This is a genomic window from Streptomyces boetiae, from assembly GCF_031845405.1.
Classification (GTDB): Bacteria; Actinomycetota; Actinomycetes; order Streptomycetales; family Streptomycetaceae; genus Streptomyces; species Streptomyces boetiae.
In genome coordinates, this window is sequence record NZ_JAVREN010000015.1 from 55,630 (window position 1) to 111,431 (window position 55,802).

Below are 55,802 nucleotides of genomic sequence, written 5' to 3' on the forward strand. Positions count from 1 at the left end.
GCCGGGACTACACGCGGCAGTTCGTCAACAACGCCACCCGCCGCGACTACCAGGCGGCCTCGACGTTCAAGCCGTTCGTCTACGCCGCGGCGCTGGAGCACGACGCGGAGAACCAGGACGGGGAGCGGATCGGCCCGGCCACGGAGTACGACGGGGACAGCGGCCGGGAGGTGATCGGCCGGGACGGGGAGGGCTCGGGCTGGTCCCCGGAGAACGAGGGGGACGAGGACTTCGGCACGATCACCGTCACGGAGGCGATGGACGACTCGGTGAACTCCGTCTTCGCGCAGATGGGCGCGGACGTGGGACCCGGGCGGGTGCGGGAGACGGCGGTGGCCCTGGGCATTCCCGAGGAGACGCCCGGACTCGAGGGCTCGCAGGGCGCGATCTCCCTGGGCACGGCGACGCCGAGCACGCTGGATCTCGCGGAGGCGTACGCGACGCTGGCCGCGCACGGCACGCACCGCCCCGCCGTGCTGGTGTCCGAGGTCCGGGACGGCGGGCGGAGCCTGCCGCTGCCGGAGGCGGAGGCGGAGCGGGTCATCTCCCGGGAGGCGGCGGACGGGACGACGGCGGTGCTGCGGAGCGTGGTGGAGGCGGGCACCGGCGCGGCGGCCCGGTCGGCGGGGCGCCCGGCGGCGGGCAAGACGGGGACGGCGGAGCAGGACCGGGCGGCCTGGTTCGCGGGGTATACGCCCGAACTGGTCACCGTCGTCGGGGTGTTCGGGCAAGACTCGGAGACCGGGGAGCAGAAGGAGATGTACGGGGCGGCGGGCCTGGAGCGGGTCAGCGGCGGCGGCTTCCCGGCGCAGATCTGGGGCCAGTACACGGCGGAGGCACTGCGGGGCGAGCCGGAGCGGGACTTCGAGCTCGATGGCGTGGGGCGGATTCCCGAGGTCTCGCCGGGCGGGCGTGAGCGGGGCGAGCGTGAGCGGCGGGAGCGGGAGCGCGACCGCGAGGAGGAGCCCTCGCCGTCCGGCGGTCCCACGGGCTCGCCCGAGCCCGGCCGCACCGGGCCGCCGACGCCACCCGCGAACTCCCCGCCCCCGGGCCCCCCGACCGGCGAGGCTCCGCCGGAGGGCGGCTCCCCCTCCCCACCACCGGAGGAGTCGCCGCCCCCGGCGGAGCCGGTGGACGGCGTATGGCGCTTCGTACCGGGCTGGACCTCCCAGCGGGAGTGAGCGAGGCCCGGCCCCGGGGTGAGCGCCGGTCGTGGCGGTTGGGGCGAACGTCCGGCTGAACGGCCGTCGTGAACGCGCGGGGCCGGCGCCCGTGGCGGACGCGGCGCAACGCCCGCGGCGGGGCCGTTCGGCCGGGCCAGGGGGGTGGCGGCGGGCCACGCTGGGGCGTTGGACGCTCCGTCGCTCAGCGGGAGCCGGCCAGGCACAGGCGCCGGGGCGCGCCGCGCTACAGGTACAGGCCCGTCGAGTCGCCGGTGCCCTGGAGGCGCTCCGCGGCCACCGCGTGGAGGTCGCGCTCGCGCATCAGCAGGTAGGAGACGCCGCGGACCTCGACCTCGGCGCGGTCCTCGGGGTCGTAGAGCACACGGTCGCCCGGCTCGACGGTGCGGACGTTCTGCCCGACGGCCACCACCTCGGCCCAGTCAAGCCGGCGGCCTACCTGGGCCGTCGCCGGGATGACGATGCCCCCGGAGGACCTGCGCTCGCCCTCGGCCGTGTCGGCCCTGACGAGGACCCGGTCGTGCAGCATCCGGATGGGCAGCTTGTCGTGGGTGGGGGCGGGTTGCGAACTCACGTGATGACCGTATCTCAGGATCTTGGGGTCGTTGCGACCGCGAGCGGGGCCGTTAGCGGCGGCGGCGCCGGGAGGAGCGGACGAAGAGGCCGGCCAGGGCGACGGTGAGCACGACGGCCGGGACCACGCGGTCCAGGCGGGGCGCGCCGTCGGGCGAGACAAGCTGGGCGCGGACGCCGCTGACCGCCTGGTTCACCGCGACGAACGCGCGGCCCACGGACTGGTCGACGGTCGCGGCCAGGCGGGCCCTGGCGTCGCCCACGATGGTGCTGGGATGGACGCGGACCCCGATCTCCTCCAGGGTCGCCGCGAGTTCCTCCCGCCGCCGGACGATCCGGGCCTCGATTTCCGAAGGTGCTTCCGGCACGCTCACGCCTCCATCGTCCACACGCCGCTGCGAAGATGACCCCGGACCGGCCGGGGTTACCGCACAGTCTCTCAGTTCCCGGATCGGGCTGCTCGCCGGATACCCCGTTTAGGCTGGGCGGCGGAAGACTGCCACCAGGAGGAACGAACATGAGCGCCCGTTTGCAGCCGGGGGACCCGGCGCCCGCCTTCACGCTGCCGGATGCCGACGGCAAGCCGGTGTCGCTGGCCGACCACGCCGGCCGCCGGGTCATCGTGTACTTCTACCCCGCCGCGCTCACCCCGGGCTGCACCAAGCAGGCCTGCGACTTCACCGACAACCTGGAGCTGCTGGCCGGGGCCGGGTACGACGTGATCGGCGTCTCGCCGGACGCCCCGGAGAAGCTGGCGAAGTTCCGCACCAAGGAGGACCTGCGGGTCACGCTGGTCAGCGACCCGGAGAAGGAGACACTGCGGGCGTACGGGGCCTTCGGCGAGAAGACGATGTACGGCAGGACCGTCACCGGCGTCATCCGCTCCACGGTGATCGTGGACGGGGAGGGGAAGGTGGAGCGGGCGCTCTACAACGTCCGGGCCACCGGGCACGTCGCCAAGCTGATCAAGGACCTGGGCCTCCAGTCCCCGTAGGTCCGCACAGGCCCGCACAGGCCCGCACAGGCCCGAGGAGAGAACGCGTAAGGAGCCGATCGACGTGGCGGAGAGAAAGCCCATCGAGTCCTGGCTGACCGACATGGACGGCGTGCTGATCCACGAGGGCGTGCCCGTCCCCGGCGCGGACCGCTTCGTGAAGCGGCTGCGGGAGTCGGGCAAGCCGTTCCTGGTCCTGACGAACAACTCCATCTACACGCGCCGGGATCTGCATGCCCGGCTGGCCCGGATGGGCCTGGACGTGCCCGTCGAGGCGATCTGGACCTCGGCGCTGGCCACCGCCCAGTTCCTGGACATCCAGCGTCCCGGCGGCAGCGCGTACGTGATCGGCGAGGCGGGGCTGACCACGGCCCTGCACGACGTCGGGTACGTCCTCAGCGACCAGGCGCCCGACTACGTGGTGCTGGGCGAGACCCGGACGTACAGCTTCGAGGCGCTGACCAAGGCGATCCGGCTGATCAACGACGGGGCGCGGTTTATCGCGACCAACCCCGACCACACCGGGCCCTCGGCGGAGGGCGCGCTGCCGGCCACCGGCTCGGTGGCGGCGCTGATCACCAAGGCCACCGGCCGCGAGCCGTACTTCGTGGGCAAGCCGAACCCGCTGATGATGCGGACGGGCCTGAACATGATCGGCGCGCACTCGGAGACCAGCGCGATGATCGGGGACCGGATGGACACCGACGTGCTGGCCGGTCTGGAGGCGGGGATGGAGACCTTCCTCGTGCTCACCGGCCTGACCAGGCCGGAGGAGATCGACCGTTATCCGTTCCGGCCCTCGGCCGTGGCGGACTCGATCGCGGATCTGATCGACAGGATCTGACGCGGTCCGGGTCGCCCCGCGCCGGGCGGGGTCCCCCCGAGGGGGGATGTCCTCCTCATTGGGGTGAGTGCGAGGGCGCAGCGGATGCGGGGGACGGCGGGGCGGGGGATGTTCGACGGTAACGACGACCGTTGATCATTCCGGAAGTCTCCGCAGTCTCCGGAGGTTTGCCATGCCTGTCCCCCGAAGTGCCCGTATCCGCGTCCGCACTCGACTCCTGTCCGTCCTGGTGTGCACAGCCGCGGGGGTGGTGGCCACGGCCGCGCCCGCCGCGGGCGTTGAGGAACCCGTCGACCCCGGGGTCCGGGTCGATCCGGTGAGCCCCCGGCCCGGGGACGAGGTGCGGCTGACCGTGCCGGGGTGCGCGGCCGGGGAGGGCACGGCCGGTTCGGCCGGGTTCGCCGCCGACGCGGACCTGGCGCCCGGCGAGGGCGAGGGCCTGAGCGGCACGGCCACGGTGGACGAGGCCGTGGAGCCGGGCGTGCACCCGATCGAGGTGCGATGCGAGGGCGCGGAGGAGGAGATAACCGGGCGCCTGATCATCACGGGTCCGGCGGCCGACGCGGACGCCGGGGCGAACGCCGGCGCTGGGGCCGGCGGCGAAGCCGAGGCCGGGGCTGAGGCCGCTGAGGAAGGTACGGCCGAGGGGCCGGCCGCCGAAGGCGGCGAGGCGCAGGCGGAGGAACAGGCCGGCGCCGCCGGGGGACCCGCCGAGGGCGGCGCGGCGGCCGGGGCCGCGCAACCCGGTGATCAGCCGGCGGAGGGGAACGCCGGGGGCGCGGAGGGTGCCGCGGAGGGCCCGCAGTCCGAGGGGCAGGCGCCGGAGGGCGGCAACGAGGCTCCGCCGCAAGGCAGTCAGGGTGAGAACGCCCAGCCCGCGGAGGGCACCCAGGGCGCTGAGCCGGGGCAGCAGCCGGCGGAAGGGAGCGCCGAGGGCCGCGAGGCCGCGCCCGGCGCGGGTGCCGCCGAGCACGCGCAGCCGGAGGGCGAGTCGGCCGGGCCGCAGGAGCCCGGCGCCGGGCAGGCGCAGGGCGGCGAGCCGGGCGCGGCCCCCGCGCCGGGCGGCGGCCAGGCACAGGCCCCCGCGCCCGAGCATCAGCAGGCGGCCCCCGAGCACGGCCAGGCGCCGGGCGAGTCGGGGCAGCACCAGCCCGCGCACGAGCAGGGCCAGGCGCCCCCGCCCGCACAGGGCTCCGGCGCCGGGCACGGGCACGACGGCCACGCTCCCAGCCAGGGACACGCGCAGGGCGCCGCCCCGCAGCCCGGCCACGGCCAGGGCGGCCACCAGCAGCCGGGCCACCAGCAGGAACACCACCAGCAGGGCCGGGGACACGCCCCCGGCCAGGACCCGGGCCACCGGCAGGGTGGACACGCGCCCGGCCAGGGTCACGAGCAGGGGCACCACTCCGGCCAGGGTCACCAGGGAAGCGGCCATCAGCAGGACTCCGCCGCGCGGGCCGGGCACGAGGCGGGGCGTGGCCACGCCGGGTCCGGGCGGGGCGCGCACGGCGAACTGCCCGTCGGCCACAGCGGCGAGGCGCCGATGCTGCCGACCGCGCCCGTGCGGGCCGGGGGCGGCGCGATGGCGCAGGAGCGGGAAGAGGACGAGGCGTCGGGCGGAACGGCCGGGCTGGCCGTCCTCTCCGTGGCGCTGCTGGGCGGCTCCGTGTTCGGCGTCCGGCGGCTGCGCTCCCGGGCGGACTAGTGGCCGGGGCCGGGGAGCCCGGCGCGGCCCGCCCGGGCCGCGCGCTCCCGGTAATCGCCTGGGGCCTGCTGGCGCTGGCCCTGGTGCTGTGGGCGGGGGAGCTGTCCGGCGGGCCCGTCCCGGGCGGGCTGTTCGGCGGCAGCTCCTCCCCGGCCGGGCCCGGCGTCGACGGGCTGCCGGAGGCCGCCGAGCCGCTGGAGGGGAACGCGCCCCCGAGCGTCGTGGAGATCGACCGGATCGGCGTGCTCGCGGACGTGATCCCCCGGGGCGTGGACGCCACGGGCGGCGTGGACCCGCCGCCGTTCGAGGAGCCCGGGGTGGCCGGCTGGTACGAGGGCGGGCCGACCCCGGGCGCCGAGGGCGCGGCGGTGCTGGTGGGGCACGTGGACACCGAGACCCAGCGGGCCGTTTTCTACGCCCTGAGCACGGTGGAGAAGGGGGACACGGTCCGCGTCACGCGGGAGGACGGCAGCCTGGCCGAGTTCACGGTGAGCGAGGTCGAGGTGGTGGAGCGCGAGGAGTTCGACGCGGAGCACGTCTACGGCCCGCGCCTGGACGGGGAGGCGGAGCTGCGGCTGATCACCTGCGGCGGCTCCTTCGACCGGGAGTCGGGGGCGTACTCCGCGAACGTGGTCGTCTCCGCCTACCTCACCGGCCCCGACCGGGCCTAGCCCGCCCTACGCGAGGGGGCCGTCGGCGGGAACGAGGGAGGCGATCAGCGGGGCGAGGGCGCGGAAGGCCCGGCCGCGGTGGCTGATGGCGTTCTTCTCCTCCGGGGACAGCTCGGCGCAGGTGCGCTCCTCGCCCTCGGGCTGGAGGACCGGGTCGTAGCCGAAGCCGCCCTCGCCGGAGGCGGCGCGGCGCAGGGTGCCGGTCAGGCGGCCCTCGGTGACCCGCTCGGTGCCGTCGGGGAGGGCGAGGGCGGCTGCGCAGGCGAAGTGGGCGCCGCGGTGCTCGTCGGGGACGTCGGAGAGCTGGGCCAGCAGCAGGTTCAGGTTGGCGGCGTCGTCGCCGTGCCGCCCGGCCCAGCGGGCGGAGAAGATGCCGGGGGCGCCGCCGAGGACGTCCACGCACAGGCCGGAGTCGTCCGCGATGGCGGGCAGGCCGGTGGCACGGGCGAGGGCGTGCGCCTTCAGCAGGGCGTTCTCCGCGAAGGTGACGCCGGTCTCCTTGACGTCGGGGACCTCGGGGAACGCGTCGGCGCCGACGAGTTCGAGGCCGGGGCGGGCCGGGTCGGCGGCGGCCAGGATGGCGCGCAGCTCGGTGACCTTGTGGGCGTTGCGGGTGGCCAGCACCAGGCGGGTGGTTCGCATGCGTCCCATTATCCGGAGCGGGCCGGCCCTGCCGGACCGGCCCCTCGGCGCGGGCGCTACGGGGTGCAGGCCTCGCTCAGCTCGTCGGTGGCGTCGAGGAGCGGCGTGAGGTCGGGGACGGTGCCGGCCTCGGCGCTGGCGCCGATGTTCTCGGCGGCCTCCAGGACGGAGTCGGCGGCCTCGCGGACGTCTGCGTCGCCGACCTCGTCGCGCAGCTCCTGAACCTCGCGGTTGACGGAGTCCGCGGCGTCCACCACGGCCTGCGGGTCCTCGGCCTGGGCGGCCTGCTCCAGCACTTGGGCGCTCTCGGTGACCTCGACCGCGAGGCGGGCGCAGTCCACGGCCGCCTGGAGGTCGCAGCCGCTGGCCGCGGCGCCGCTCAGCAGCACGCCGGCGGCGAGGGCCGCCGCGACCGCGGCCGGTCTGCGGCTCCTGGTGCGTTTCGTGGGCGTGGCCATGAGGCTGTCCTCCCCTGTCGGTGCCCGTGCTTCTTCGTACCCGTCCTACCCGCCGCTCCGCCCGCGCTACCGGTCAGGGGCGGCGGGCGGCTGTCGCGCCCGTCACGCTCCGTCCTGGCCCGGGACGCCGGAGGCCAGGGCGGCCTGCTGGGCGGTGGTGAGCTGCGCGCAGCCGGCGACGGCAAGGTCGAGGAGGGCGTCCAGCTCGGCGCGGCGGAACGGCTCGCCCTCGGCGGTGCCCTGCACCTCGACGAAGCGGCCGTCGCCGGTGCAGACGACGTTCATGTCGGTCTCGGCGCGGACGTCCTCCTCGTAGGCCAGGTCGAGGAGGGGAACCCCGGCGACGATGCCGACGCTGACGGCGGAGACCGCGCCGGTGAGCGGCTGGGCCTTGGACCGGATCAGCTTGCCGCGCTGGGCCCAGGCCACGGCGTCGGCCAGGGCCACGTAGGCGCCGGTGATGGCGGCGGTGCGGGTGCCGCCGTCGGCCTGGAGGACGTCGCAGTCCAGGACGACGGTGTTCTCGCCCAGGGCCTTGAAGTCGATGACGGCGCGCAGGGAGCGGCCGATGAGGCGGGAGATCTCGTGGGTGCGCCCGCCGATCCGGCCGCGGACCGACTCGCGGTCGCCGCGGGTGTTGGTGGCGCGGGGCAGCATGGCGTACTCGCCGGTGACCCAGCCCTCGCCCGAGCCCCGGCGCCAGCGGGGGACGCCCTCGGTGACGCTGGCCGTGCACAGCACGCGGGTGTCTCCGAAGGAGACGAGGACCGAGCCTTCGGCGTGCTTGCTCCAGCCGCGTTCGATCCGGACGGGGCGGAGCTGGTCGGGCGCGCGGCCGTCGATGCGAGACATGGGGGCGAGCCTATCCCCCGGCCCGGCGGGGCCGGCTCGCGGCGGCGGGCCTCAGATCTCGTACACCGCGCCGGGGCGGGCGAGTTCGACGGGGCCGCCGAAGGCCGCCTTGGCGTCGCAGAGGTTGACCTGGGCGTCGGTCCAGGGCGGGATGTGGGTGAGGACGAGGCGCTCGGCGCCGGCGCGGGCGGCGCACTCGCCGGCCTCGCGGCCGTTGAGGTGCACCTCGGGGAGGTCCTCCTTGCCGTGGGTGAAGGAGGCCTCGCACAGGAAGAGGTCCACGTCCGCGGCCAGCTCGGAGAGGGTGTCGCACCGGCCGCTGTCGCCGGAGTAGCACAGGGAGCGGCCGTCGTGCTCGACGCGGAAGCCGTAGGTCTCCACGGGGTGGGTGACGCGGTCGGCGCGCACGGTCAGCGGGCCCAGCTTCAGCTCGGTGCGGGGGGTGAGGGTGCGGAAGTCGAAGACCTCGCTCATCGCCTTCTCCGAGGGGGTGTCGGCGTAGGCGGTGATCAGCCGCTGCTCGGTGCCCTCGGGGCCGTAGACCGGGATGGGGTCGCAACGCCCGCCGTCGAAGCGGTAGTAGCGGGCGACGAAGTACACGCACATGTCGATGCAGTGGTCCGGGTGGAGATGGCTGATCGCCACCGCGTCGACGTCGTAGAGACCGCAGTACTTCTGGAGCTCGCCGAGGGCGCCATTGCCCATGTCCAGGAGGAGCCGGTAGCCCTCAGCCTCGATGAGGTAGCTGGAGCAGGCCGAGTCCGCGGACGGGAATGACCCCGAACAGCCGACGACGGTGAGCTTCATGGAAGGGGGAACCTCCGTGGTGGGGTTCGAACGACTGTAAGTCGCAACGGCCCCCGGTGCGCCTTGCAGGGCCCCCGTTGTGGGCGGAATCACCAGCGCGGGGGACCGCGTCCGCAGCGGGTGCGACTCCGGCGCGGCTGACGTGTTGTCCGGTCAGTGTCGAGGGTCACAGGTCAACTCTCCTGGGGCTCGCGAAGGGGCCGTGGGCGCGGTCACATCCGGGTGCGGGAGCGAACGTGGATGGCCAGCAGGAGGCCCACCGCGATCCAGATCGCGAACATCGAGGAGCCGCCATAGGAGAGGAACGGCAGGGGCAGGCCGGTGACGGGCATGATGCCCAGGGCCATGCCCATGTTCTGGAAGCTCTGGAAGGCGATCCACGTCACGATGCCGGCGGCGACGATCGTGCCGTACCGGTCGGGGGCGTGCAGGGCGATGCGGCAGCCGCGCCACAGCAGGGTGCCGATGAGGAGGATGACGGCGCCGGCGCCGACGAAGCCCAGCTCCTCCCCGACGACGGTGAAGATGAAGTCGGTGTGCTGCTCGGGCACGAACTGACCCAGCGTCTGGCTGCCGTGGAAGAGCCCCTGGCCCGTCAGGCCGCCCGAACCGATCGCGATCCGGGCCTGGTTGGTGTTGTACCCCACGCCGGCGGGGTCGAGGGCGGGGTTGGCGAAGGCGGCGAAGCGGTTGATCTGGTACTCGTCGAGGAGGCCGATCTGCCAGACCGCGAGGGCGCCGGCGACGCCGAGGCCAAGCAGGCCCAGGATCCAGCGCCGGCCGGTGCCGGCGGCGGCCAGCGCGCCGATGGCGATGGCGGCGATGACCATGGTCTGGCCGACGTCGGGGGTGAGCATGATCAGGACGGCGGGGACGGCGGCCACGGCCAGGGCGTGCAGCACGGCCCGGGTGTCGGGCCCGTGCCGGGCGTCGCTCTCCAGCGAGGCGGACAGCAGCGTGGCCATGGCCAGCACCACGCCGACCTTGACCAGCTCGGAGGGCTGGAAGGCGAAGCCGCCGCCGAGCTGGATCCAGCTCCGGGAGCCGTTGACCGTCGAGCCGAGGGGGCTGAGGACGAGCACGGACAGCAGCAGGGAGAGGCCGTAGAGCACGGGCACGGCGGTGCGCAGGCGGACGTGGCCCAGCCAGACCATGACCGCGGCCAGGCCGGCGCCGACGCAGACGTTGAAGAAGTGCCGGACGAGGAAGAACTCGGGCTCGCCGTTGTTCAGGTCCATGCGGCCGCGGGTGGCCGAGTACACCAGCAGGGTGCCGAGGATGGAGAGGGTGCCGGCCGCCGTCATCAGCGGCCAGTCCAGGCGCCGGGCCAGGGAGTCGCGGGCGGTGATCCGGCTCCAGACGGGCCGGTCGGCGGCCGGCTGGGGAATCGAGTAGCTACGCACAGTCACACTACGACTCTACGTCGCCCCGCGGACACTCAGGGTGAGGCGGCGGCCTCCCGCCGGGCGGGCGCCCGGCGGGAGCGGGAGCGTTGGGGCCCGGGCGGGCGTTCAGGCCCAGAGCTGGCCGTGGAGCCGGGCGACGGCCTCCTCGGTGGAGGAGGCGGTGTAGATGCCGGTGGAGAGGTACTTCCAGCCCCCGTCGGCGACGACGAAGACGATGTCGGCGTCCTCGCCCGCCGCGGCGGCGCGGCGCCCGACGCCGATCGCGGCATGCAGCGCGGCGCCGGTGGAGACGCCCGCGAAGATGCCCTCCTGGGACAGCAGTTCGCGGGTGCGGGCGACGGCGTCGGCGGAGCCGACGGAGAAGCGGGTGGTGAGGACCGACTCGTCGTACAGCTCGGGGACGAAGCCCTCGTCGAGGTTGCGCAGGCCGTAGACCAGGTCGTCGTAGCGCGGCTCGGCGGCGACGATCCGCATCCCGGGCCGGTGCTCGCGCAGGTAGCGGCCGACGCCCATCAGCGTGCCGGTGGTGCCCAGCCCGGCGACGAAGTGGGTGACGGAGGGCAGGTCGGCCAGGATCTCGGGGCCGGTGGTGGCGTAGTGGGCGCCGGCGTTGTCGGGGTTCCCGTACTGGTACAGCATCACCCAGTCGGGGTGCTCGGCGGCCAGCTCCTTGGCGACCCGCACGGCGGTGTTGGAGCCGCCGGCCGCGGGCGAGGAGATGATCTCCGCGCCCCACATGGCCAGGAGCTGCCGCCGCTCCTCGGAGGTGTTCTCCGGCATGACGCACACGATGCGGTACCCCTTGAGGCGGGCCGCCATGGCGAGCGAGATGCCGGTGTTCCCCGAGGTGGGCTCCAGGATGGTGCAGCCGGGGGTGAGCCGGCCGTCCTTCTCGGCCTGCTCGATCATGAACAGCGCGGGGCGGTCCTTGACCGAGCCGGTCGGGTTGCGATCCTCCAGCTTCGCCCAGATCCGCACGGACTCGGAGGGCGAGAGCCGCGGCAGCCGGACCAGGGGCGTGTTGCCGACCGCCGCGAGCGGAGAGTCGAAGCGCATCAGCCCGCGCCCCCGGCGACCGCGGGCAGGATGGTGACGCTGTCCCCGTCGGTCAGCTTGGTGGCGATGCCGTCCAGGAAGCGGACGTCCTCGTCGTTGAGGTAGACGTTGACGAAGCGGCGCAGCTCCTCGCCCTCGACCAGCCGCTCCCGGATGCCCGGGTGGTGGGCGTCGAGGTCCGTGAACAGCTCGGCGATGGTCCCGCCGGCGCCCTCGACGGCCTTCGCGCCGTCGGTGTAGCTGCGGAGGATGGTCGGGATGCGGACCTCGATGGCCATGGAAGCTCCAGGATGAGGACGGAACGTCGGGGTTTGTCGGTATCGGGCGGCTGCGGCTGAATCAACGCGTCGCGGGACACACGGCGCCGGCGAGGCGGCTCGGCAGGCGGCGCGGACCGGGCACGCGCGGGGCGCCGCGCGTTGATGCGTCACTCACGCCGTGGAGAACCATGGATTCATCGTATCGATTCCCGTTCGGCGCCCCGGCCCGACGTTCATCATCCGGACGTTCCCGTCTCGGAACCGGCGGCCCCGGGGGCCTGCGGCAGCTCCGCGACGATCCGCACCTCCTCCTCGGTCACCTGGCCGTCCACGATGCGGAACGAGCGGAAGGACACCGGGCCCTCGTCGTTGCCGCACTCCGCGGTGGAGACCAGCACGTAGTGCGCGCCGGGCTCGTTGGCGTAGGAGATGTCGGTGCGCGAGGGGTACGCCTCGGTGGCGGTGTGGGAGTGGTAGATGACCACCGGCTCCTCGTCCCGGTCGTCCATCTCCCGGTACAGGCGCAGCAGGTCGCCGGAGTCGAACTCGTAGAACGTCGGGGACCGGGCCGCGTTGAGCATCGGCACGAACCGCTCCGGGCGGTCGCTGCCGGCCGGCCCGGCGACGACCCCGCACGCCTCGTCGGGGTGGTCCGCGCGGGCGTGGGCCACGATCCGGTCGCGCAGCTCCTGGGTGATGGTCAGCATGCGGCCAGCCTAAAGGCCGCCCTTGAGGAGCCCCGGGGGCGGTCACTTGGCGAGGGTGATGTCTCCCGCGGCCTCGGCCGCCGCCTCGTCGGCCTCGATGACCTCGTCGGTCTCCCCCGCGTCCCGCCGGGCGACGTATACCAGCACCTTGCGCAGCTCCCGCCGGACGACGGGGGTCAGCAGGTAGAGGCCGATGATGTTGGCGACGGCGGCCATGAAGAGGAAGGCGTCCGCGAGGTCGACGAGGGTGCCCAGGGAGAGCAGCGTGCCGACCATGATCATCAGGCAGAAGAGGACCTTGTAGACGGTCCCGGCGACGCGGCCCGCGCCGAAGAGATGGCCCCACGCCTGCTGCCCGTAGTAGCCCCAGGTGATGATCGTCGAGAAGGCGAAGAGGAAGACGGCGAGGGTGAGCACGGCGGGGAACCACGGAAGCGCCGTCTCGAAGGCGTCCGAGGTGATGGAGATCCCGGCCGTGGTGCCGCCGATCTCGCCGCCGGCCGCCGCGGTGTCCCGGGCCTCCAGGTAGGCCGGGCCGCCGGCGATCACGATGGTCAGGGCGGTCATGGTGCAGATGACCACGGTGTCGAGGAAGGGCTCGATCAGCGCGACCAGGCCCTCGGTGGCCGGGCGCTTGGTCTTCACGGCGGCGTGGGCGATGGGCGCCGAGCCGACGCCCGCCTCGTTGGAGAAGGCCGCCCGCTGGAAGCCCATGATCAGCGCGCCGACCAGGCCGCCGGCGACGCCTTCGGGGGCGAACGCCCCGCTGAGGATGGCGCCGAACGCGTCGGGCAGGTCAGGGGCGTTGAAGCCGATCACCAGCAGGCAGGCGATGACGTAGAGGATGGCCATCGCGGGAACGAGGCGGCTGGTGACACGGCCGATGGCGCGGATGCCGCCCAGCAGCACCGCGGCGGCCAGGGCGGCGACCAGGGCCCCGAAGAGCAGCGCCCCGCCGGACTCGCCGAAGAACGCGGTGTGGTCCTCGGTGGCGGTGGCCAACTGCTCCAGGCTCTGGTTGACCTGGAAGAGGTTGCCGCCGAAGAAGGCGAAGAACAGGATCATCACGGCCGACAGCCAGGCCAGCGCCCGCCCCAGGTTGGGCAGTCCGCGCTCGGCCAGCCCCTTGCGCAGGTAGTGCATCGGGCCGCCCGAGACCCGGCCCGAGGCGTCGATCTCGCGGTACTTCACGCCCAGCGTGCACTCGGTGAACTTGGTGGCCATGCCCAGCAGCCCGCACACGATCATCCAGAACGTGGCGCCGGGGCCGCCGATGGAGACGGCTATCGCGACGCCGGCGATGTTGCCCAGGCCGACCGTGCCGGAGACGGCGGAGGTGAGCGCCTGGAAGTGGCTGACCTCGCCGGGGGCGTCCGGCTGCTCGTACCGGCCGCGGACCAGCCGCAGCGCGGTGCCCAGGCGGCGGAACTGGAGGAATCCGAAGGAGGCGGTGAAGACGAGCCCGGCCAGCACCAGCCAGCCGACGATCAGCGGGAAGTCGCCGCCCAGGACGGGCACCTCGTAGAAGACCACGTCGGTGAGCACGTCCCGGACCGGCTCGAAAACGCTGTTGACGGCCTCGTCGATCTCATCGGTCCACGACGTTCCGCTCGCCATGCGTCCCCCTCGGGGTGGATGGGCCGGTGGGCAGGAAAAGAATTCCGCTTTTCCTATCATGCGGCCGGATCACCCGACAGGGGATTCCCTAAGTCATATTATGATGATTATTCACTGAAATGGCGGAGGTTATGGCGCCATCGTCCCGATGAGGGACTCCTGCAGCGAACCCAGCCAGAGAAAGGCGATGGCCACGGGCTTCTCCGGGGCGTCGTCCGGCAGGTCGAGCAGGGCCTCGGTGCCCTCGTCGTCCTTGAGGCCCAGGCGGGCGCCGATCGCCAGGCGCAGGTCGTTCAGCCCGCCGAGCCAGCGCCGCGACTCCTCCGGCTTCAGCGTCAGCACCGCCCCCTCCTCGCCCGCGGCCCGCGCCTCGGAGGCGACCGAGTCCAGGTCCCTGACCAGGGCCAGGAGGTCCTCGCGCTTGCGGGCGCGCAGCTCGCTCTCGGTGAAGCGGCGGAACTCCGCCGACAGCCGCCGGCTCTCCTCGTCCGCCGCCGCGCCCGGCTGCCCGTAGGCGTCGGGGAAGAGCCGCGCGAGCGCCGGGTCGGCCGGCGGCTCGGTGGGCCCTTCGGCGAAGAGCGCGTCCAGCGGGTCGGCCGGCTCCGGGCCACCCGGCTCGGGGCCGATGAGTTCGAGGAGCTGCGTCGCCAGGCTGCGCAGAATGGAGATCTCGGTGGCGTCGAGAACGATGGCCGCTCCGCCGTCGGGGCCGCCCGCGGACTCGAAGTGCCCGGCCATCAGCGGTCCTGCTGGAGGGTCGCCCACAGGCCGTAGCCGTGCATGGCCTGCACGTCGCGCTCCATTTCTTCACGGGTTCCCTGCGAGACGATCGCGCGGCCCTTGTGGTGGACGTCCAGCATGAGCTTCTTGGCCTTGTCCTTCGAGTAGCCGAAATAGGTCTGGAAGACATAGGTCACATAACTCATGAGATTCACCGGGTCGTTGTGGACGACCGTGACCCATGGGACGTCCGGGGCCGGCTCGCCGGCCGGCGCCTGGTCCGACTCCGTGCGCTCGATCTCCATGGGGATGGCACTCACGCCCCCCATGCTGCCACCAACCCCGCCCCGGGGACCAAACGGCCGACACGAGATATCGTCAAACTGACGAGATGCGGTGTACGCTAGGGGCATGGATGTGATGGACGAGGCGCGGCACGGGCTCCCGGTCACGGTGCCCTCCACCGCGCTCTTCACCGACCAGTACGAGCTGACCATGGTGCAGGCCGCGCTGCGCGCCGGCACCGCGCAGCGCCGCTCCGTCTTCGAGGTCTTCGCCCGGCGCCTCCCCTCCGGCCGTCGGTACGGCGTGGTGGCGGGCACCGGCCGGGTGCTGGACGCGGTGGAGAACTTCCGCTTCGAGCCCGGGCTCCTGGCGTTCCTGGAGCGCTCCAACGTGGTGGACCGGCCCACGCTCGACTGGCTGGCGGACTTCCGCTTCCGGGGCAACGTCCGGGGCTACCCCGAGGGGGAGGTCTACTTCCCCGGCTCGCCGGTGCTCACCGTGGAGGGCAGCTTCGCCGAGTGCGTGCTGCTGGAGACGGTGATCCTCTCGATCCTCAACCACGACTCGGCGGTGGCCGCCGCCGCCTCGCGGATGTCGGTGGCCGCCGCGGGCCGCCCGCTGATCGAGATGGGCGCCCGGCGCACGCACGAACTGGCCGCCGTCGCCGCCGCCCGGGCCGCGTACGTGGGCGGCTTCTCCTCGACCTCGGACCTGGCCGCGGGCTTCCGCTACGGCATCCCGACCGTGGGCACCAGCGCGCACGCCTTCACGCTGCTGCACGACTCGGAGCGCGACGCGTTCACCGCCCAGGTCGAGTCCCTGGGCACGGGCACGACGCTGCTGGTGGACACCTACGACGTCACCGAGGCCGTGCGCACCGCCGTTGAGGTTGCCGGGCCCAAGCTGGGCGCGGTGCGGATCGACTCCGGCGACCTGCTGGTCGTGGCCCACCGGGTGCGGCGGCAGCTCGACGAGCTGGGCGCGCGGGACACCCGGATCGTGGTCACCAGCGACCTGGACGAGTACGCCATCGCCTCGCTGGCCGCCGCCCCCGTGGACGCCTACGGGGTCGGCACGCGGCTGGTCACCGGCAGCGGCCACCCCACCTGCTCGATGGTCTACAAGCTGGTGGCCCGCGCCGCCGGGGAGGACCCGCGGGCCCCGCTGGTCCCGGTGGCCAAGAAGTCGCTGGGCGGGAAGCTGTCCGTCGGCGGCGAGAAGTGGGCCGCCCGGCCGCTGGACGAGTACGGCGTGGCCGAGGCCGAGGTGGTGGGCACCGGCCGGATCCCCGAGGAGCTGGCCCGCCGCCGCCTGGGCGTGGAGCTGATGCGCGACGGGCGGGCGGTGGCCCGCGAGAGCCTGGACGCGGCGCGCGAGCGGCACGTGCGCGCCCGCGGCCTGCTGCCCCTGTCCGCCACGCAGCTCTCGCCCGGCGAGCCGGTCCTGCCGACGCGGTACGCCGGGGCTGCCGCGGCCTAGGCTCGGGCGCGGGCCCCTGGTCCGCGGCCATCCACCAGCGTTCCGACGAAGGAGAGTTCGCCGTCATGCAGCAGGCATTGATCGTCGTCGACGTGCAGAGGGACTTCTGCGAGGGCGGCTCCCTCGCGGTCCCGGGCGGGGCGGAGGTGGCGGCCCGCATCACCGACCTGATCGGCGCGGCCACCCCGGCGTACCGGCACGTCGTCGCCACCCGCGACCACCACATCTCGCCCGGCAAGCACTTCTCCGAGGAGCCCGACTACGCCACGTCCTGGCCGCCGCACTGCGTCTCGGGCACGGAGGGCGCGGACTTCCACCCGAACTTCGCCGCCGCCGTGGAGACCGGCGCGGTGGAGGCGGTCTTCGAGAAGGGCGCGTACACGGCCGCCTACAGCGGCTTCCAGGGCACGGACCCCGACGGCACGGGCCTCGCCGACTGGCTGCGCTCGCGGAACGTGGACGCGGTGGACGTGGTGGGCATTGCCACGGACCACTGCGTGCGGGCCACGGCCCTGGACGCGGTGGCAGCGGGCCTGCGGACCCGCGTGCTGCTCGGCCTGACCGCGGGCGTGGCCCGCCCGACCGTGGAGGCGGCCCTGCGCGAGCTGTCCGAGGCGGGCGTGGAGCTGACGGGCGAGCCGGTCCTGGTCACGGACTGACGCCCCGCGAGGCGCGCCGCCGCGGACTGCACGGGGGAACGTCCGCGGCGGGCGTGAGCGGGCTCGTGCCGGGCCGTCCGGGCCCGGGGCCCGTACGACCGGCTGGGCGGGCGGCCCGAGGCCGTCCCGGGGATGGCCTGGGGATGGCCCGGGGCGGCCCCCCGCTCAGGCCGCCTCGGCCGGGGGGCGGAGGAGGCGGGCCATGGGGCGCCAGCCGGTGCAGGGCGGGGCGGTGCGGGCGGGCCGCCAGACCACGCCCTCGGGGTGGTGCAGCACGGCCGAGATCTCGTCCGGGGTGGGAGGCGAGGCGTTGCCGCGGAGGTAGACGGCCGGGAGGCCGAAGTTCCGCAGCCGGGTCAGCGCCCGGGGGCGGTTCGCCGCGTGGACCAGGACCCGGACCGCCTGCGCCGGGGCGCCGGGCCTGGGCAGGGTGAGCGCGACGACGACGCTGCCGTCGGGCAGCCTCACGAAGCCTCCGTCGGACATGGGTCGGGTCACCTTCTCGCTGCGGGCGCCGGGGGCGGACAGGACTCCGCCATCTTTACCCGCCCGGCCGCCGCCCGTCGAGGCCGGGCGCCGAGCAGGGTGCTGACCTGCGGATACGCCTGGCCGGGCGCGGGGGCGCGACGGTCCGTGGCCGGGCGTTCACCCACGGAAACGGCCGGCCGGGCCAGGGCGGCCCGGCCGGCCGTCCGCGCCGGCGAGCCCTCAGCGGGCGCTGGGCGAGACGCGGACCACGAGCGGGCGCAGCGGGTCCAGCGGCTGGCTGAGGATCGTGATGCGGGTGTTGGTGTCGGGGACGCGGACGCTGCCGAGCGGGTTGTCCTCGTCCCAGTACGTGCCGCGGTGGTCGTCGAAGTACGGCCGGCCGGGCTGGGAGGGCAGGCGGGTGGGCTCGCCGTCGCGGTGCAGGGTCAGGCGCGGCGTCGGCCACCGGCTGAACGCGGCGTCGCGGGTCTGGATGCGGTTGCGGATCACCGTCCCGTCGCTCCACCGCTCGGCCTCGGGGTGGGCGTCCACGGGCAGGACCTGGCCGGCGCCCGGGTGGGCGCTGACGTCGTTGTCCTGCTGGGAGGTGTCCCAGAGCCAGACCAGCATGCCGTTCTGGTACGGGAAGTGCTCCACCCAGTCCGGGCGCCGCTCGGTGTCCACGAAGTTGTACGGGCCGGTGCGCAGGACGCGGTCCCAGCCGGTGTACTGGCGGTTCTCCACGAGGTAGAACTGCGCGTACTCGCCGGTCACCGAACCGCCGACGACGGAGAAGCCCTCGGCCTCCCAGTCGCCCGCGCCGCCCTCAGCGCCATCCTCGAAGACCGTGCGGCCGTCCGCGGTCACCGTCAGGGCGTCGGCCGTGAACCCGGTCTGGGCCGTCGAGCCGTCCGTGCGGTACAGGAAGCGCAGGCTCACCTCCTGGCCGGCCCAGTCGTCGAGGGGGAACGCCAGCGGCAGGTCGCCGCCGGACTCGCCGGTCAGCGCGGGCCGGTCGGCGCCGTCGCGGGGCAGCGGCGCGCCGTCGGCCGTGCCGTCCAGCGCGGTCCAGGTGGCGCCGCCGTCCGCCGAGATCTCGGTGTAGAGGAAGTCGTACCCCTCCTCGATGGACCACCAGCCCGTCAGCTCCAGGGAGGCGGTGGAGGCGCCGGAGAGGTCGACGGTGCGGGTGAGGGTGTGCTCCAGGTCGTCGCCGGAGCCGCTCCACCACTGGGCCTCGCCCTCGGCGGGCGGGTGGATCTCCTCGGTGACGGTCCGCTCGGGCAGCTCCACGACGAGGGCCTGGCGGCCACGGTCCCGGCCGCCGCGGGAGGCGGCGCCGGGATAAGCCAGCGCGGAGGGGCCGAGCCGGTGGGTGGAGGTGGTCGCGGCGCGCGCCACCTCGTAGTCCAGCCAGCCGAGTTGCAGCTTCTCCCAGGGGCCGAGATCGTTGGGCAGCTCGCCGATGGTCTCCTCGCCGGGGCCCAGCCAGGACCCGGAGGACATCGCGGACCAGAAGCCGGTGCCGTTCTCGCCGCCCTGCGTGTCGTACAGGTCGGGCAGGCCCAGGTCGTGCGCGAACTCGTGGGCGAAGACGCCGACGCCGCCGTTCTCGGGCTGCATCGTGTAATCCCCCACCCACAGGCCGGTGTCCGCGATCTGGGTGCCCCCGGCCGGGTTGAACTCCGGCCCGGTCTGCCCGATCTCGTCCAGGAAGGCGTACCAGCGGTGGGCCCAGATGGCGTCCTCGCCCTGGGCGCCGCCGCCGGCCGACTCGTCCTCGCCGGCGTGGACGATCTGGAAGTGGTCCAGATAGCCGTCCGGCTCATTGAAGTCGCCGTCGCCGTCGTGGTCGTAGCGGTCCTCGACGTCGAAGCTCGCGAGGTCCGCGCGGATCTGCTCGGGGGTGCGGCCGGCCGCGCGCTGCGTCTCGTACCAGGCGTTGACGCCGTCGGTGACGGCGTCCCAGACGGTGGTGCAGACGTTGTCCCCGCAGGAGTTGGTGCCGTAGCGGGCCTCGTTGTGCTCGACACGCACCCAGTCGGTGACCTCGCCCTCGACGGTGTAGCGGCCGGAGGACTGGCTCTCGAAGTACTGGCGGACGGAGGGTACTTGGGGGTCCTCCGAGTAGTAGATGTCCTCGTAGTAGCCGCGGTCGAAGTCCTCCCGCCACAGGGTGGTGTTGTCCCGCGAACGGTCGGGCTCGGCGATCTCGTTGACGCGCGGGCCCGGAGTGCCGCCGTACTCGGGGTGCGTGGTGTCGCCGAACTCGACCAGCACCGTGAAGATCCGGTCGGTGCCTGTGGTGGCCACCTCCACGAACTCGCCCTCGCTCAGCTCGACCACGTCCGAGCCGGCCAGGGCGCGCGGGCTCGCCTCGCCCGACACCAGCCGCTGGAGGGCCTGTTGACGGCGGGCCTGCTGCTTGTCCGCCAGCGGGTTCTCCAGGTGCGGCGTGGCGTCCTGGTGCCGCTCGCCCCGCGGGCCGCCGCCGGGCGGGTCGGCCGGGGGGCTTGCGTTGGCCGGGGCGGCCGGCAGCAGGACCGCGCAGCCGAGGGCGGCCACGGCCGCGGTCGCCAGGGCGGCCGTCGATCTGGTGGTGCGCTGTCCCCTCGTCCCATGTGATGTCACCGGTTGCCTGTCCTCCCTGCGCACGGAGTGATCCGACGGGAGGCATTCGACAGGAGTGGCGCGGGAAAAGACAGACCTTGATTCGACGCGCCGGTGTGGAGGAACATGACCCCGTGCGCCCCTCGTGCTCCCGGCTGCGGGCCTGCCCGGGGTTGCCTCAGGCCCGGCGCGGGCATCGACGCCCGTGAGGCCGCTTCAGCCGTCGCCCGGCGCCGCCGCGCGCGTGCCTCCCGGTGGCCGGCACGCCCCGGTGACGACCGATCAGGACGGATTCGCCATGCCGCACCCGACCCCCGCGCAGCTTCTCTACGGCTCGGTGACGGTCGTCGCGCTCACCCTGGCGCTGCTGCTCCTCGCGCCCTCCGCCCCGGGCCCGGTCCTGGGCGCGGCGGCGGCCGTCGCCCTGCTGACCGGGGCCGCCGTGGGAGCCGCCGTCCCGGGGCGGCGCGCGTCCGGGCGCACGAAGGCCCCGGCGCGCCCGCGCGAGGCGGAGCGGCGCCGGGGGGCCGGGGTCTGACAGGCCGGCTCAGGCGGCGGTGACCACCACGGTCCTGGCCGCCTTGTCGTGCACGCACTGCCGGTAGGGCTTGTCCCAGGTGCAGCTGAGGACGTTGACGAGCCAGAAGACGAAGCCGAGGCAGGGCACGAGCTGCGGCAGGGAGTACACCGCCGCCCGGTACCAGGCCGGATTTCCCTGCGGGACCGCGCCGTTCTCCAGCATCGCCACCCGGATGCGCATCGCCATCTTGCCCACGGTCTGCCCTCGCGCGGAGAGCATCAGGGCCTCGTAGACGAAGTACACCAGCAGCACGACGGCCTGGTGGGTGTAGGAGCCGCCGCCGCCCCGGTCGTCGAAGTCGTAGCCGCCGGCCAGGGGCCACAGCAGCAGCGTGACGGGGATGCCGATCAGCAGGGCGTCGATGATCCGCGCCAGCAGGCGGCGGCCCAGGGGCGCGAGCGGCGGCATGCCGGCCAGGGGGTCGGCGGCGCCGGAGGCGTCCCCGTAGGGATTGTTCCCGTAGGGGGCGCCGTACGGGCCGGAGGGCGGGGGCGCGTGGGGCAGCCCGGCCTCGTCCGGGGGCCGGCCCGGACCGCGGTCCGGGTCGCCGCCGGGGCCGGGCGGAGGCTGCTGGGTGCTCATGGACGCCAGTCAAACCCCGCCCCGCCCCGCCCGCATCCCGGGACGGCCCGCCGCAACGGCCCCCGCCCCCGGGCGGAAGGCCCGCGGCGGGGGCGTTCCCGCAGGTGACAGGGGCTTCCGGCCACGGGCCGGGGGGCCGGGCGGGGCAAGGGCCGGGGCTAGACCCGGCCGGGTGCTCCCGGAGGAGCGGGCTGGGCGGGGGCGGGCTTGCGGGCCCCGGCCACGAAGGTGTCCACGGCCTTGTCGTGCCACGCCTGCCGCCAGGGCCGGTCGCGGGCGCCCATGATCAGGCTGACCAGGCCGAGGACGGCCACCAGCGCGAGCAGGTGGTAGAGCAGCCAGCGCAGCAGCGCCGCGCCGAAGGACGGCTTCTCCTGGTTCCCCACCGTGAGGACCTTCAGGCGGCACAGGGCCTTGCCCGGGGTGGTGCCCCACAGCGCCATCGGCAGGGCCTCAAGCAGCAGGGTCACCCCGAGGAACACCCCGAGGACGGCGGCCAGATAGCCGCCGGTGGTGCCGTCGATCAGCCAGATCGTCTCGTTGACCCCGGCCCGCTCGGCGGCCTCCACCTGCGCGTCGATGTGGTCCTGCGCGTCCGAGAGCATCGGCAGGCCGATGACCACGGCCGCCGCGGCGGGCGGCAGCGCGTCCAGCACCCGCGCGAGCAGCCGCCGCCCCAGGCCCGCCGGGTACGCCTGTTCGGGTGCCTGGAACTGGCCGACCATGGTCAGCGGCGAGCCCTGGTGGGACTGGAGGAAGGGCGACTGCGCGGCCGGCTCCCGCGGGTACCCGTAGCCGCCGGGCGCCTGCCCGCCCTGCGGGGGAACGCCCGGCTGCTGGTGCGGATACCCGTACCCGGGCGCCGCGCCCTGCTGGGGTGGGTAGCCGTACCCGGGAGCGGGCGCGCCACCCTGCGCGGGAACGCCCGGCTGCGGCGCCTGGGCCTGGCCCGGTCCGGCCTGGGGCGGGACGTTCGCCTGCGGGGGGACGTGGGGCTGCGGCGCCGGAACGCCCTGCTGCGGGCCGGCCGCCGGCGGCTGGGCGGCGGGCGGGGCCACGGGCTGGGCCGGGCCCGGCTGGGCGGGAGGCTGTCCGGGTGCCTGCTGCGCGAGGTCGCGCACCTGGCGTTCCCAGGAGGCGGCGGGCGGCAGGTCCGCGCGGCGCAGCGCGGCGGTGTCCTCCCGGGCGTCCGGCTCGGGAACGGCGGCCGGCTCGGGCTGCCGGGGCACGGGCGGCGTCGGCTGCGGCACCGGCGGCGGGGCTGCCGGGGCCGGGCTGGGGGTCGCGGCCGGCGGGAGCGAGGCGGCCGGCGGGGCGGCGGGGGCGGGCGAGCCATCGGCCGGGGTGCGGCCGAACTGGCCGCGCGGGTCCACCCGTCCCGCGGCGGCCACCGGAGAGGTGCTGACGTCCTCGTCGGAGCCCCAGGTCAGCCGCTGCCCCTCGCCGGTGTCCCGGCGCACGGGCGCCACGTCCCCTCGCTGACGCAGCTCGGGCAGCGCGCCGCCGCTCGGGGCCGGCTCGGCGCGGGGCGCGGGCTCGGGGGCCTCCTCGTCGAAGAAGAAGGGCTGGGTCTCGTCCCGCGCGGGCGGAACGGCCGGGGCGGGGGCCGGCTGCGGGGCCGCGGCGCCGGCCGGCGGGGTCGGCAGCGCCTCGCCCTCGCGGGGCTCGGGGCGGCTGCTGCCGGGCACCCAGGAGGTGCCGTTCCAGTAGCGGATGTAGCCGGGGATGGACGGGTCCGGATACCAATTCGGCCCCGGTCCGCCGCCGGCGCTTCCAGACGGCGGGGAGCCTGCGGGTGGGGAGCTCATTGGATCCGAATCTCCTCGTCCGTGCGGTCCTACGGGTCTCACGTCTCTACGGGGTAAGCATGGTACGCGCCGGGCGGGCCCGGGCGACTCCCCTCCCCCGCAGGGACCTTAGCCAACGGCTGCCTTCCCCCGCAGGTCCCGGCCCCGGCGGCGGCGACTCGCCACGCCCGCCCCCTTGCGGCCGGAGGCCCCCGGGAAATTTCCGCCAACCCGCGTAATGGAACGGCGTGCGTCACCTCTACACCCTCGCGGAACCCGATGACACCGGCCCGACCGTAGAGACCGTAGAGAACTGGAAAAGAGGTCGCATCGCATGCACACCACCATCGAGCGGGAACTCGACCTGGCCCTGGTCCTCTCCCCCGCCCGCAGCGTCCCCGTCCCCGCGCTGCTGCGCTACCGCACCGACGACCCCTTCGCCGTCCACGCCACCTTCCACCTCGGCTCCGAGGCGCCCGTGCACTGGGCGTTCGCCCGCGAACTGCTGGTCGAGGGCGTCTTCCGCCCCGCCGGGCAGGGCGACGTGCGGGTGTGGCCCGGCAAGGCCGAGGGCCGCAGCGTGATCTGGCTGTCGCTGTGCTCCCCGGACGGCGACGCCCTGCTGTACGCCCCGGCCGCGCCCGTCTCGGCCTGGCTGGAGCGGACCCTGCGGCTGGTCCCGCCGGGGACCGAGGGCGAACGGCTGGACCTGGCCGACGGCCTGGGCGGGCTGCTGGCCCCGCCGGGCGGGCCGCCCGCCGCGGAGTGAGCGCCCCGCCCGGGCGCGGCCATCGGCGGGGAGCCCGCCGGTTCAGTCCCGGGCGGCGGCGCGCACCAGCGGGATGATCCGTGCGGGCACGGGGTTCTCCATCACGATGGCCGTGGCGGAGCGCAGGATGCCCTCGAAGCCCACCACCCGGTCGATCACGCGCTGGAGGTCGGCGTTGGAGCGGGCCACCAGGCGGCAGAGCATGTCGCCCTCGCCGGTGATGGTGTGCAGTTCGAGCACCTCGGGCACGCCCGCGAGGTGGCGGCGCACCTGCTCGCCCTGGCCCTGGCGGATCTCCAGGGTGGCGAAGGCGGTGACGGGGTAGCCGAGCGCGGCCGGGTCCACGTCCGGCCCGAACCCGCGGATGACCCCGCGCGCCATCAGCTTCTCCAGGCGTGCCTGCGCCGTGCCGCGGGCCACGCCCAGCCGCCGGGACGCCTCCAGCACCGTGATTCTCGGGTGCCGGGCCAGGAGTTCGAGCAGCCGCGCGTCCAGCTCGTCGATGGTCATGGCCGACGCCTCCTCGTGCGCGGTGCGGTCGCGCTGTCCCGCGCGATGAACAGTCTGTACAGATCGAACGCCGCCCCGCCCTCTCGGCTGAGCAGGTTGTCCAGCGCTGATGCACACTATTGCGCAGTTTGCGGCCGTACGCGCAGGCTGGCCGGTATGGATGTCGTCAGGAAGCCGGGCAGGGGCGGGCTCAGGAGCGCGGGCGCGCCGGACGACGACCCGTTCCCCGTGCGCGGGATGGACGCGATCGTCTTCGCCGTCGGCAACGCCAAGCAGGCCGCGCACTACTACTCGACCGCCTTCGGGATGACCCTGGTCGCCTACCGGGGCCCGGAGAACGGCCACCGCGAGAGCGCCAGCTACGTGCTGGAGTCGGGGGGAGCGCGGTTCGTGCTGACCTCCGTGATCGCGCCGCACACGCCGGCGGGGCGGGAGCTGGCCCGGCACGTGGCGGTGCACGGGGACGGCGTGCTGGACCTGGCCGTGGAGGTGCCCGACGCCCGCGCCGCCTACGCCCACGCCACCGCCAACGGCGCCCGGGGCCTGGCCGCCCCGCGCCGGGAGTCCGACGAGCACGGCTCGGTGGTGCTGGCGACGGTGGCCACCTACGGGGACACCCGGCACACCCTGGTGGAACGCTCGGGGTACTCCGGGCCCTACCTGCCGGGCTACCGCGCCGCCGCACCCCTGGTCCCGCCGCGCGCGCCCCTGACGTTCACCGGGGTCGACCACTGCGTGGGAAACGTGGAGCTGGGGCGGATGGACGCCTGGGTGGACTTCTACCGGGGGGTCATGGGCTTCACCAATATGAAGGAGTTCGTCGGGGACGACATCGCCACGGAGTACTCGGCGCTGATGTCGAAGGTGGTCGCGGACGGCACCCGGAAGGTGAAGTTCCCCATCAACGAGCCCGCCGCCGGGCGCAAGCGGTCGCAGATCGACGAGTACCTGGAGTTCTACGGCGGGCCCGGGGTGCAGCACATCGCGCTGACGACCGAGGACATCGTCCGCACGGTGCGCACGATGCGGGAGTCCGGCGTGGAGTTCCTGGACGTGCCCGGCTCCTACTACGACACCCTCGGGGACTGGGTGGGCCGCACGCGGGTGCCGGTGGAGACGCTGCGGGAGCTGAGCATCCTGGCCGACCGGGACGAGGACGGCTACCTCTTGCAGATCTTCACCAAGCCGGTGCAGGACCGGCCCACGGTCTTCTTCGAGGTGATCGAGCGTCACGGATCGCTCGGATTCGGCAAAGGGAATTTCAAAGCCCTCTTCGAAGCAATCGAGCGTGAACAGGCCCGGCGCGGGAATCTCTAAGGACACCACCCCCCACGGCCGCCCCCGCGACCTGCACGCGCGGGGGCGGTGCGCCGCCCGGGGCCTCAACGGCCGTGCGCGGCGATGGGGGTACCTCCCTCCCCCGGACTCCGTCCGGGGGTGCCCCCACGCGGGGGAGCGTTCAGCAGGAGGGGACGTCTCCCCCGGCGTTCAGGGCGCGCAGCGCGTCGAGGGCGTCGGTGAGGGTGCCCACCGGGATCAGGCGCAGGCCCTCGGGGGTATCGGCGGTGGCGTCCCCGCACTCCTCGCGCGGCACCAGGAAGACCGTCGCCCCGTCCCTGCGCGCCGCGCGCAGCTTCAGGGGAACGCCGCCGACCGGCCCGACCGTGCCGTCCGCCTCGATGGTGCCCGTGCCGGCCACGGTCCGCCCGCCGGTGAGGTCCCCGCCCTCGCCGTCCCCCTCCAGCAGGTCCACGATGCCCAGCGAGAACAGCAGGCCGGCGCTGGGGCCGCCGACGTCCGCGAGGTTCAACTCGACTTCGATCCCGCTGTCCTCCAGGCCCAGGTGGGCCAGCGCCGCGGTGACCGCGACCTCCTGGGACTCGCGCATCTGGCCGGCGTTGTGCCGGTTGATCTCCTCGGGGGTGTCCCCCACGGGGTAGACGGCCTCGCGCGGCATGACGGCCTCGTCGTCGGCCAGCCAGCCGGTCAGGACGTCGGCCATCCGGACCGTGGCCTCGGGGGAGGTGGCGTTGATGGTGGTCATCCGCAGCTCGCCCTCCGGGCGCCTGACCTCGGCGCCGGTGACGGTGATCACCGTCTCCCCCCGGTACGCGCCGAGCACGTCGGCGGTCATCCCGGGCCGGGTGACGGAGAACGGCAGCGGCGCCAGGGCCGCGACGCCCAGCAGCGCCGCCGTGGCCGCGCCGCACGCGGCGAGCACGAGGGGCCGGCGGCGGCCTGCGGGCGGGGCCTTGGGCGCGGGCGTCGGCGGCTTCGTCGGTGCGGCGGACATGGCAGCGAATCTAACGCAGGACCTCGGCGACCTCCCGCGCGGCCCGGACCACGCGGGGGCCCACCCCGGGCGGCACGGAGTCGCTGAGCATCACCACACCCACGCTGCCCTCGATCCCGGCCTCGGGCGGCAGCGGGGCGGCGGCGCCGCTGGCGCCCGCCTCCAGCTCGCCCCGGGTGAGGACGAACGCGTCCTGGTCCAGCAGGTCGCGGGCCCGGCCGGTGAGGATGGCCCGGCCCGCGGCGCCCCGGTTCAGGGGGTGGCGGAAGCCGGTGCGGTAGGCCACGTGGTAATCGGTCCAGCTCGGCTCGACCACGGCCACGGCCAGGGCGTCGTTGCCGTCCACCACGGTCAGGTGGGCGGTGGCGCCGACGTCCTCGGCCAGCGCCCGCAGCGCGGGCAGCGCGGCCTCGCGGACCAGCGGATGCACCTGCCGGCCCAGGCCCAGCACGCCGACCCCGACCCGGGCCCGTCCCCCCGCGTCGCGGCGGACGAGGGAGTGCTGTTCGAGGGTGGCGAGCAGGCGGTAGACGACGGTGCGGTTGACGCCGAGCTGCTTGGACAGCTCGGTGACGGTCAGGCCGTGGTCGGTCTCGGCCAGCAGCTTGAGGACGCGCAGTCCCCGGTCGAGGGTCTGAGAGGTCTCCGCGGTCACGACACCTCCTGGTGCGGTGCGCCGCCCGCGCGAACGCCGCGGCTGCCGGTCCCGTGGCAGCGCGGCGGAGGGGGTGGGTGCGGGCGGGGGTCGCGCAGCCAGTGGGCATGCGCGTGACCGGAAACTTATCCACGGTCACCGGTAAGCGGAAGGGGGTGTCCAGAATCCGAGCAGGTGCTGATCGTTTCGCGCCCTCTCGCGCCCGAATCCGCCGAGTTGGCGTGGCGCGGCACTTCGGACGTTCACCGGGGCGCGCCGGGGCCCGCCGCGGCCGTTCACCCGCCCGCGCCGCGCGCCCGCCGGGGGCGTTCACCGCATGCGGGTGGCCCACTCGCGCAGCTTCGCCAGGCGCTGGCGGAGCTGGCCCGCGGTGGCCTCGGCGGTGGGGGGGCCGCCGCAGGCGCGGCGCAGCTCGGTGTGGATGACGCCGTGCGGCTTGCCGGACTGGTGGGCGTAGGCGCCGACCAGGGAGTTCAGCTCGCGGCGCAGCTCGCGAAGCTCCTTGTGGCTGACCACGGGCCGCCGCTCGGCGGGCAGTTCGATCAGGTCGGCCTCCTCGTCCGGCTTGCGGCGGCTGTGCGCGATCTGCCGCTGCTGGCGCCGGTGGAGCAGGAGCTTGACCTGGTCGGGCTCCAGCAGGCCGGGGATGCCGAGGTAGTCCTGCTCCTCCTCGCTGCCGGGGTGCGCCTGCATGCCGAACTCGGCCCCGTCGTACATGACGCGGTCGAAGACGGCCTCCGACTCCAGTGCCTCGAAGGGGAGTTGGTCCTGGGTGCCGTCCGCCTCGTCCTGTTGGCGCTCGGCCTCGCGCAGCAGCTTCTCCTCGGGCCCGTAGGGGTCCTCCTCCTCGCCGGCGCGCTGGGGCTTGTCCAGCACGTGGTCGCGCTCGCGCTCCAGCTCCTGCGCGAAGGTCAGCAGGTCGGGGATGGTGGGCAGGAAGACGGAGGCCGTCTCGCCGCGCCGCCGGGAGCGCACGAAGCGCCCCACCGCCTGCGCGAAGAACAGCGGCGTGGAGATCGTCGTGGCGTACACCCCGACCGCCAGCCGCGGCACGTCCACGCCCTCGGAGACCATCCGCACCGCGACCATCCACCGCTCCCGGCCCTCGCGGAACTCCTCGATCCGGCCCGAGGCCCCGGCGTCGTCGGAGAGGACGACGGTGGCGCGCTCGCCGGTGATCTCCCGGATCAGCTTGGCGTAGGCGCGGGCGGAGTCCTGGTCGGCGGCGATGACCAGGCCGCCCGCGTCCGGCACCGCGCGCCGCACCTCGGACAGCCGCCGGTCGGCGGCCGAGAGCACGGCCGGCATCCACTCGCCCTTGGGGTCCAGCGCGGTGCGCCAGGCCTGGGCGGTGGCGTCCTTGGTCATCGGCTCGCCGAGGCGGGCGGCGACCTCGTCCCCGGCGCGGGTGCGCCAGCGCATCGAGCCGCTGTAGGAGAGGAAGATGACGGGCCGCACGACGCCGTCGGCCAGGGCGTTGCCGTACCCGTAGGTGTAGTCCGCGACCGAGCGGCGCACGCCGTCGGCGCCCTCGGCGTAGGTGACGAACGGGATGGGGTTGGTGTCCGAGCGGAAGGGCGTGCCGGTCAGCGCGAGGCGGCGGGTCGCGGGCTCGAACGCCTCCAGGCACGCCTCGCCCCAGGAGCGGGAGTCGCCGGCGTGGTGGATCTCGTCGAGGATGACCAGGGTCTTGCGCTGCTCGCAGCGGTTGCGGTGCAGCATCGGGCGCACGCCGACGCCCGCGTAGGTCACGGCCACCCCGTGGAACTCCCGGCCCAGCGGCCCGGCACTGTAGGAGGGGTCGAGGCGGATCCCTATGCGCGCGGCGGCATCCGCCCACTGGGTCTTCAGGTGTTCGGTGGGCGCCACGACGGTCACCTGCTGGACGGCGTGGTGGTGCAGCATCCAGGAGGCCAGGGTCAGCGCGAAGGTGGTCTTGCCCGCGCCGGGGGTGGCCACGGCGAGGAAGTCCCGTGGCTGGTCCGCCAGATACGCCTCCATCGCCGCCTGCTGCCAGGCCCGCAGCCGGGCCGCGGTGCCCCAGGGGGCGCGGCCGGGGAAGGCGGGCGAGAGGTGCGAGGAGAACGCCGCGGGCGAGGACGGCGCGGACGGCGGGGTGGAGGACGAGGCTGCGGTACTCACGGTCTCCCGACGGGTCTCGGCGCAGGCGCGGGCGGCACTTCACCGGCCCCGTTCCGGCGAGGACCCGGCACCGCGCCACCCTACCCGCGCCCCGCGCGGGGCGGTGCGGCCACCTCCGGTGGCGGACCGGCCGGCCTCCGGCCCGCGCCCCGCCGGCCGGACGGCCGCCCGCGCGGCTTGGCGGCGGCCACGCGACGGCCGTTGCCCCGTGGGCATCCGGGCGGTCGTCCCGGGCCGCTCAGGCCCTCCCGCCGCGCTCGCGCAGGCGGGCGGCCACGAGATTGCTCAGCAGGGCGACGGCCGTGGCCGCCGCGTAGACGCCCCAGAAGGCGCCGGCGCCGATCGTGCCCGCGATCCGCTCGGCCTCCTCGTGGGCGGCGGCCGGGTCGCCGCCCAGGGCGGCGAAGAGGGTGCCGACGGCCGTGAGCATCACGACGTTGCCCAGGCTGTCGCAGACCTGGAGGGCGGCGATGTTGCCGCCCGCCTCCCGGGGTTCGGACAGCCGCAGCACCAGCACGCCGACGGAGGCCACCACCAGGCCCATGCCCAGCGCCCCGACGCCCAGCGTCAGCGCGGGCATCCACACCGGCACCCGCTCGAACAGCACCAGCGGCGTCGCGGCTCCCGCCGCGGCGATCAGCGCGGCGCCCAGCCGCACCAGCCGGTACCGGTGCCGCTCGGCCCAGGGTCTGGCCTGCACCCAGGAACCGGCCGCCCACAGCGCCCCCGAGGCGGCCAGCGCCAGGCCCGCCTCGGTGTAGGACAGGCCGCGGCGGGAGACCAGCATCAGCGGCACGAAGGTCTGGGTGGCCATGTAGGAGGCGGAGGTCAGCGCCCGCAGCCCGATCACCGCGGGCAGCCCGCGGGCCGCCCGGAAGATGCCGCGCGGCAGCAGCGCCCGCGCCGAGGGCACCAGCAGCGCCAGCCCGGCCGCGGCGGGCAGCAGCGCCAGCCACCGCACCTCCTGCCCGCCGAGCTGGAGCAGGCCCGCGCCCAGCGCCGCTGCCCCGGCCATCCGCAGCCTGCGGCCGTCGAAACGCCCGCCCCCGGCCGCCCCGCCCTCCCCCACGTCCTCGGGCGGGGCGTTCCCGATCCGCCGCAGCGCCGGGAGCATCACGGCCAGCGGCAGGACCACCAGCACCGTGATGCCGAGGAACACCCAGCGCCAGCCGAACTGTTCGGTGACCGTCCCGGCCACGACCGGCCCCACCATCGAGGGCACCACCCAGGCCGCCGAGAAGGCCGCGAGCGCCGCGGCCCGCAGGTGCTCGGGGAACGCCCGCCTGACCGTGACGTACAGCGCGACGATCACCAGGCCGCCGCCTATGCCCTGCGCGGCGCGGCCCAGGACGAAGACCCACATCGCCCCGGCCGTTCCGGAGACCAGGAGCCCGGCCGAGAACGCCCCGATCCCGGCCACCACCGGCCCGGCCGGGCCGCGGCGGTCGCACCACTGCCCGGAGGCGACCATGCCCAGCAGGCTGGTGGTGAAGTAGGCGGAGAACGCGAAGGCGTAGAGCGAGACGCCGTCCAGCGCCTCGGCCGCCGCGGGCATCGCGGTGCCCACCGCCATGGCCTCGAAGGCGATCAGCAGGATGGCGCTGACGCACCCCAGGGTCAGCGCCCGGTACGGCCGGGAGAGGACCCCGTCGCGGGCGGGTCCTGCCGGGGGCGCTCCGGGGGCGGCCAGGGCCGCGGCGTCGGCGTTCGTCATACGTATCACGGTAAGGAGCGAACGCCCGGGTTGCCTATGGCCGGGGGACGTGATCCGGTCGGCCGTTGGTCCTGGTCCCGACGGCCGTGGCGGGGGCCGGTCCCGGCCCCCCGATGGTCACTCCGTGCGGCCCGGCGCGGGCGAGACCGCCATCTGCGGGCGGATGGGCAGCCGGTTGACCGGGCGCCCGGTGGCGGCGCGGACGGCCGCGGCCACGGCCGCCGGGGAGACGACCAGCGGCACCGCGCTGACCCCCGACTTGGCCCCGAACGGCGCGACCACGTCCCGCTCCTCGACGATCTTCACGATCCGCACGTCCGGCGCGTCCAGCGCGGTCGGCAGCGCGTACCCGGCCAGGTCGGGCCGCCGCACCACCCCGCGCGCCACCCGCAGGTGCTCCGTCAGCGCAGCGCCCACGCCCTGCGTGATGCCCGCCTCGATCCGGGCGCGCAGCTGGCGGGGGTTGAGGACGCGGCCGACGTCCTGCGCGATGGCCATCTCCACCACCCGCACCGCGCCCAGCTCCACGTCCACGTCCACCACCGCGCGCACGGCCGCGAAGCCCAGGCCCACGAACGCGTCGCCCTGGCCCGCCTCGTTCAGCGGCTCGGTGGGGTGCGGGCGGCACTGCGCGGTCGCCCACAGCTCCTTGCCCTCCAGGGCCTCGGCCACCGTGGTGGACAGGACCCCGTCGTAGGAGGTGATCTTGCCGTCGGCGATGCTCAGCAGCTCGGCGGACATCCCGAACTTCGCGGCCAACGGCTGGAGAAGCTGGGTGCGCACCATCTTCGCGGCCCGCTCCACCGCGCCGCCCGAGACCCAGGTGTGCCGCCCGCGCCCGCCCGGCCCGGCCGGCGGCTGGTCGGTGTCCACGGGGGCGACGTGCACCTCCTCCACGCCCAGCACGTCCTGAACGATCTGCCGCGCCAGCGTCGCGAAGCCCTGCCCGGTCTCCACCGCGGCGCACAGCACGGTGGCGACGGTGCCCTCCACCTTGACCGTGGCCGTGGACACCTCGTCGGTCCCCTCGGCGCCGAGCATGTGCACCATGCCCAGGGCGTAGCCCACCCCGCGCCGCACGGCCGCGGGGTCGGCCGCGCCGTCCGGGCCGCCGGGCAGCAGCCAGTCCTCCACGGGCCCGTCCTTGGGCAGCGCGGGCATCGGCGCGTTGCGAACGGCCGTCAGCAGCTCGGCCACGGGCGCCGGGCAGGTCACGGCCTGTCCGGTGGGCAGCGGGTCGCCGGTGCCCAGGACGTTGCGCGCCCGCAGCTCGCCCGGGTCGATGCCCAGGCGCGCGGCGAGGCGGTCCATCTGGCCCTCGTGAGCGGCGCAGACCTGGAGGGCGCCCTCGCCGCGGACGTAGCCGGAGGGGGGGTTGTTGGTGCGCACGGCCCAGCCGTCGATCACGGCGTTCGGCACGCGGTAGGGACCGGCGGCCAGGGCGACGGCGGCGGCCAGGGCCTCCGGGGAGTCGTCGGCGTAGGCCCCGGCGTCCATCAGCAGCTGGGCCTCGACCTTCACCAGCCGCCCGGAGGCGTCGGCGTGGTGCCAGTACCGCAGCAGCGTGGGGTGCCGGTGGGCGTGGCCGAGGAAGGACTCCTCGCGGCTGGCGGCGAGCTTGACGGGGCAGCCGGTGCGGATGGCCAGCAGGGCGAGCGGGACCTGGAAGCCCAGGTCCTCGCGGTCGGCCAGGGCGCCGGGCACGCCGGTGACGTACATCTTGACCTGCTCGGCGGCCAGGCCCAGGCAGGCGGCCAGCCGGTCACGGTCGCCGTGCGGGTCGGTGCTCCCCGCGTACACCTCCACGCCGCCGTCCGGGCGGGGCACGGCCAGCCCGGCCTCGGCGCCCACGGGCGCGGGGTCCTGGCGGCCGATGCGGTAGACGCCCTCGACGACGACCTCGCCGGTGACGGAGGGGTCGCCGTGGCGCAGCGGGATGTGGCGCACGACGTTGCCGTCGGGGTGGATGGCCGGGGCGCGGAAGGACTTCTCCGGGTCGGTCACCGGGTCGAGCACCTCGTACTCGACGGCGATGGCGGCGGCGGCCAGGCGGGCCGTTCCCGGGTGGTCGGCGGCGACGGCGGCCACCGGCTCGCCGTGATAGCGCACCACCTCGGAGGCCAGGGCCGGGCGGTCGCCGGCCGTGCGGCCCAGGCCGCCGTCGCCGTCCACGTCCTCGTGGGTGACCACGGCCCGCACGCCGGGCATGGCGGTGGCGGCGGAGGTGTCGAGGGAGACGATCCGGGCGTGCGGGTGCGGGGAGCGGAGCACCGCCGCCCACAGCAGGCCCTCGGCCCAAAGGTCGGCGGTGTAGGGGTGGGTGCCCTGCACCTTGGCCTCGGCGTCGGCCGGCCCCAGCGGGGAGCCGAGCCCGTGGGGGACGCGGCGCGGCGGGGGGGCGGGGGTGCCCTGCACGGGAACCACCGTGACCGCCGACGCGGCGTCGCCTGGCTGCTCCGTCATCACATGCCTCCCGGGGGCCCGGCCTGGTGGGGGATCCGGGCCGCCCCGTCCTGTCCTGCCTGTTCGCCGGCCCGGGGGGCCGGGTGCGCCTGGTGCCCCCCGTGCGCCGCCTTCCCCGCGCGCTCCTCGACAACCGCGCGGACCGCGTCGAGCGCGCCCCGGTAGCCGGAGCAGCGGCAGAGGTTGCCGCACAGCGCCTGGCGGGTCTCCAGCTCGGTGGGGGCGTGGTTGCCCTCCAGCAGGTCGTGGATGGTCATGGCCATGCCGGGCAGGCAGAAGCCGCACTGCACGGCCGTGGCGGCCAGCGCCCGCTGAACGTCCGAGGGCGCGCCGTCGCCGCCCAGCCCCTCCACGGTGCGGATCTCGCTGCCGGCGGCCGTGGCGGCGGGCACCAGGCAGGCGGCGACCAGGCGGCCGTCCACCTGCACCGAGCAGGCGCCGCACTCGCCCTGGGCGCAGCCGTCCTTCGCCCCGGCCAGGCCGAGGCGCTCCCGCAGCACGTACAGCAGGGACTCGCCGATCCAGGCGCCGGAGACGGGCCGGTCCACGCCGTTGACCCGCAGCACGTAGGAGACCTCGGGGTGCTCGCTGCGGCTGCCGCCGGGGGCCGGGAGGCCGGAGGGGACCTCGCCGGGGGCGGGCTCGGGGACGGGGGCGCCGGGACCGGCGGCCCAGGGTCCGGCGTCGGCGGGGGTGCTCCAGGTGCCGCCCGCGTCGGCGGGGAGCGGCTCTGCGGGGTGCGGACCGGCCTCCCCCAGGCTCCGCCTGGGGGTACCCCCATCCCGGCCGGGCCAGGGCGCGGGGACGGCCGGAAAGCCGTCCCCGGCCTCGCGGTGCGCGGCGCCGTGGTCGGCGAACCAGGCCGGCTCGTCCTGCCCCTCGGCGCGCGGCGGTCCCGAGCCCAGGGGGCGGCGGCCGGCCAGCGCGGCGCCCTGGCCCATGGCGGCGGCGCTGCCCGTCGCGGGCGGGTCGGCGGCGAACGGCAGGGTCCACTGCCCGGCGGCTCCGGGGTCGGTGGTGGGCGTCGCCGCGGCGGGCGGGGGCGTGCCGGAGCCCGGCGGCTCGATCACCGGCGGCCGGTACCCGTGACCCGGCGCTGCCAGCGGGTCCTCGCCCGCCTCCCGCTGGTAGCCGGGGGGCAGCTCTATGAACGCGGTCGCCTCCGCGTCGTACTCCCCTCCCCAGCCGCCGGGCCCGGGGGCCGGCGGGTCCTGCTCGGGCCGCTGGTCGTTGCTCATGCGAGAGCCCTCCCGAGTCCACGGCGGGCCAGTGTCGCCACCGTACGCCTCAACTGCAGTAGGACGAGGGGAAGTTGACCGGCCTCGCGGTCGCCGGGCGCGGGCTCGGGCCCCGGGTCGGGGATGCAGGCCATCCCGACGTAGTCTCCGAACGCGGCCAGCGCCTCGGGGGCCAGCCCCCGGTCGCCGTCCCAGTCGACGAGCGAGGCGACCCAGCGTTCCGCGTCCAGGGGGCGCAGCGGGACCGGGGCGACGGCGCCGACCGCGCAGCGCACCTCGCGGCGCACCGGGTCGAGCACCACGGCCACCGAGGCCAGCGCCCGGGAGGGCCCGGAGCGGGTGGTGGCCTTCAGGAACGTCTGCGGCGCGTGCAGCAGCGGCACCCGGACGTGGGCCAGCAGCTCGCCGGGGTGCAGCCGGTCGCGTCCGGCCAGGAGCTGCCCGATGGGGATCTGCCGGCCGTCGCCCTCGGGGCCCGCGACCAGCAGGGTCGCCTCCAGGGCGGCCAGGACGGGCAGGGTGTCCCCGAAGGCGGCGGCGGAGACGACGTTCCCGCCGAGGGTGCCGGCGTTGCGCACCTGGGGCGGCCCGGCGGAGCGGGCGGCGGCGGCCAGGGCGGGGATCAGGGCGGCGAAGTCGGGGCGGCTCATCCGCGCGTGGGTGAGGCAGGCCCCCAGGAGCGCGTGGCCGTCCTGGTACGCCCAGCCGCGCAGCTCCGCGAGGCGGCCGAGGCCGACCAGGGCCGCGGGGCGGAGCAGGCCGGCGTTGACCGCGGCCATCAGGTCGGTGCCGCCGGCCACCGGGACGGCCGCGGGCACCTCGGCCAGGGCCGCCACCGCGTCGTCGAGGGTGGCGGGCAGCGCGACGAGGCGGGCGGGCGACGATGCCTGCGGTGCGTGCGTGCTCAAATCCAGCTGCCCCTTTCCCGGTCGTCCCGGCTGCCGAGCCGTACGGTACGTGCTCGGGGCCGGGACGTGGCAACTCTGGCACATTCTCACGCCCCGGGACCTCGGGGGTCCACCGCCCGTAAGCCCCCACCTCACACCCCCGCGACCGCCCCACCCCCCACCGCACAACTCACACGATCAGGGCACGCGCGCCTCCTGCCGGAGCGGCAGCCACAGGCCCGGCCCGGAACGCCCGCCCGTGGACGGCAACCGGAGCCGGAGGCGGGCCGCGGCCGACGGCGCGAGCGGCGCTCCGCGCCCGCGCGCCTCCGGCGGCGGCCAGGAGCCGGGACTCACGGCCGTACGCGGCCGGGAGCTTCCCGAGACCGCCCGGGCAACCCGAGGCCGACGGCCGGGCCGCGGATCCTGCCCGACGAAGCCCAGGGCCGGGGCCGACCAGCGGGGCCCTCCCCGACGGCCGCGATGTCCGCGGTGACGAACCCGGCCGAGGACCTCAGGCCAGGCGCGGAGCCGCCCCGGGCCGCCTTCGGCCGGACGGCGGGGACGACACACACACGGCGGGTCACGCTCGGCCTGGGCGCCGCGGAGGGCACACGCGATCGGCCACGCTCGGCCGTGCGCCGAGCGTGACGGCCGGAGACCGCAGGTCACGGCCCCGAGCGCGGCAACCGGGACTCGCGGGCTCGGCCCGCAAGGGCCGGAGCCGGGCGCGGGCCTCGCTCCCGCGTGGGCGCAGCGGCCATTCGCCCGGGCCCGCCGCCAGGCGGCCAGCGCCGCGCAGGGGCCTGGGCCCAGGGCCTGGCGGCCGTCGCCGCACAAGAGCCCGGCCGCGGGCCCGGGGCGGCCCCCGGCGCAGGCGGATCGCGCAGGCGGATCGCGCAGGCACGCGGAGCGCCGTGTCACGGCCCGCGCAGGCGGGCCTACTGCTTGCCGCCGTCCTTGCCGTTCTTGCCGCCGCCGAAGGAGCCCATGGACTCGTAGATCTCCTTGCAGGTGGGGCAGACGGGGTACTTCTTGGGGTCGCGCCCGGGGACCCAGACCTTGCCGCAGAGCGCGACGACGGGCGTCCCGTCCAGCGCGCTGGCCATGATCTTGTCCTTCTGGACGTAGTGCGCGAAGCGCTCGTGGTCGCCATCGCCGTGCGTGGTCTGCGGGGTGGGCTCGACGAGGGTGCCGGTGCCCGCTCCGCGCTCGGGCTGCTCGGGCTCAAGAGTGCTCATGAGTACCAAGCCTAATTGAGCGAGGGGTCGTCCGGATATGTGGCGAGGAGCGCCAGGCGCCCCCGCTGGCGGCGCAGCACGGCCCGCCACAGGCGTTCCGGCTCGGGAGCCGAGACGTCCCCCGGCTCGGAGTCCACGACGTACCACGCGCCCTCGTCCAGCTCGCGTTCCAGCTGCTCGGGGCCCCACCCGGCGTATCCGGCGAAGATCCGCAGGGAGCCCAGCTCGGCGGCCAGCACCTCGGGCGGCGCCTCCAGGTCCACCAGGCCGATCGAGCCGTGCACCCGGCGCCAGCCCAGCGGGCCCGAGCCGGGGACCACGGCCAGGGCCAGGGCCGCGTCCAGCGCGACCGGGCCGCCCTGGAAGACCACGCCGGGCTCGCCCGCCAGCGCCGCCCACGGCTCCAGCACCTCGGAGACGCCGACCGGGGTGGGCCGGTTCAGGACCACGCCGAGGGCTCCCTCCCGGTCGTGGTCGAGGAGGAGCACCACGGAACGGTCGAAGTTCGGATCGGACAGCGCCGGGGTGGCCACCAGCAGCCGCCCGGTGAGCGAGGACTCCTCGGTCATGGGGACATGATTCACCATCCAGGGGTGCGGGGGGAGAGCCGCCGGGCCCCTGGTCACGGGCGATGCGGGCGGCGGCCGGGAGGGCGAACGCCCGGGGCGGGCCAAGGCCGCGAACGCCCGGGGCGGGCCGGGATGGGGGTACCCCCGGGGGGAGGCCGGGGCGAGGCGAACAGCGGGAAGGGGCGGCTCCGTTGCGGGGAGCCGCCCCTGGTGGCCTTCATGGGGCCGTCACTTGCCCTTGGCGGCATCCTTCAGCTTGGAGCCCGCCGACACCTTCACGCTGTAGCCGGCGGGGATCTGGATGGGCTCGCCGGTCTGCGGGTTGCGGGCGGTGCGGGCGGCGCGGTGGGTGCGCTCGAAGGTGAGGAAGCCGGGAATCGTGACCTTCTCATCCCCCTTGGCAACGACCTCCGCGATGGTCTCGGCCAGGGCCGCCAGCACGGAGTCGGCGTCCTTCCGAGTCACCTCGGCGCGCTCGGAGAGAGCGGCCACCAGCTCACTGCGGTTCATAATTCGTACTCCCGTGTTCATCTTGCCAATGAGGCGTGAGATCGAAGCCGATGCTGCCAGGGCCCACTGACACTGCCCGGAGCCGGGTGAAGCCTTCGACGAACCCCTCGCCCGGGTAGGCATCCTGCCCCTACCGGTAGCGCGAAGGCCAATCCGTCTCCGGCCGGGTCACACGAAGAGGCGCTGCGATCACGCCGGTCATGTCCCTCCGGGTCCCGGAGGATCTGCCTCGCCGTCACCCTAAGGGGCGGCCGGGCACCCCGCGACACGCGACTCGCGGGTGTCAGCCCTGGTGCGCGGCCTGCCCCTGGGCGGCCTCGCGCACGGCCCCGGCGACGGTGCCGGAGACCCGCTCGTTGAAGACGCTGGGAACGATGTAGTTGGCGTTCAGCTCCCCCTGGCCGACGACATCGGCCAGGGCCCGGGCCGCGGCGAGCATCATCGCGTCGGTCACGGTGCGGGACTGGGCGTCCAGCAGCCCGCGGAAGACCCCGGGAAAGACCAGAACGTTGTTGATCTGGTTGGGGAAGTCGGAGCGGCCGGTGGCCACTACGGCGGCCGTCTGGCGGGCGACGGCGGGGTCGATCTCGGGGTCCGGGTTCGCGAGCGCGAAGACGATGGCGCCGGGGGCCATGGCCGCGACGTCCGCGGCGGTGAGGACGTTGGGCGCGGAGACGCCGACGAAGACGTCGGCGCCCCTGATCGCCTCGGCCAGGGTCCCGGTGACGCCCTCGGGGTTGGTGTTGTCCGCGATCCAGCGCAGCGGCGAATCCCCGTCCGCGTTCACCAGGTCGGAACGCCCGGCGTGCACCACGCCGTTGATGTCCGCGACGACGGCGTGGCGGACCCCGGCCTGGAGCAGCAGCTTGAGGATGGCGGTGCCCGCGGCGCCCGCGCCCGACATCACCACGCGGATCGCGCCCAGTTCCTTGCCGACGACACGCAGGGCGTTGTGCAGGGCGGCGAGCACGACGATGGCCGTGCCGTGCTGGTCGTCGTGGAAGACGGGGATGTCCAGGGCTTCGCGCAGCCGGGCCTCGATCTCGAAGCAGCGGGGGGCGGAGATGTCCTCCAGGTTGATCCCGGCGAAGCCGGGCGCGATGGCCTTGACGATCTCCACGATGGCGTCGGTGTCCTGGGTGTCCAGGCACAGCGGCCAGGCGTCGATGCCGGCGAAGCGCTTGAACAGCGCGGCCTTGCCCTCCATCACCGGGAGCGCGGCGTGCGGGCCGATGTTGCCCAGGCCCAGCACGGCGGAACCGTCGGTGACCACGGCCACGCTGTTCCGTTTGCTGGTGAGGCGGCGGGCGTCCTCGGGGTGGGCGGCGATCTGCGTGCACACCCGGGCGACGCCGGGGGTGTAAATCATCGACAGGTCATCGCGATTGCGAATCGGATGCTTCGACTTCATCTCGATCTTGCCGCCGAGGTGCATCAGGAACGTCCGGTCGGAGACCTTGCCGAGCGCCACGCCCTCGATGCCGCGCAGCTTCTCCACGATCTCGTCGGCGTGCGCGGTGGAGCCGGCCGCGATGGTGACGTCGATGCGGAGCTGCTCGTGCCCCGAGGCGGTGACGTCGAGGCCCGTGACGGAGCCGCCGGAGGATTCCACGACCGTGGTGAGCTGGCTGACGGCCGTTCCGCTGGCCGGCACCTCCAGCCGCACGGTCATCGAGTAGGACACACTGGGCGCCGTAGCCATGGGCCGACTTCCTTCACTCTCCGCGTACCGCCCCCCGAGTCGCTGCCACCTTACGAGAGGCGCGGGCGGCGCGAAAAGCTCGGGGAGAACGCCGTGACCACAAAGGTCACGCGGCGTCACAGCAGGTCGGAGGCCCGTGGCCGGGGCGGGAGAACGACGGGGGAACGCCGGGGGAAGGGCGGCCGGGAAACGCCCGCGGCGGCGGGACGCGAAAAAGGAGGGATTGGGGGCACCGACCCGCCAGCTCGCCTCGCGGCAAGTGGTCGCTCGTAGCGACAATGGTTGGGCCCGGGGGCATGAAACGGGCCGGCGCCAATTCCAGGCTACCTCAATCGCCCCGCGGGTCAACCGGCCCGGAACGCGCAGGTCAACGGCGTGCCGCCGCGGCCCGGCCGTTACCGCAGCAGCGCGGGCAGGCCCGCGGCGTCCGGCTCGTCCGCGGCGCCTGCCAGCACGGTCAGCCGCTGGGTGGCGCGGGTGAGGGCCACGTAGAGGATCCGCAGCCCGGCCGGGGACTCCCCGGCGATCTCGCCGGGGGCGGCCACCAGCGTCGCGTCGTACTCCAGGCCCTTGGCCTCCAGGCTGCCCAGCACCACAAGACGCTCCCCCGCGCCGAGCCCGGCCAGCCAGCCGCGGGCGGCCTCCCTGCGGTGCATGGCCACGACCACGCCGACGGTGCCGGGCACCTCGTCGAGCAGGCGGCGGGCCTCGGCGCGCACGGATTCGGCCAGGTCCCCGCCGGCCGGGACGGCGGCGAAACGGGGGGCGACGCCGGTCTCACGGACGGCGCGCGGGGGGCGCGCGCCGGGCAGGGCGCGGGCCAGCACGCCGTCCGCCACGCGGGCGATCTCGGCCGGGTTCCGGTAGTTGACGGTCAGTTCGAAGCGGCGGCGGGCGCGGCGGCCCAGGGCGGCGTCGCGCTCGGCGGCGGCCTCCTCGGGCGCGGGCCACGAGCTCTGCGCCGGGTCGCCGACCACCGTCCAGCTGGCCTGCCGGCCGCGGCGGCCGACCATCCGCCACTGCATGGGCGTGAGGTCCTGGGCCTCGTCCACGATGACGTGCGCGTAGTCGGTGCGCTCCCCCGCGGCCTCGGGGTCCCGGTCGCGTGCCCGGCGGCCCCCGGCCGCCCGGTCGGCGTGGGTGGTGACCTCCTCCAGGCCCGTGAGCTGGTCCAGCGGGTCGGCCGCGCGGGGCGCGGCGGGCCGGGGCGGGGCCCCGACCAGGGCGCGCAGCTCGTCCAGCAGCGCCACGTCGTGCGCGGACAGGCCCGCGCCGGAGGGCGTGACCCGGCGCAGGGAGCGCGCGAGCTGCCGCACCTCGCGCGGGCGCAGCAGCCGGCGCGCCCAGCGGGCCAGGCGCTGCTCCTCGGCCATCGCGCGCAGCACGCCCAGCGGCGTGACCTCGGGCCACCAGGCGGCGAGGAAGTCGCGGAAGGCGTCCTCGGTGCCGATGTCCTCGTTGAACGCCTCCCGCGCCTCCTCGGCAAGGGCGCGATCCGGGTACCGCCCGGGGCCCCCGGACTCCTCCCACAGCGCGTCCAGCAGCAGCCGCCTGGCGCGCGGGCGCAGCAGGTTGACGGGGGCGGTGCCGCCGAGGGTCTGGCGGCGGGCCCGGTCCAGGGCCTCGGCCCCCAGCTCCACGCGGCGGCCGAACGCGACCACCCGCAGCGTGCGCGGGGCGTCGGGGGACTCGGCCGCGCCCCGGGCGGCGCGGTGCAGGACCCTGGCCATCACGGCCGAGCCCTTGATCCGGGCGGTGGCGGGGTCGTCGTAGGAGTCGGCCTCGGCGCCCTCGACCAGCGAGCCCAGGGCGCGGATGGCGACCTGGCCCTCCTCGCCGAGGGCGGGCAGGACGCCCTCGGTGTAGGAGACGAGCAGCGGGGTGGGGCTGACCACGAGGATGCCGCCCGCGTACCGGCGCCGGTCCTGGTAGAGCAGGTAGGCCGCGCGGTGCAGGGCGACGGCGGTCTTGCCGGTGCCGGGCCCGCCGGTGACCTCGGTGACGGAGACGGCGGGGGCGCGGATCACCTCGTCCTGCTCGGCCTGGATGGAGGCGACGATGTCGGTCATCCGGCTGCCGCGGGTACGCCCGAGGGCGGCCATCAGGGCGCCGTCCCCGACGACGGCCAGCTCGGCGCCGCGGCACAGGGCCCGCACCTGGGGGCGCAGCAGGTCGTCCTCGACGGAGAGCACCCGGCGGCCACGGCTGCGGATGACGCGGCGGCGCACGACGCGGCCGGGCGCGACGGGCGTGGCCCGGTAGAAGGGGGCGGCGGCCGGGGCGCGCCAGTCGATGACCAGGGGGACGAACTCGGCGTCCAGGACGCCCATCCGGCCGATGTGCAGCGTTTCCGCGATCTCCGCGACGCGCCCGCCGCCGGGCTCCTCGCGCACGGCGTCCTCGGCCGGCTCGAGGGAGGTGGAGGCGCCGTCGGGACCGCGCTCGCCGTCCTTGCCGGCCAGCAGGTCGATGCGGCCGAAGAGGAAGTCCTCGAACTCGCTGTTGAGGCGGGAGAGATGCAGCCCGGCGCGGAAGACCTGGGCGTCGCGCTCCGCGAGGGCGCCGGGGGTGCCGACCTGCACGCGGCGCGCGGCGTCGGCCATCAAATACTCGGCCTCGTGGATCTTCTCGGCCAGCCGGTCGTAGACCGCGTCCAGATGCCGCTGCTCGTCGCGGATCTCCCGTTCCCGCACGTCCAAGGCTCCGGCCCCCTTCTGCTGTCGGCAGGGCAGCGGTCCACCGTACGCGAGATCCGGCCATTTGGTGAGACCACCGGCGCGGCGGGGCGCGCGCCGGGGCGGGCGGGGAGCGGAGCGGGCACGCGGGGCTCCACGGCCGAGCCGGGCGCCCCCCGCGCTACTTGCCGTACTTGGCGCCGTCGAGCGCCGGGTCGAGCGCCAGCCGGTAGCCGCGCTTGACCACGGTGTGGATGAGCATCGGCGCGCCCAGCGCGCTGCGCAGCCGGGCCATGGCGGTCTCCACGGCGTGCTCGTCGCGGCCGGCGCCGGGCAGGGCCCGCAGCAGCTCGGCGCGCGGCACCACCCAGCCCGGGCGGCGGGCCAGCAGCCGCAGCAGCGCCATCCCTGCCGGGGGCACGGGCCGCAGGTCGCCGTCCACGACGACGGCGTGGCCGCGGATCTCCAGCTGCCGCCCGGCCACCGGCAGCGGCCGGGCGCGGGCGGGCAGCTCGCGGCACAGCAGCTGCACCAGCGGCCCCAGCCGGAAGCGTTCCGGCTGGAGGGTGGGCACGTCGAACGCCTGGAGCGGCAGCGCGGTCACCGGGCCCACGCAGGCGGGCAGGACGTTCTTCTGGAACGCCATCAGCAGCTCCTCGCGCACGTGCCGCTCGTCGGCGCGGCGCAGCAGGGAGGCGGCGGCCGGGGCGCTGGTGAAGGTCACGGCGTCCAGGCCGCGGCAGAGCACGGCGTCGATCAGCCGGTCCAGGGGGGCGAGGTCCTCGGGGGGCATCCAGCGGTAGACGGGGACGTCGACCACCTCGGCGCCTGCCTCGCTGAGCGCCTCGATGAAGCCCGGCAGCGGCTCGCCGTGGAGCTGGAGGGCGATCCGGCGGCCCTGCACCCCCTCGTCCAGGAGCCGCTGGAGGACCTCGGCCATGGACTCGGAGGCCGGGGACCAGTCCTCGGTCAGCCCGGCGGCGCGCACGGCCCCGCGGACCTTGGGGCCGCGGGCCAGCACCTCGGCCGTTCCGAGGGTGCGCAGCAGCTCCTCGCCCAGGCCCCAGCCGTCGGCGGCCTCGATCCAGCCGCGGAAGCCGATGGCGGTGGTGGCGACCACCACCTGCGGGGGCCGGGCGATCAGCGCCCGGGTGGCGGCCAGCAGTTCGTCGTCGTCGGAGAGCGGCACGATGCGCAGCGCGGGGGCGTGCAGCACCTCCGCGCCGCGCCGCCGCAGCAGGGCCGCCAGCTCGTCCGCGCGGCGGGCCGCGGTGACGCCGATCGTGAAGCCGTCCAGCGGCCTGATGCCCTCCCGCGGGCGCGGCTCCCGGGTGGCCGTTTGCGCTCCGTCCATCGCTCCGTCCACTCTGTCGTTGCGTGCCGATGACTGCCCGGCGCTGTGCGAGCCGGACCCATGTCGTGACACCGGCCGGGACGTCCGTCCTGACATCCCTTGCGGCGCCTGTCCCGACATCGTCCCGGTAACAAGAAGCCGAGCCTGCCAAGGGGGCATGACAGGCTCGGTTCCTGTTTGTTACCGACAAGTAACGCCCGGCTGGGGGTGAGGGGCGCTCAGACCCCCGCGTACGCCGGGCGCCCGTCCTTGCTGCCCTCGTCGGCGGCTCCGGCGCCGCCCGGGTCGGCGGACCCGCCCGCGGCGAGGCTGGAGCGCCGCAGGTATACGGCCCAGGTGACCAGGAAGCAGACCACGTAGTAGCAGAGGAAGGCCACGAACGCGCCGGTCGCGTTCCCCGCCGAAAGGAACGACTGCCGCAGGGCGAGGTTGATGCCCAGGCCGCCGAGCGCCCCGACGGCACCGATGAGGGCCATGGACGCCCCGCCCAGCCGGCGGGCGTAGGCGTACGCCGCCTCGCCCGTCATGCCCGCCGCTGCCGCCTTGGCCTGGAAAATGCCCGGGATCATCTTGTACGTCGAGCCGTTGCCCAGGCCCGTCAGCACGAACAGGATGATGAAGCCGGTGATGAACAGGGCGAGCGACTCGGACATGGAGGCCGCCACCACGACGGAGGTGGCCACCGCCATCAGGGCGAAGTTCCCCAAGGTGATCCGCGCGCCCCCGAAACGGTCGGCGAGCTGACCCCCGACCGGCCGGATCAGGGAGCCGAGCAGCGGCCCCAGGAAGGTGAGCGAGGCGGCCTCCAGCGGCGTGCGGTCGAACTGGTTCTGGAGCACCAGGCCGAACGCGAAGCTGTAGCCGATGAAGGAGCCGAAGGTGCCGATGTAGAGGAACGACATGATCCAGGTGTGGCCCTCCCGGGCCGCCTCCCGGGCCGCTCCGGCGTCGTTGCGCACCGGTCCCAGGTTGTTCATGTAGCGGGCGCTGAACACGGTGGCCAGCACGATCAGCGGGATGTAGATCATCAGCATCACCCGGGGCCGGCCGTCGCCGAACGCCGCGATGACCCCGAGGCCGACAAGCTGCACCACGGCCACGCCGATGTTGCCGCCGCCCGCGTTGACACCCAGGGCCCAGCCCTTCAGCCGCATCGGGTAGTAGCTGTTGATATTGGTCATCGACGAGGCGAAGTTGGCACCGCCGACGCCGGTGAGCATCGCGACCAGCATGAAGGTCGTGTACGAGGTGCCCGGCTCCATGACGAGGACGAGGGCGGTGGTCGGCAGCAGGAGCAGGCCGGCGCTGATGATCGTCCAGTTGCGCCCGCCGAAGCGGGCGACGGCGAAGCCGTAGGGCACGCGCAGGCACGCGCCGACCAGCGATGCGACGGCGACCAGGAAGAACTTGCCGGCCGGATCGATCCCGTACTCGGGGCCCATGAACAGCGCGAGCACCGAGAACATGCTCCACACCGAGAAGCCGATGTGCTCGGAGGTGACGGACCAGATCAGGTTGCGGCGCGCGACGTGCTTGCCCTCGCGCTCCCAGAAGCTCTCGTTCTCCGGGTCCCACTCATCGATCCAGCGCCCCCCTCGTCGGGCGGCGGCGGGCTGGGCGGCTGACATGGCGGCCTCCATCGGGCGTTCGGGGGCGGGGGTTCGCTCGCCCGAAGGTAGAAAGGCCGGGTTTCCGCTCTGTGGCACGAGGTGACGCCGACGAAACCTTGCTCTCACCGGGCGCCGGGCGGCGCGGTGAGCGGGACGGCAACACGCCCGTTACGCGGAGCAGCCCGCCAGGGGCGGCGGCGGCGGGCCGAGCGCGGTGCTCTTGGGCGGCATGCCGCTCCCCCCGGCCGCTCCCGCCCACACCTGATCCCACGTCGGCGGGGGCAGGACCAGCGCCGTCGTGCCCGGCGCGGGGTCCCCGATCGTGTACCGCGGCGCGGGCGCGACGCCCTGATCCTCGCACAGCGCCGGAATCAGCACCCGGTCGCTGACCGCGGCCGGAAGCTCCACCCACTCGGGCGGCTGGAAGCGCATCCGCGCGGCCATCGCCGCCGGGGTGATCTCCGACACGCTCCACCCGCGACCGCCCCCGGTCAGCAGGAACGCCCCGGGCCCGGGCGGCGGGAACGGCCCCGCCGGGTGCTCGTCCACCCGTGCCACGCGGGCCGCCGCGACGGCCGCCCGCTCCGCGTCCAGGCCCGGCAGCTCCCGGTGCACGGCGGCCAGCGTCAGCGGGTACCGCCCGTGGTCCACCACCAGCGCGGGCAGCCGGTCGGCCACCGCGCCCGGGTGGCGGCGGTGCAGCAGGCGGGCGGCGGCCAGCCGGTGGTGCCCGTCAGCGAGCAGCACGGGTGGCAGGGCGGGCGGCCCACCGTCCCAGGGCCCGGCGCTCACCCACACCCGCCGGCGCCCGCCGTCCGGGGCGATGCTCTCGTGATCGGGCGGGCGGCCCACCGCCTCCTCGACGCAACGGCCGAACGCCCCCAGGTCCGGCGCCGCCAGCAGCAGCGGCTGCGCGGTGCCCCCGCGCTCCTTCAGCAGCCGGGCCTGGTGGCGCACCAGGTCCTCGATGACCTGCTGGTGGCGCAGCACGTGCCCGGACTCCACGCCGTGCAGGGCGAGGGAGCCGAGGACGCCGCGCTGGATCACCTCGTCGGAGCCGGGGGCGCGGCGTTCGAGGACGTAGTAGGCGGGGCGGCCAGGGGGCCGGGAGAGGACGCCGTCGAGGGGGAGCAGCAGATCGGCGCGGGGGGCCGGAGTCCTGAGCGGGGCTGGGGCGCGGGGGTGCTCAGGCTGCAGTGTGTTCCTCCTCCATCGCGGGCTTCACGGCCCGGGCCGCCGGCTCTGCGCCGGGCTCCCGCCCGGCCGGGGCCTCGGCGACGACAGGGCGCAGGGTGTCCAGCGCCTTGCGCAGCAGGGCCTCCAGCTCCTGGGGGCCGTCGGCGACCGCCGTGATCCAGCCGTGCCCGGCGACCCGGCTGGTGGTCTCCGGTACACGCGCGCCCACCGGCACGCCGATCTCCACCTCCCGCACCCCGGCCAGCGCCCGCGCCTCGCGTTCGCCCTCCACCGCCGCCAGCACGCCCGGCGGGAAGCGCAGGAAGCGCACGCCCGCGCACCGCGGCGAGCCGGGGGCCGCCGGGCGCGGGGCCGGGAGGCCCAGCGCTGAGGCCAGGGTGAGGGCGACGGGGTCCGTGCCCGTGGCCAGCCGCAGCAGGCCGGCGATGTGAGGGGAGCCGGGGTGGGCGTGGGACTCGATCAGCCGCGGGCCGCCCCGGGTGAGGACCACCTCGGTCTGGGAGAGGCCGCTGAGCTGGCCCGCGGTGGTGAGGGTGGCCGTCACGAGGGCGTGGATCTCCCGGACCGTGGGCGGGTCCAGGTCGGCCGGCAGGTCGTAGCCCGTCTCCGCCGGCCCGCCGACGGGGCAGCCGGCCAGGTGCTTCCTGGTGATGGCCAGAATGCGGTGCTCGCCCTCGGCCGAGTGCGCCTCGACGCTGTACTCGGGGCCGTCGAGGAACTCCTCGACGATCAGGGCGGGTTCGGGCGCGAGCCCGGCGGCCAGGGCCGCGGCCTCCGCCGCGTCGTGCAGCAGGTGGACGTCCTGACCGCCGGAGCCCGTGCGCGGCTTGGCCACGCACGGGAAGCCGACGCGCCCGGCCACGGCCGGCAGGTGCGCGGCGCGGTCGCAGTGCTCGAACCGGACGGGGGCACCGGTGAGCTGGTTGACCTTGCCGCGCAAGGTAGCCTTGTCCGTGAGGTACGCGACGGCCGCATGTGGGTTCCCCGGAAAGCGCAACGCCTCGTTCGCGCGGGCGGCGATGAGCGCGCTCAGCTCGGTGAAGCCGAAGACCGCTGCCCGGACCGGGAGGTGTGCGAGGTGACCAATGGCCATCATCAGCCGCGGGTGATCGAGCCAGTCGACGGTGAGGGCGTCGTCAGCCGCGACGGCCGCCCGGCGGATGCCGGGAGCCGACAGGTCGGGCGCGAGCACGAGGGCCCGGGCCCCGACGCGGTGGGCCGCCTCGACGGCGGAGCGGCGCGGACTGAGCAGGACCGCGAGGGGAGTCTCGGGCGTCATCGGACCGCCTCCTTGTCCTTGCGGTTGTCCTTCCGGCCGCGGGGGCTCAGAACCAGATGTTGCCGGTCGGAGAGGCCGCCTGGGTCGAGCTTCCGCCCTCAACTGCGCTGGTCCCCTGGGCCGCCGCAACCCCGGCTGAGGCCGCTGTGATCAGCAGGGCAGCGAAAACTCCGAGAACAAACTTCTTCACAGTTCCCTCTTCCGTGTGTCCACCTGGGCGAACATGGATGACATGTTGGCCTCATCATGCTCACGAGCTTTCACCACGAAGTCGATAGAGTCGCTGTGGCATCATCTCGCCTGTCAGGTTGACGCCAAGGGGCTGGCTGATGTCGTTCAAGGAAGAAGAGCGTGCACGAATCCGGCGAAATAGACGCGGCGGCCACACAAGTTTACCGGCTCCGCGTGATCCACCCTACGGACTCTGTCGATCAGATCGCGTCACGTTCCGGCCTGACGCCCGCTGAGGTGTCCGAAGCGGAGGAACGCCTCTTCGCGCTCGGCCTCCTGCGCCCCTCCCCCGGCGGGGGGCGGGTGGCGATCAGCCCCGAGAGCGCCGCGGACGCCCTGCTCGCGCCGCTGGAGCAGGAGATCCTGCAGCGGCGGATCGCGATGGCCACCACCCGTGCCCGGCTGCACTCTCTCTCCGGGGACTACCTGGAGGCCCGCAGCATGCGCTCGGCCAAGAGCAGCATCGAGGTGGTCGAGGGCATCGAGAACATCCGCGCCGTGATCGACGACCTCGCCCGCACCTGCACGGAGTCGCTGGACGCGCTGGTGCCGGGCCGCCCGCCGGAGGAGGCCATCCGCGCGGCGACCCCGCTGGACCTGGAAGTACTCGAACGTGGTGTGCGCATGCGGCAGTTGATCCAGCAGGCCGCGCGCAACCACTGGGCGGTGGCGCAGTACACGGAGACCCTGGTCGGCGCCGGCGCCCAGGTGCGCACGGCGAGCGTGCTGCCCGCCCGGCTGCTGATCTACGACCGCGGCTGCGCGGTGCTGCCGCTGGACCCGCGGCACTCGGCGGCGGGGGCGGCGCTGGTGCGCGACCCGGCGGTGCTGGCGTTCCTCCAGCAGCTCTTCGAGCACTACTGGGACCGGGCGGTGGACTTCGCCAAGGACGACCAGAAGGGCGGACCCGAGCCCACCGGCGTGGAGCGGAACGTGCTGCTGCTGATGGCCGCGGGCAAGAAGGACGAGGCGATCGCCCATCAACTCGGCATGTCCCCGCGGTCGGTGAGCCGGATCGTGGCGCGGCTGATGGACCGTCTGGGCGCGGACAGCCGCTTCCAGGCGGGGGCGCGGGCGGCATCGAACGGCTGGCTGTCCTGATGGCGCCGCTGCCCCCCGGGCCGTCGGCGCGCCCGCCCGGCGAGGCCGGAACGGCCGGGGCCGGGGCCGCCGCCGGGTCCGGGCCGGAGGGCGCGGGGGCCACGGACGGCGCGGCGGGCGCGGACGGTGCCGTGGGCGCGGAGGGCTGGCCCTGGCTGTCGGACGAGGAGCTGGAGCCGGTGACCGTCCGGGTCTACCAGCTGCGGGTCACCCACCCCACCGACCTGCCCGGCCAGTTGGCGGCCCGCGCCGGGATCGGCGCCGCGGAGGTCGAGTGCGCGGAGGAGCGGCTGTCCCGGCTGGGCCTGCTGCGGCCCTCCCCGGGCGGCGGCTGGGTGGCGATCAGCCCCGAAAGCGCGGCCGAGCAGGTCCTCGCGCCGCTGGAGCAGGAGATTTTGGAGCGGCGCATCACCATGGCCGCCACCCGCGAGCAGTTGCTGGCCCTCTCCGGGGACTACCTGGAGGCGCGCGGGATGCGCTCGGCCCAGAGCAGCATCGAGGTGGTCGAGGGCCTGGACAACCTCCGCTCCGTGATCGACGACCTCGCCCGCACCTGCACCGGCTCGCTGGACGCGCTGGTGCCCGGCGGCGGGCAGAGCGAGGCGGCCATCGGCGCGGCCACGCCGCTGGACCTGGAGCTGCTGGCGCGCGGGATCCGCGTCCGGGCCCTCTTCCAGCACAGCGCCCGCAGGCACCGGGGCACCGTGCAGTACGTGGAGACGATCGCCGCCTGCGGGGCGCGGGTGCGCAGCGCGGGGGTGCTCCCCGCCCGGCTCCAGATCTACGACCGGGACTGCGCGGTGGTACCGCTGGACCCGCAGGACTCGGCCGCCGGGGCGGCGCTGATCCGCGACCCCTCGGTGCTCAGCTTCCTGTGCCAGCTCTTCGACCACTGCTGGAACGAGGGCACCGAGTTCGCCGAGGCGGAGGCCCCCTGCGGCGAGGAGACGGACGCCCCGACCGGGATGGAGCGCGAGGTGCTGCTCCAGCTCGCGGGCGGGCGGACCAACGACCAGATCGCGGACCGGCTCGGCGTCTCGCAGCGCTCGGTCAGCCGGATCGTCGCCCAGCTGATGACCCGGCTCGGCGCCGGCAACCGCTTCGAGGCCGGGGCCCGCGCGGTCCTCAAGGGCTGGCTCTCCTGAACCTCGACTCGACGCCCCCGCCCGGGCGCCGGTCGGCCGCGGGCGAGGGAAGGCCCGGGTCAGGGAAGGCGGTTGAGGAAGTCGGCCGCAACGGGGCCGGCGTCGGCGCCGCCCGAGCCGCCGGCCTCCAGCATCACGGCGAAGGCCAGGTCGCGGTCCCCGAGGAAGCCGATGATCCAGGCGTGGGTGGACAGGTCGCCGTTCTCGTCGGTGAACTCGGCGGTGCCGGTCTTGCCGTGCGGCGCCCCGGGCACGCCGCGCAGCGCGGAGGCCGAGCCCTCGGTCACGGTGTCGCGCATCATCGTCCGCAGCGCGGATATCGTGCCCTCCCCGAGCGAGGAGGCGGCCTCGTGCCGCTCCTCGACCGCGTCGGGCACCAGCACCGGCTGGCGGAAGGTGCCGTCCGCGACGGTGGCGGCGACCGAGGCCATCACCAGCGGGCTGGCCAGCACCTCGCCCTGGCCTATCAGCGAGGCCGCGAGCGCGTTGGGCGACTCGGTCACGGGCACGCTGCCGTCGTAGGTGGAGGCCCCGACCTCCCAGACCCCGCCGATGCCGAAGGCCGCCGCGGTGCGGTTGAGCGTGTCGTTCTCGAAGCGGTCGCGGTTGTCGATGAAGGCGGTATTGCACGAGTTGGTGAACGCGTCGTGCAGCGTGGTGTCCGGGCCCAGCTCGAACTGGTCCTGGTTCTCGAAGGTCTGGCCGTCCACGGAGACGAACTGCGGGCAGCCGAGCGCGTCGCCCATGGCCGTGCCGCCCTCCAGCAGGGCCGCCGCGGTGATCACCTTGAACGTCGAGCCGGGCGGGAGCTGCCCCTGGAAGGAGCGGTTGAAGCCGTCGGCCGGGTAGTCCGCCGCGGCGAGGATGGCGCCGGTGGAGGGCTGCACGGCGACGATCGAGGCGTTCCGCCCCAGCTCTTCCAGGGCCTCCTCGGCCGCCTGCTGCACCCCGAGGTCGAGCGTGGTCTCCACGGGCTCGCCGGGGGCGGCGTCCTCCTGCTCGTGCAGGGTCTCCACGGCCTCGCCGGACTCCCGGTCCGCGATGACCACGGCGGCGGCGGGCGTTCCGGAGAGCTGGTCGTCGTAGCGCTGCTGGAGCCCGCTGGCCCCGGCGCCGGTCTCCGGGTCGAGCCCGCCGACCAGGGGCCGCGCGGCGTGGGCGAGGGTGCGGCTGCTCTCGTTGAACTGGATGCCGCTGACCTGGGTCAGGCCGGGCCTGACCCGCTGGAACTCCTCGTCGCGCAGCGTGATCACCTGCACGGCCTGGTCCGGCGCGGAGGACTCGACGCGGTCCCGCAGGGCGGATATGTCGATGTCCTGGCCCATGGCCTCGATGGCGTCGTAGGCCGCGTCCGGGTCCTCCAGCAGGGCGGGCCAGATGGAGATGTCCCACACGGTCGAGGGCCCGGCCAGCTCGCTGCCGTCGGCGGCCAGGATGGCGCCCCGCTCGGCGTCCTCGGTGCTGAGGACCAGCGTCTGCCCGTCCTCCAGCCGGGGGTGGACCAGCGCGGACTCCCAGCGCACGGTCCACTCCTCGCCGTCACCGGCGGGCACCAGCAGGGCGGCCGACTCGTACGACCACTCCCCGATGCCCTCCAAGGTGAACGTCGCGGTGAACGGGACGTTGAGCGCGCCCTCGGGGGCGTCGGCGCCCTCGGGCTCGGCCGGGTCGCCGGATATCTCGAAGGCCAGGGCCTCGGGGCGCATGTTCTCCTGGACGGAGCCGAGAAGCGACTCCGCGGCCTCGGCGTCGTCCGTGCGGCCGGCCGCCGCGGCGAGGTCACCGCCGGCCCAGTCCGACAGAAACGCCTCCGCGCCCTCCCGCGCGCGATCGGCCTGGTCGTCCCCCCCGTCGCCGCCCCTGAGCAGCAGCACGGCCACCAGGGCCGCGACCGCGATGACGGCGATCCCTCCGATGAGCAGGCCCAGACGCCCGCGATTCCTCCCCATGCGGCGCACCCTACCCGGCACCCCTGACAATCCGCTGCCCTCGGGAGGTGTGAGACCGGTCCCAGGCGTGGCCGGGGTCACACCCCCTTCCGGACACGCCGAGGCGGCGGTGTCCTTGCGAGGACACCGCCGCCTGGGCGTTCACCTGGAGATGTGGAGATGGCGGGAATCGAACCCGCGTCCAACGGAGCGGAAGGAGGGCTTCTCCGAGCGCAGTCCGCTGTGCTTTTCTCGGCCCCGGAGATCACGCGGACAAGTCTCCGACGGGCTCAGTCACTGTGTGTTGTCCCTCAGGCTCCCGTGACCGGAACCATTGGTGAGTCCCCTAGCTGATGCCAGGACCCGGGGCGGGAACATCCCCGGACTGACACTTCGCAGGTCGCTGCTCAGGCAGCGAGGGCGAAGGAATCGCGCTTGGTGTTGGCGATTATTTTTTTGCGGCACATGGTTAACGAGATCATTGCCGCGTTCCTCGGCTCGCTTCCCCTGCTTCGACATCCGCTGTCGAAACCGATCATCCCCCTGTGCAGTTGTACTCAGCCAGTGTACGCCATGGGCGGGGCCTCAGGCGCGCTGCCTGCGGCGGGCCGCCGACATGGCGCGGTCGGCCTCGCGGCGGTCCTGCTTCTCGCGCAGGGTCTGCCGCTTGTCGTACTCGCGCTTGCCCTCGGCCAGCGCGATCTCGATCTTGGCCCGGCCGTCCTTGAAGTACAACGACAGCGGCACCAGCGTGATGCCCGACTGCTGGAGCTTGCCCACCAGCTTGTCGATCTCCGCGCGGTGCAGCAGCATCTTCCGCTTCCGCCGGGCGCTGTGGTTGGTCCACGTGCCCTGGGCGTACTCGGGGATGTGCACGTTGTGCAGCCACGCCTCCCCGCCGTCCACCTGCGCGAAGCCGTCCACGAGCGAGGCCCGGCCCTGGCGCAGCGACTTGACCTCGGTGCCCGTGAGCACCAGGCCGCACTCGTAGGTGTCCAGGATGTGGTAGTCGTGCCGGGCGCGCTTGTTCTGCGCGATGAGCCGCCGGCCCGCCGCCGCGGCTTTCGCCTTTTCCTTTGCCGTCTTAGCCATGACCTGCCGATTCTACCGGCCCGCGGAGCCGTTCAGCCGCTTTCGGCCAGGCCGCCCAGCACGGTGCGGGCCTCGGCCTCCGCGTCGCCGCCCGGGGGGACGACCAGGTCGGGCAGGATGCCGTCGTCGTCCACGGTCCGGCCCCGGGGCGTGGCGTAGTGGCCCACGGTCAGCTCGGCCACGGAGCCGTCCGGCTGCTCGCTGGGCATCTGGACGGTGCCCTTGCCGAATGTCCGGGAGCCGACGACGACCGCGCGGTTGCGGTCCTGGAGGGCGCCGGTGAGCAACTCGGCCGAGCTCATGGTGCCGCCGTCCACGAGCACCACCAGGGGCGTGTCCGTGTCCCCGCCGGGCTCGGCGTGCAGGGCCCGCTGGTCGCCGCGGACGTCGTAGGTGGCGACCAGGCCGCCGTCCAGGAAGGCCGAGGCGGCGCCCGCGGCCTCGTCGATCAGGCCGCCGGCGTTCCCCCGCAGGTCGAGCAGGATGCCGTCCTCCTCCGGCGCGGAGGCCGCGGCGGCGCGGACCAGGTCGGCCGAGCCGCGGGTGAAGGAGCTGACGTGGATGCGGGTGACCCCCTCGTCCCGGGCGACGGTCACGGGGTCGACGGCCAGCCGCGCGCGTTCCACCTCGGCCTCCCAGCGCCGCCCCTCGCGTTCCACGCCCAGGAGCACCGTGCTGCCGGGGCCGGCGCGCTCGGGCTCGTCGCTGCCGCGCAGGCGGCCGACCGCGTCGGTGACGGCCTCGCCGTCCAGGGCGGCGCCGTCGATGGTGAGCAGCCGGTCGCCGGGGCGGATGCCGGCCGCCTCGGCCGGGCTGCCCGCGTGCACCTCGCTGACCTCGATCCGGCCCCCGGAGGTGCGGACCACCGATATGCCGGTGCCGACGTACTCCCCCTCCAGGGTGCGGCGGACCTCGGCGTACTCCTCGGCGGAGTAGGCGGCGGCCCAGCGGTCCCCGGCGCGCTCGCCGACCAGCTCACCGGCGTCGGTCGGGTCCGCGGTCTCGGCGCCGCCCGCCGGGTCCGGCCAGGCCCCGGTGGCCGCGCCCGCCGCGAGGATCCCGGCGAAGAGGCACGCGAGCGCCGCACCGCGCCGCCCGGGGCGGTCGGAAGTGCCAGGACACGGACGAGACATGGTGCGGAGTGTAGGGCACGGAACGGGGGCGGACGGGAGTGGCCACGGGGTGACGGACGGGGCGGAAGCTCACATCCGCGCTTCCCCCGCGCTACACCTTCAGGTACCTGCGCAGGGCGAAGAAGGCCGCCACGGACGGCATCAGCACGCCGACGGCCAGGACCCAGGGCAGCACCGCGAGGACCGCGTCCCAGCCGATGAACTCGATGACGGGGATGCGCTCCGCGAGGAAGTTGTTGATCGCGAAGTACTTGACGCCGACCAGCAGGAGGCAGGCGAACACGGCTCCCATCAGGCCCGCGATGGTCGCCTCCAGGATGAAGGGGAGCTGGATGTAGAAGCTGGAGGCGCCCACCAGGCGCATGATCCCGGTCTCACGCCGGCGGCTGAACGCGGAGACGCGCACGGTGTTGACGATCAGCAGCAGGGCGACGACGAGCATGAGGGCCATCAGGCCGAGGGCGGCGTAGTTGACGCCGTTGAGGAGGTTGAAGAGGTTCTCCAGCAACGACCGCTGGTCCGTGACGGATTGCACACCGTCCCGCCCGGCGAAGAGGGAGGAGATCACCTCGTACTGGGTGGGGTCGGTCAGCTTGACGCGGAAGGACTCCTGCATCTGGTCCGGGGTGACCACGGCCGCGATCGGGGAGTCCCGCTGCTGCTCCTGGTAGTGCTCGAACGCCTGCTCCGCCGACTCGTAGTAGACGCGGTCGACCAGGTCGTTCTCCTCCAGCTCCGCCTGGATACGCTGCTTCTGCTCTTCGGTGACCGGGCCGCGGGCGCAGTTGGGCTCGGTCTCGGCGTCGTTGGCGTTGCAGAGGAAGATCGACACCTCGACGCGGTCGTACCAGTAGTCCTCCATGCTGTTGACCTGCTCGCGGGCGAGCAGCGAGCCGCCGAGGAGGGCCAGCGACAGCGCGACGGAGACGATCACCGCGAAGGTCATGGTGACGTTGCGCCGCAGACCGACGCCGATCTCCGACAGAACGAAGTGGGCGCGCATGGCGTCCTTTCAGTCAGTGCTGGTAGCCGTAGACGCCGCGGACCTGGTCGCGGACGAGGCGTCCGCGCTCCAGCTCGATCACGCGCTTGCGCATCTGGTCCACGATCTGCGCGTCGTGGGTGGCCATCACCACGGTGGTGCCGGTGCGGTTGATGCGGTCGAGCAGCTTCATGATGCCCACGGAGGTCTGCGGGTCGAGGTTGCCGGTCGGCTCGTCGGCGATCAGCAGCATCGGGCGGTTGACGAACGCCCGCGCGATGGCGACGCGTTGCTGCTCACCGCCCGACAACTCGCCCGGCATCCGCTCCTCCTTGCCGCCCAGGCCGACCAGGTCGAGCACCTCGGGCACCGTCTTGCGGATCTGGCCGCGGGACTTGCCGATCACCTCCAGGGCGAAGGCGACGTTCTCGCCCACGGT

51 protein-coding genes and 1 other RNA gene (2 of these 52 only partly in view) are annotated in these 55,802 nt (G+C 74.8%); 12 read left to right on the forward strand and 40 right to left on the reverse strand.

Translation table 11 applies throughout. The annotated features are described in order from the left end of the window. Window positions 1-1,181 carry the 3' portion of a transglycosylase domain-containing protein gene (locus RM780_RS12705; protein ID WP_311630765.1) on the forward strand. 1,156 nt of this gene lie to the left of the window's left edge, so only the last 1,181 of its 2,337 coding nucleotides appear in the window; its start codon lies off the left edge, out of view; the stop codon is at window positions 1,179-1,181. 226 nt (window positions 1,182-1,407) lie between these two features. Here the strand turns inward: RM780_RS12705 and RM780_RS12710 are convergent, their stop codons facing one another. Continuing rightward, window positions 1,408-1,710, reverse strand: a complete 303-nt coding sequence (locus tag RM780_RS12710) for a GroES family chaperonin (RefSeq protein WP_311630825.1) — start codon at window positions 1,708-1,710, stop codon at window positions 1,408-1,410. Between the two features lie 97 nt (window positions 1,711-1,807). Then, on the reverse strand, window positions 1,808-2,128 hold the full coding sequence (locus RM780_RS12715; protein WP_394812952.1) for a DUF3618 domain-containing protein: 321 nt from the start codon (window positions 2,126-2,128) through the stop codon (window positions 1,808-1,810). 143 nt (window positions 2,129-2,271) lie between these two features. Between RM780_RS12715 and bcp the strand changes: the two genes are divergently transcribed. From bcp to RM780_RS12735, 4 genes are all read left to right on the forward strand, one after another. Beyond that, the gene (bcp, locus tag RM780_RS12720; RefSeq protein ID WP_311630767.1) at window positions 2,272-2,748 is read left to right on the forward strand and encodes a thioredoxin-dependent thiol peroxidase; all 477 of its coding nucleotides are present in this window, start codon (window positions 2,272-2,274) and stop codon (window positions 2,746-2,748) included. A 64-nt stretch (window positions 2,749-2,812) separates the two neighbouring features. Beyond that, the gene (locus RM780_RS12725) at window positions 2,813-3,592 is read left to right on the forward strand and encodes an HAD-IIA family hydrolase (protein WP_311630768.1); all 780 of its coding nucleotides are present in this window, start codon (window positions 2,813-2,815) and stop codon (window positions 3,590-3,592) included. A gap of 172 nt (window positions 3,593-3,764) precedes the next feature. Then, a complete protein-coding gene (locus tag RM780_RS12730) occupies window positions 3,765-5,297 on the forward strand; it encodes a hypothetical protein (protein WP_311630769.1) in 1,533 nt (510 codons plus the stop codon). Continuing rightward, window positions 5,297-5,968, forward strand: a complete 672-nt coding sequence (locus tag RM780_RS12735) for a class F sortase (RefSeq protein WP_311630770.1) — start codon at window positions 5,297-5,299, stop codon at window positions 5,966-5,968. Before RM780_RS12730 ends, RM780_RS12735 begins: the two co-directional genes overlap by 1 nt. A gap of 6 nt (window positions 5,969-5,974) precedes the next feature. Here the strand turns inward: RM780_RS12735 and rdgB are convergent, their stop codons facing one another. The 11 genes from rdgB to clpS form a co-directional block, all read right to left on the reverse strand. Then, window positions 5,975-6,610 (reverse strand): RdgB/HAM1 family non-canonical purine NTP pyrophosphatase, encoded by a 636-nt coding sequence (gene rdgB / locus RM780_RS12740; RefSeq protein WP_311630771.1) that lies wholly within the window; start codon window positions 6,608-6,610, stop codon window positions 5,975-5,977. Between the two features lie 56 nt (window positions 6,611-6,666). After that, window positions 6,667-7,068 (reverse strand): hypothetical protein, encoded by a 402-nt coding sequence (locus RM780_RS12745; protein WP_311630772.1) that lies wholly within the window; start codon window positions 7,066-7,068, stop codon window positions 6,667-6,669. Window positions 7,069-7,170: 102 nt separating this feature from the next. After that, window positions 7,171-7,920: a ribonuclease PH gene (gene rph / locus RM780_RS12750; protein WP_311630773.1), complete on the reverse strand. Its 750-nt coding sequence runs from the start codon at window positions 7,918-7,920 to the stop codon at window positions 7,171-7,173. A gap of 51 nt (window positions 7,921-7,971) precedes the next feature. After that, a complete protein-coding gene (locus tag RM780_RS12755) occupies window positions 7,972-8,727 on the reverse strand; it encodes an MBL fold metallo-hydrolase (RefSeq protein ID WP_311630774.1) in 756 nt (251 codons plus the stop codon). Between the two features lie 212 nt (window positions 8,728-8,939). Next, complete coding sequence (gene rodA / locus RM780_RS12760) at window positions 8,940-10,136, reverse strand: rod shape-determining protein RodA (protein WP_311630775.1); 1,197 nt, start codon at window positions 10,134-10,136, stop codon at window positions 8,940-8,942. Between the two features lie 102 nt (window positions 10,137-10,238). Further along, window positions 10,239-11,189 (reverse strand): PLP-dependent cysteine synthase family protein, encoded by a 951-nt coding sequence (locus tag RM780_RS12765; protein ID WP_311630776.1) that lies wholly within the window; start codon window positions 11,187-11,189, stop codon window positions 10,239-10,241. Next, entirely contained in the window at window positions 11,189-11,467 is a 279-nt protein-coding gene (locus RM780_RS12770) for a MoaD/ThiS family protein (protein WP_311630777.1), read from the reverse strand. Before RM780_RS12770 ends, RM780_RS12765 begins: the two co-directional genes overlap by 1 nt. 218 nt (window positions 11,468-11,685) lie before the next feature. Continuing rightward, window positions 11,686-12,156: a M67 family metallopeptidase gene (locus tag RM780_RS12775; RefSeq protein ID WP_311630778.1), complete on the reverse strand. Its 471-nt coding sequence runs from the start codon at window positions 12,154-12,156 to the stop codon at window positions 11,686-11,688. Window positions 12,157-12,198: 42 nt separating this feature from the next. Continuing rightward, window positions 12,199-13,773, reverse strand: coding sequence for an alanine/glycine:cation symporter family protein (locus tag RM780_RS12780; RefSeq protein WP_311630779.1), 1,575 nt, complete (start codon window positions 13,771-13,773; stop codon window positions 12,199-12,201). A gap of 129 nt (window positions 13,774-13,902) precedes the next feature. Continuing rightward, entirely contained in the window at window positions 13,903-14,511 is a 609-nt protein-coding gene (locus RM780_RS12785; protein ID WP_311630780.1) for a DUF2017 domain-containing protein, read from the reverse strand. Then, window positions 14,511-14,822 carry an ATP-dependent Clp protease adapter ClpS gene (gene clpS / locus RM780_RS12790; RefSeq protein WP_311630781.1) on the reverse strand — a complete coding sequence of 104 codons (312 nt, stop codon included), beginning with the start codon at window positions 14,820-14,822 and terminating at the stop codon, window positions 14,511-14,513. Before clpS ends, RM780_RS12785 begins: the two co-directional genes overlap by 1 nt. A gap of 91 nt (window positions 14,823-14,913) precedes the next feature. Here clpS and RM780_RS12795 point away from each other — a divergent pair, with 91 nt between their 5' ends. Further along, window positions 14,914-16,257 (forward strand): nicotinate phosphoribosyltransferase, encoded by a 1,344-nt coding sequence (locus tag RM780_RS12795; RefSeq protein WP_311630826.1) that lies wholly within the window; start codon window positions 14,914-14,916, stop codon window positions 16,255-16,257. A 65-nt stretch (window positions 16,258-16,322) separates the two neighbouring features. After that, on the forward strand, window positions 16,323-16,916 hold the full coding sequence (locus RM780_RS12800; RefSeq protein WP_311630782.1) for an isochorismatase family protein: 594 nt from the start codon (window positions 16,323-16,325) through the stop codon (window positions 16,914-16,916). A gap of 165 nt (window positions 16,917-17,081) precedes the next feature. Here the strand turns inward: RM780_RS12800 and RM780_RS12805 are convergent, their stop codons facing one another. Beyond that, window positions 17,082-17,402 carry a hypothetical protein gene (locus RM780_RS12805; RefSeq protein WP_311630783.1) on the reverse strand — a complete coding sequence of 107 codons (321 nt, stop codon included), beginning with the start codon at window positions 17,400-17,402 and terminating at the stop codon, window positions 17,082-17,084. 222 nt (window positions 17,403-17,624) lie between these two features. Next, window positions 17,625-20,015: an immune inhibitor A domain-containing protein gene (locus RM780_RS12810; RefSeq protein WP_311630784.1), complete on the reverse strand. Its 2,391-nt coding sequence runs from the start codon at window positions 20,013-20,015 to the stop codon at window positions 17,625-17,627. Window positions 20,016-20,292: 277 nt separating this feature from the next. Between RM780_RS12810 and RM780_RS12815 the strand changes: the two genes are divergently transcribed. Then, window positions 20,293-20,532 (forward strand): hypothetical protein, encoded by a 240-nt coding sequence (locus RM780_RS12815; RefSeq protein WP_311630785.1) that lies wholly within the window; start codon window positions 20,293-20,295, stop codon window positions 20,530-20,532. Between the two features lie 9 nt (window positions 20,533-20,541). Here the strand turns inward: RM780_RS12815 and RM780_RS12820 are convergent, their stop codons facing one another. Both RM780_RS12820 and RM780_RS12825 read right to left on the reverse strand, forming a co-directional pair. Beyond that, window positions 20,542-21,156 (reverse strand): RDD family protein, encoded by a 615-nt coding sequence (locus RM780_RS12820; RefSeq protein WP_311630786.1) that lies wholly within the window; start codon window positions 21,154-21,156, stop codon window positions 20,542-20,544. 158 nt (window positions 21,157-21,314) lie between these two features. Beyond that, on the reverse strand, window positions 21,315-22,964 hold the full coding sequence (locus RM780_RS12825; protein ID WP_311630787.1) for an RDD family protein: 1,650 nt from the start codon (window positions 22,962-22,964) through the stop codon (window positions 21,315-21,317). Window positions 22,965-23,277: 313 nt separating this feature from the next. Here RM780_RS12825 and RM780_RS12830 point away from each other — a divergent pair, with 313 nt between their 5' ends. Next, window positions 23,278-23,712 (forward strand): SsgA family sporulation/cell division regulator, encoded by a 435-nt coding sequence (locus RM780_RS12830; protein ID WP_311630788.1) that lies wholly within the window; start codon window positions 23,278-23,280, stop codon window positions 23,710-23,712. Between the two features lie 42 nt (window positions 23,713-23,754). Here RM780_RS12830 and RM780_RS12835 read toward each other — a convergent pair whose 3' ends face one another. After that, window positions 23,755-24,222, reverse strand: a complete 468-nt coding sequence (locus tag RM780_RS12835; protein ID WP_311630789.1) for an Lrp/AsnC family transcriptional regulator — start codon at window positions 24,220-24,222, stop codon at window positions 23,755-23,757. 156 nt (window positions 24,223-24,378) lie between these two features. Here RM780_RS12835 and hppD point away from each other — a divergent pair, with 156 nt between their 5' ends. Beyond that, window positions 24,379-25,539, forward strand: coding sequence for a 4-hydroxyphenylpyruvate dioxygenase (gene hppD, locus RM780_RS12840; protein ID WP_311630790.1), 1,161 nt, complete (start codon window positions 24,379-24,381; stop codon window positions 25,537-25,539). 142 nt (window positions 25,540-25,681) lie between these two features. On the opposite strand, the gene RM780_RS12845 is transcribed toward hppD, so the two are convergent. The 16 genes from RM780_RS12845 to RM780_RS12920 form a co-directional block, all read right to left on the reverse strand. Continuing rightward, complete coding sequence (locus RM780_RS12845) at window positions 25,682-26,515, reverse strand: S16 family serine protease (RefSeq protein ID WP_311630791.1); 834 nt, start codon at window positions 26,513-26,515, stop codon at window positions 25,682-25,684. Window positions 26,516-26,525: 10 nt separating this feature from the next. Further along, on the reverse strand, window positions 26,526-27,170 hold the full coding sequence (locus RM780_RS12850) for an IclR family transcriptional regulator (RefSeq protein ID WP_311630792.1): 645 nt from the start codon (window positions 27,168-27,170) through the stop codon (window positions 26,526-26,528). A 309-nt stretch (window positions 27,171-27,479) separates the two neighbouring features. Further along, entirely contained in the window at window positions 27,480-29,312 is a 1,833-nt protein-coding gene (locus tag RM780_RS12855; RefSeq protein ID WP_311630793.1) for a DEAD/DEAH box helicase, read from the reverse strand. 238 nt (window positions 29,313-29,550) lie between these two features. Beyond that, window positions 29,551-31,026 (reverse strand): MFS transporter, encoded by a 1,476-nt coding sequence (locus tag RM780_RS12860; RefSeq protein ID WP_311630794.1) that lies wholly within the window; start codon window positions 31,024-31,026, stop codon window positions 29,551-29,553. 117 nt (window positions 31,027-31,143) lie between these two features. Further along, window positions 31,144-33,489 carry a xanthine dehydrogenase family protein molybdopterin-binding subunit gene (locus RM780_RS12865; RefSeq protein WP_311630795.1) on the reverse strand — a complete coding sequence of 782 codons (2,346 nt, stop codon included), beginning with the start codon at window positions 33,487-33,489 and terminating at the stop codon, window positions 31,144-31,146. Continuing rightward, on the reverse strand, window positions 33,489-34,727 hold the full coding sequence (locus RM780_RS12870) for a (2Fe-2S)-binding protein (RefSeq protein ID WP_311630796.1): 1,239 nt from the start codon (window positions 34,725-34,727) through the stop codon (window positions 33,489-33,491). Before RM780_RS12870 ends, RM780_RS12865 begins: the two co-directional genes overlap by 1 nt. Then, window positions 34,724-35,635, reverse strand: a complete 912-nt coding sequence (locus RM780_RS12875; protein WP_311630797.1) for an FAD binding domain-containing protein — start codon at window positions 35,633-35,635, stop codon at window positions 34,724-34,726. Before RM780_RS12875 ends, RM780_RS12870 begins: the two co-directional genes overlap by 4 nt. A 920-nt stretch (window positions 35,636-36,555) precedes the next feature. Further along, window positions 36,556-36,855, reverse strand: coding sequence for a DUF3039 domain-containing protein (locus RM780_RS12880; RefSeq protein ID WP_311630798.1), 300 nt, complete (start codon window positions 36,853-36,855; stop codon window positions 36,556-36,558). 11 nt (window positions 36,856-36,866) lie between these two features. Then, entirely contained in the window at window positions 36,867-37,424 is a 558-nt protein-coding gene (locus RM780_RS12885) for a YqgE/AlgH family protein (RefSeq protein ID WP_311630799.1), read from the reverse strand. A 228-nt stretch (window positions 37,425-37,652) separates the two neighbouring features. Continuing rightward, window positions 37,653-37,934: an HU family DNA-binding protein gene (locus RM780_RS12890; RefSeq protein ID WP_311630800.1), complete on the reverse strand. Its 282-nt coding sequence runs from the start codon at window positions 37,932-37,934 to the stop codon at window positions 37,653-37,655. Window positions 37,935-38,217: 283 nt separating this feature from the next. Continuing rightward, window positions 38,218-39,636, reverse strand: coding sequence for an NAD-dependent malic enzyme (locus RM780_RS12895; protein WP_311630801.1), 1,419 nt, complete (start codon window positions 39,634-39,636; stop codon window positions 38,218-38,220). A gap of 395 nt (window positions 39,637-40,031) precedes the next feature. After that, window positions 40,032-42,335: a HelD family protein gene (locus RM780_RS12900; RefSeq protein WP_311630802.1), complete on the reverse strand. Its 2,304-nt coding sequence runs from the start codon at window positions 42,333-42,335 to the stop codon at window positions 40,032-40,034. 157 nt (window positions 42,336-42,492) lie between these two features. Continuing rightward, on the reverse strand, window positions 42,493-43,665 hold the full coding sequence (locus RM780_RS12905) for a uroporphyrinogen-III synthase (protein WP_311630803.1): 1,173 nt from the start codon (window positions 43,663-43,665) through the stop codon (window positions 42,493-42,495). A gap of 218 nt (window positions 43,666-43,883) precedes the next feature. Next, complete coding sequence (locus RM780_RS12910) at window positions 43,884-45,293, reverse strand: nitrate/nitrite transporter (protein ID WP_311630804.1); 1,410 nt, start codon at window positions 45,291-45,293, stop codon at window positions 43,884-43,886. Window positions 45,294-45,443: 150 nt separating this feature from the next. Next, window positions 45,444-46,472 (reverse strand): DUF1015 family protein, encoded by a 1,029-nt coding sequence (locus tag RM780_RS12915; RefSeq protein WP_311630827.1) that lies wholly within the window; start codon window positions 46,470-46,472, stop codon window positions 45,444-45,446. Continuing rightward, window positions 46,462-47,751 carry an ATP-grasp domain-containing protein gene (locus RM780_RS12920; protein WP_311630805.1) on the reverse strand — a complete coding sequence of 430 codons (1,290 nt, stop codon included), beginning with the start codon at window positions 47,749-47,751 and terminating at the stop codon, window positions 46,462-46,464. Before RM780_RS12920 ends, RM780_RS12915 begins: the two co-directional genes overlap by 11 nt. A gap of 468 nt (window positions 47,752-48,219) precedes the next feature. Between RM780_RS12920 and RM780_RS12925 the strand changes: the two genes are divergently transcribed. Together RM780_RS12925 and RM780_RS12930 are read left to right on the forward strand one after the other, a co-directional pair. Beyond that, window positions 48,220-49,083 carry a helix-turn-helix transcriptional regulator gene (locus RM780_RS12925; protein WP_311630807.1) on the forward strand — a complete coding sequence of 288 codons (864 nt, stop codon included), beginning with the start codon at window positions 48,220-48,222 and terminating at the stop codon, window positions 49,081-49,083. After that, entirely contained in the window at window positions 49,083-50,228 is a 1,146-nt protein-coding gene (locus RM780_RS12930) for a helix-turn-helix transcriptional regulator (protein ID WP_311630808.1), read from the forward strand. Before RM780_RS12925 ends, RM780_RS12930 begins: the two co-directional genes overlap by 1 nt. A gap of 59 nt (window positions 50,229-50,287) precedes the next feature. Here RM780_RS12930 and RM780_RS12935 read toward each other — a convergent pair whose 3' ends face one another. The 6 genes from RM780_RS12935 to ftsE all read right to left on the reverse strand — a co-directional run. After that, entirely contained in the window at window positions 50,288-52,177 is a 1,890-nt protein-coding gene (locus tag RM780_RS12935) for a penicillin-binding transpeptidase domain-containing protein (RefSeq protein ID WP_311630809.1), read from the reverse strand. A gap of 151 nt (window positions 52,178-52,328) precedes the next feature. Next, window positions 52,329-52,699, reverse strand: a transfer-messenger RNA (tmRNA) gene (gene ssrA, locus RM780_RS12940). Window positions 52,700-52,741: 42 nt separating this feature from the next. Beyond that, the gene (smpB, locus tag RM780_RS12945; protein WP_311630810.1) at window positions 52,742-53,248 is read right to left on the reverse strand and encodes an SsrA-binding protein SmpB; all 507 of its coding nucleotides are present in this window, start codon (window positions 53,246-53,248) and stop codon (window positions 52,742-52,744) included. A gap of 32 nt (window positions 53,249-53,280) precedes the next feature. Then, window positions 53,281-54,381: a S41 family peptidase gene (locus RM780_RS12950; RefSeq protein WP_311630811.1), complete on the reverse strand. Its 1,101-nt coding sequence runs from the start codon at window positions 54,379-54,381 to the stop codon at window positions 53,281-53,283. 91 nt (window positions 54,382-54,472) lie between these two features. After that, window positions 54,473-55,384, reverse strand: a complete 912-nt coding sequence (ftsX, locus tag RM780_RS12955) for a permease-like cell division protein FtsX (protein ID WP_311630812.1) — start codon at window positions 55,382-55,384, stop codon at window positions 54,473-54,475. A 13-nt stretch (window positions 55,385-55,397) separates the two neighbouring features. Continuing rightward, window positions 55,398-55,802: the 3' portion of a cell division ATP-binding protein FtsE gene (ftsE, locus tag RM780_RS12960; RefSeq protein WP_311630813.1), read on the reverse strand. 285 nt of this gene lie beyond the right edge of the window; 405 of the gene's 690 nt are visible here — the last part of the coding sequence; its start codon lies beyond the right edge, outside the window — the gene reads right to left on this strand; its stop codon occupies window positions 55,398-55,400.

What these genes read in the sequence shown, in the direction of transcription:
- RM780_RS12710 (WP_311630825.1), bottom strand. Translation starts at nt 1,710, where the DNA reads ATGCTGCACGACCGGGTCCTCGTCAGGGCCGACACGGCCGAGGGCGAG.
- bcp (WP_311630767.1), top strand. Translation starts at nt 2,272, where the DNA reads ATGAGCGCCCGTTTGCAGCCGGGGGACCCGGCGCCCGCCTTCACGCTG.
- RM780_RS12730 (WP_311630769.1), top strand. Translation starts at nt 3,765, where the DNA reads ATGCCTGTCCCCCGAAGTGCCCGTATCCGCGTCCGCACTCGACTCCTG.
- rdgB (WP_311630771.1), bottom strand. Translation starts at nt 6,610, where the DNA reads ATGCGAACCACCCGCCTGGTGCTGGCCACCCGCAACGCCCACAAGGTC.
- RM780_RS12745 (WP_311630772.1), bottom strand. Translation starts at nt 7,068, where the DNA reads ATGGCCACGCCCACGAAACGCACCAGGAGCCGCAGACCGGCCGCGGTC.
- rph (WP_311630773.1), bottom strand. Translation starts at nt 7,920, where the DNA reads ATGTCTCGCATCGACGGCCGCGCGCCCGACCAGCTCCGCCCCGTCCGG.
- RM780_RS12755 (WP_311630774.1), bottom strand. Translation starts at nt 8,727, where the DNA reads ATGAAGCTCACCGTCGTCGGCTGTTCGGGGTCATTCCCGTCCGCGGAC.
- RM780_RS12765 (WP_311630776.1), bottom strand. Translation starts at nt 11,189, where the DNA reads ATGCGCTTCGACTCTCCGCTCGCGGCGGTCGGCAACACGCCCCTGGTC.
- RM780_RS12770 (WP_311630777.1), bottom strand. Translation starts at nt 11,467, where the DNA reads ATGGCCATCGAGGTCCGCATCCCGACCATCCTCCGCAGCTACACCGAC.
- RM780_RS12775 (WP_311630778.1), bottom strand. Translation starts at nt 12,156, where the DNA reads ATGCTGACCATCACCCAGGAGCTGCGCGACCGGATCGTGGCCCACGCC.
- RM780_RS12780 (WP_311630779.1), bottom strand. Translation starts at nt 13,773, where the DNA reads ATGGCGAGCGGAACGTCGTGGACCGATGAGATCGACGAGGCCGTCAAC.
- RM780_RS12785 (WP_311630780.1), bottom strand. Translation starts at nt 14,511, where the DNA reads ATGGCCGGGCACTTCGAGTCCGCGGGCGGCCCCGACGGCGGAGCGGCC.
- clpS (WP_311630781.1), bottom strand. Translation starts at nt 14,822, where the DNA reads ATGGGGGGCGTGAGTGCCATCCCCATGGAGATCGAGCGCACGGAGTCG.
- RM780_RS12795 (WP_311630826.1), top strand. Translation starts at nt 14,914, where the DNA reads ATGGACGAGGCGCGGCACGGGCTCCCGGTCACGGTGCCCTCCACCGCG.
- RM780_RS12800 (WP_311630782.1), top strand. Translation starts at nt 16,323, where the DNA reads ATGCAGCAGGCATTGATCGTCGTCGACGTGCAGAGGGACTTCTGCGAG.
- RM780_RS12805 (WP_311630783.1), bottom strand. Translation starts at nt 17,402, where the DNA reads ATGTCCGACGGAGGCTTCGTGAGGCTGCCCGACGGCAGCGTCGTCGTC.
- RM780_RS12815 (WP_311630785.1), top strand. Translation starts at nt 20,293, where the DNA reads ATGCCGCACCCGACCCCCGCGCAGCTTCTCTACGGCTCGGTGACGGTC.
- RM780_RS12820 (WP_311630786.1), bottom strand. Translation starts at nt 21,156, where the DNA reads ATGAGCACCCAGCAGCCTCCGCCCGGCCCCGGCGGCGACCCGGACCGC.
- RM780_RS12825 (WP_311630787.1), bottom strand. Translation starts at nt 22,964, where the DNA reads ATGAGCTCCCCACCCGCAGGCTCCCCGCCGTCTGGAAGCGCCGGCGGC.
- RM780_RS12830 (WP_311630788.1), top strand. Translation starts at nt 23,278, where the DNA reads ATGCACACCACCATCGAGCGGGAACTCGACCTGGCCCTGGTCCTCTCC.
- RM780_RS12835 (WP_311630789.1), bottom strand. Translation starts at nt 24,222, where the DNA reads ATGACCATCGACGAGCTGGACGCGCGGCTGCTCGAACTCCTGGCCCGG.
- hppD (WP_311630790.1), top strand. Translation starts at nt 24,379, where the DNA reads ATGGATGTCGTCAGGAAGCCGGGCAGGGGCGGGCTCAGGAGCGCGGGC.
- RM780_RS12845 (WP_311630791.1), bottom strand. Translation starts at nt 26,515, where the DNA reads ATGTCCGCCGCACCGACGAAGCCGCCGACGCCCGCGCCCAAGGCCCCG.
- RM780_RS12860 (WP_311630794.1), bottom strand. Translation starts at nt 31,026, where the DNA reads ATGACGAACGCCGACGCCGCGGCCCTGGCCGCCCCCGGAGCGCCCCCG.
- RM780_RS12865 (WP_311630795.1), bottom strand. Translation starts at nt 33,489, where the DNA reads ATGACGGAGCAGCCAGGCGACGCCGCGTCGGCGGTCACGGTGGTTCCC.
- RM780_RS12870 (WP_311630796.1), bottom strand. Translation starts at nt 34,727, where the DNA reads ATGAGCAACGACCAGCGGCCCGAGCAGGACCCGCCGGCCCCCGGGCCC.
- RM780_RS12880 (WP_311630798.1), bottom strand. Translation starts at nt 36,855, where the DNA reads ATGAGCACTCTTGAGCCCGAGCAGCCCGAGCGCGGAGCGGGCACCGGC.
- RM780_RS12885 (WP_311630799.1), bottom strand. Translation starts at nt 37,424, where the DNA reads ATGACCGAGGAGTCCTCGCTCACCGGGCGGCTGCTGGTGGCCACCCCG.
- RM780_RS12890 (WP_311630800.1), bottom strand. Translation starts at nt 37,934, where the DNA reads ATGAACCGCAGTGAGCTGGTGGCCGCTCTCTCCGAGCGCGCCGAGGTG.
- RM780_RS12895 (WP_311630801.1), bottom strand. Translation starts at nt 39,636, where the DNA reads ATGGCTACGGCGCCCAGTGTGTCCTACTCGATGACCGTGCGGCTGGAG.
- RM780_RS12905 (WP_311630803.1), bottom strand. Translation starts at nt 43,665, where the DNA reads ATGGACGGAGCGCAAACGGCCACCCGGGAGCCGCGCCCGCGGGAGGGC.
- RM780_RS12910 (WP_311630804.1), bottom strand. Translation starts at nt 45,293, where the DNA reads ATGTCAGCCGCCCAGCCCGCCGCCGCCCGACGAGGGGGGCGCTGGATC.
- RM780_RS12920 (WP_311630805.1), bottom strand. Translation starts at nt 47,751, where the DNA reads ATGACGCCCGAGACTCCCCTCGCGGTCCTGCTCAGTCCGCGCCGCTCC.
- RM780_RS12930 (WP_311630808.1), top strand. Translation starts at nt 49,083, where the DNA reads ATGGCGCCGCTGCCCCCCGGGCCGTCGGCGCGCCCGCCCGGCGAGGCC.
- RM780_RS12935 (WP_311630809.1), bottom strand. Translation starts at nt 52,177, where the DNA reads ATGGGGAGGAATCGCGGGCGTCTGGGCCTGCTCATCGGAGGGATCGCC.
- smpB (WP_311630810.1), bottom strand. Translation starts at nt 53,248, where the DNA reads ATGGCTAAGACGGCAAAGGAAAAGGCGAAAGCCGCGGCGGCGGGCCGG.
- RM780_RS12950 (WP_311630811.1), bottom strand. Translation starts at nt 54,381, where the DNA reads ATGTCTCGTCCGTGTCCTGGCACTTCCGACCGCCCCGGGCGGCGCGGT.
- ftsX (WP_311630812.1), bottom strand. Translation starts at nt 55,384, where the DNA reads ATGCGCGCCCACTTCGTTCTGTCGGAGATCGGCGTCGGTCTGCGGCGC.